Consider the following 56,123-nt stretch of genomic DNA (forward strand, 5'->3'; position numbering starts at 1 on the left):
CCGCGCCCGCGCGCCGGAGCCGCCCGCCGTCGCGCCCCGCGCCCCGGAGCGGCGCCGCGGCCGCCGTCAGACCAGGGCCGGCGTCCTCCGGCGCGAACCGCCCGGTGCCGCGTCGCCCGCCGCGATGCCCGTGCTGCGGTACGCCTTGACCGTCCGGCCCGCCGGGCGGCCGCCCGACCGGAGCCAGTCGACGCGGACCCACAGCAGGACCTCCTCGGCCCGCTCGCGGCGGCCGATCCAGGCGGCCTTCAGCCACAGGCCCGCGCCGCAGCCGGCCAGCAGCAGGCCGCCCGCGGCGGGCGCGGCGAACGCGCTGCCGAGGGCGGCGAGGAAGGCGAGCAGCAGCCACCAGCGGTGGCCCCGGCGCCAGTTGCGGGTGGTCACCGCCCGGTCCTGGAGCACGTCGTGCTTGCCGGCCCGGGCCGCCGAGCGGGTCAGGGCGGCGTACCGCCCGCGGCGCGCGCACGCCACCACGGCCGTCGCCACGACGAACAGCGCGGCCCCGGCCAGGACGCCGATCCGGCGCCCGGTCAGCCCCGGCACCAGGACACCGATGCCCGCCGCGAACACGCCCAGCCACCACAGCGGTGCCGCCCCCGCCCGTACGACGACGGCCACCCGCGCCAGCCCCTGTCCTCCGCGCGCCACGTCCAGCCTCCTGTCTCAAGGTCTGCGAGGTGTCTGAAAGGTCTCTTAGGAGATAAGGCATGCACGCTAACGGGACAAGGTGAGACGAGTCTGAGAACCGGGCGGGCAGGGAGAACGGGGGGCGCCGCGCCGCCGGCCCTCACTCCACGAACAGCCCCCGCGCGGCCGCCTTCGCGTCGAACTCCTCCAGGCGGGCCTGGGCGTCGGGCAGGTCGTCGCACATCGCCTCCAGCAGCACCCGGCCGAGCAGCATCGGCGCGCAGGCGGTGTCGAAGACGAGGCCGGTGCCGACGGCGGCGGGCAGCAGCAGGTCGGACACCTTGGCGACCGGGGCGAAGGCGGAGTCGGCGACCGTCACCACCGTCAGTCCCGCCTCCTTGGCGTAGGCCAGGGCGTCGAGGACCTCGCGGGGGTGGCGCGGCAGCGCGAAGCAGAGCAGGGCCGTCGCCCCGGCCCGGACGGCGCCGTCGACGCGGTCGTGGACCATCGTGCCGCCCTCGTTCAGCAGCCGGACGTCCGGGTGGACCTTGGCGGCGAAGTACGCGAAGCCGTACGCCTGGGCGGCCGCCGCGCGCAGCCCGAGCACGGGCAGGGGCCGCGAGGCGGCGAGCAGGCGTCCGGCCCGCCGCACGGGCGCGGGGTCGGCGAGCAGCCCGGCGAGGTGCCTGAGGTTCTCGATCTCGGCCTCGACGGCCTGCTGGTACGCGTTGTACGCGCCCGCGTCCGCGTCCGCCGCCGGTTCCGCCGGGACGACCTCGCGCAGATGGCGGCGCAGGGCGGGGTAGCCGTCGAAGCCGAGGGCGACGGCGAAGCGGGTCACGGACGGCTGGCTGACCCCGGCCAGCTCGGCCAGCTCCACGCTGGACAGGAACGGCACGTCGGCGGCCCGCCGCACCATGCTGTGCGCGATGCGGCGCTGGGTCGGCGTCAGCCGGTGCCCCTCGAAGAGCGCCTGCAGCCGCGCGGCAGGGCTGTCGGTCACGCCCATGACGTGCTCCCCCTCGGCCTCTTCACATGCCCCGAATCCTGCATGTCGTTATACAGCCGGGGCCTGCCCGCGGCGAACCCGGGCCGCCGACTGAGAGCCGAAGGCCGAAATGACAGTGTGAACCCCAACCTGATAGTGCACTTGCCAGCGTGAATCCCTAAGGGCTGTCCCGCAAGTGATCTCGGACGTGCTCCTCATCGGTCGTTGGCATAGATCCGCTATCCGGTCAGGGTGAGGTTGTGGAGGCGGGCGATGCCGAGCATGGCGTGGTGGACGCCGTCGCCTTTCAGGCGGCAGTCGCGGAGGATCTTCCAGGTCTTCATGCGGGCAAAGGTGTGCTCGACCCGGGCGCGGACTTTGCGGTGGGAGGTGTTGTGTGCTTCCTTCCAGGCCGGTAGCTCGGTCTGGCCGGGTTCTCGGCGGTGCGGGACGATCAGACCGGTGCCGCGGTAGCCACCGTCGGCGATGACGGTGGTGTTGCCGACCGAGTTCTTGGCTCCGGATAGTTCCCATGCCTTGCAGTCGTTGCGGTTGCCGGGCAGGGGTCGGCCGACGGAGACGACAAGGCGTGAGTCGGCGTCTATGACGACCTGGTGGTTGGTCGAGTAACGGTAGTTCTTGGACTGCTCCGCCACGCTGTGGTCCCGTGTCGGTACCAGGGTGCCGTCCACGATCAGCACCGTGTCTCTGCGGAAGCGGCTCCGCTGCCGCAGCGCGAGCAACGGCCCGAGGTGGCTCACGATCCGACCCGCGGCCGACTTCGAGACCCCGAACAAGGGAGCCAACTGCCGCAAGGTCAGGTTCGTCCGCCAGTACGCGGCAACCAGCAACACCCGGTCTTCCAGCGGCAGACTCCACGGACGCCCCCTGCAAACAAGGGGCGGGCCTCCGCGTCGCAGCATGGTGATCAGTTTCCCGAACTGCTTCGGACTGAGCCCGGAGTACGGCGCTATCCATGACGGCTCCGACGCCGTGATCACAGCCCGCACATGAAGATCATCTCAGTAGTGGGCCTGGCATCCCTGCATGGTCCGGACCTGGGGGTCTGGATCTGTCGGCCGAGGTCAGTAGAGCCAGCGGTCCAGGAGCCCTGGCCAGAGAAACCCCTCGTAGCCGTTGAAGGCCGTCGGGTCGATCTCCTTCAGCTCCTCGGCCAGCCGGTTCAGCTCAGCGAAAGCCCGCTCTTCCTCCTCATCGGAGAGGTACTCCTCGGGCCCGTCCGGTTCGCTGAGAAGCTCTGAGGCTGCGACGCGACTGCCGTAGCGGTGAAGGACGTCGAGCCACACGCCGACACCCGAGTTGGCGTACCACGCCTCCCCATCCGGCATGACGAAGTAGACCGTCCCGGTCTCCGGCTCGACACCGAACGAGAACCGCTCGGCCTGATCATCGGGGTCCGCCTGCTCGGTGAGACGGTAGAGCGGGCCCCGTGATGTGAGCAGGGCTGGCTCAGCCTCGCTCTGCATCACGACTCGTTCGATGAGGCGCGGAGCCAGCGGGATGCCCACCTCGACGAGCTGTGCCTTCATGAAGCCCGGGATTCGCCAGCCGGCCACAACGTCCCGTCCGGCTCGCGTGACATGCCCCAAACCGGCCCACTCGGTCAGCTGGTCGTACGTCGCCATCGAACGATCCTCTTCCGTCGGCTGTGGTCTTGACCCCATCGAGCCGGTCCCAGGCCAAGGCACGGCCGCACTTGCGGGACAGCCCTAAGATCGAGCAGGGCCGTTTCAACGACATCCGGGAGTGCATCGGCTGCAACATCTGCCTGGCCTTCGACTCTCTCGGCGCCCCCATCCGCTGCACGCAGAATCCCACGATGGGCGAGGAGTGGCGTCGCGGCTGGCATCCCGAGACCATCCCACCCAAGGACACCGACGACACCGTGCTTGTCGTCGGTGGCGGTCCCGCCGGACTGGAAGCCGCCCGGGGGCTGGGCCAGCGCGGCTATGACGTGATTCTCTGCGAAGAGAGCCGTGAACTCGGAGGACGGGTCACTCGTGAGGCGCGGCTGCCCGGCCTCGCGACGTACGGCCGGGTGCGGGACTGGCGCCTCGAACAGCTCAAGCGCATGAAGAACGTGCAGCTCCTGCCCGGCAACCGCGTCACGGCGGACCTGGTCCTGGAAGCCGGCTGCTCCCTTGTAGCCATCGCCACCGGGGCGACATGGCGTGGTGACGGTGTCGGGCGCTACCACGCCGAGCCGATTCCCGGTCTGGATGACGTCGAGGTGTTCACGCCGGACGACATCATGGACGGTCGGCTCCCCCAGGGCCGTGTGGTGATCTACGATGACGACCACTACTACATGGCTGGCGTCATCGCTGAGCAGCTCGTCGCCGCGGGGTGTGACGTCACGTTCGTGACCCCCGAGCCCACAGTCGCGGCCTTCACCCAGTACACCGCCGAGCAGAAGCGTATCCAGCGCCGCATCATGGAACTCTGCTCCGCGGTCCACACCTCCACCACGCTCGCTCGCACCGAGCCGGGCACTGCCTACCTTGCCTGCACCTACACGCGACGTGAAACCGCCGTGGCCGCCGACGCGGTCGTCCTGTCCACGGGACAGATCCCCAGGGACACGCTCTACCAGGAGCTGGCAGAACTCGGACCCGCTGCCCTCGAGGAGGCGGGCATCCGCCGAGTGGTGCGGGTAGGCGACGCCCTCGGTCCCGGGATCATCGCCGGGGCCGTGCACAGCGGGCACCTGTTCGCTCGCACCCTCGACACCGCCCTGACCGATGAGACCCCCTACCGGCGCGAGAACGTCACACCTGACTGGGACCGGCCCCTGCCCTCGAGAGGTACCGCGTGATGGGAACGTTCAAGGAGTTCCTCGCCAAGACAGCCGACGGTCATCCCCTGACCCGCCAGGAAGCCGCCGACGCCTTCACCGCCATGACGACTGGTGAGGCAACCCCTTCCCAGATCGGCGCGTTTCTGATGGCCCTGCGCGTACGCGGGGAGACGGTCGACGAGATCACGGGCGCGGCGACCAGCCTGCGCGGCAGAATGCGCACGGTCACGGCACCCGTAGGCGCGGTTGACATCGTAGGCACAGGGGGCGACGCCTCCGGCTCGTACAACATCTCCACGTGCGCCGGGCTCATCGTCGCCGGTGTGGGCGTCCCCGTGGCCAAGCACGGAAATCGCGCGCTGTCCTCCCGTTCCGGCGCGACCGACGTGCTGAGCGCACTCGGCGTGCGGACCGATCTCTCGCCGGCGGAGGTCGAGCACTGCATATCCGCGGCGGGCATCGGCTTCATGCACGCGCCGAACCATCATCCCGCCCTCAGGCATGTGGCGCCCACGCGTGTCGAACTCGCCACTCGCACCGTGTTCAACATCCTCGGCCCGCTGCTCAACCCCGCCAGGGTCCGGCATCACCTGGTCGGCGTCTACTCCCGGCACTGGGTCGAGCCCCTCGCCCAGGTCCTGGGCGAACTGGGGTCCACACACGCGCTGGTGGTGCACGGATCAGACGGCCTCGACGAGGTCACCACCACCGGTCCCACGTACGTCGCGGAACTTGTGGACGGCGTGGTGAAGACCTTCGAGATCACGCCCGGCGAGGCGGGCATCCGCACGGCCCGCCCCGAGGAACTGCGGGGAGGGACGCCTGCTCAGAACGCCACATCGTTGCGGGCGGTTCTCGACCGGGCCCAGGGGCCGTACCGGGACATCGCAGTGCTGAACGCCGCCGCCGCGCTGCTCGCGGCGTCCCACGTCACCGACTTCAGGCAGGGCGTCGCCCTGGCAGCCGAGTCCATCGATTCCGGACGGGCAAGGGAACGTCTGTCCGCCTTGATCGAAGCATCCAACGCCAACGTCACCGAGGACGCCTGATGAGTGACCTGCTGACTCGTATCACTACGTACAAGCGTGAGGAGATCGCCGAAGCCAAAAGGCAGCGGCCACTGGCGGCTCTGCGAGAGCGGGCAGCGAACATGGCGCCTCCCAGGGGCTTCCTGGCCGCCATCGAACAACGGCAGCGGCAGGGCGAGTACGCGCTGATCGCCGAGGTCAAGAAGAAGAGCCCGTCCAAGGGCCTGATCCGCGCGGACTTCGACCCGGCGGAGCTTGCCCGCGCCTACGAGGCGGGGGGCGCCACCTGCGTGTCCGTACTGACCGATGGTCCTTCGTTCGACGGCAGCCTGGTCCACTTGGACGTCGTCCGGACGACGGTCGGACTGCCTCTGCTCCGCAAGGACTTCATGCTCGATCCTTATCAGGTCGTCGAATCCAGGGCCTGGGGAGCGGACGCGATCCTGCTGATGCTGTCCACCGTCGACGATGACACCGCCCTCGCCATCGAGGATGCCGCACGAGAGTTCGGTATGGACGTCCTGGTCGAAGTGCACGACGGCGAGGAACTGGAGCGGGCGGCTCGGCTGCGGTCCCGGCTGATCGGGATCAACAACCGCGACCTCAAGACCATGGAGACCAGTTTGGCGACCGCGGAGAACCTCGCCCCGCAGGTCCCCGAGGGCAAAGTCATCGTCGGGGAAAGCGGGTTGCGCACTCCGGAGGACCTCAAGCGCATGGCAGCCGCTGGCATCACGGCGTTCCTCGTGGGTGAGAGTCTGGCACGAGTTCCCGATGTCGAGTCCGCGACACGAGCGCTCCTGGCACAGTAGTGCCGTCACTACGCAGCAGTTGGACTGATCACCAAGGGAGCGGCCGTCCATGAGTGTTGAGTTTCTCATCACCGCATTCATCATTGTGGTTTCCCCGGGAACCGGCGCGGTGTACACCGTCGGCACAGGCCTGACGCGCGGATTTCGCATGTCAGTTGTGGCCGCCTTCGGCTGCACTCTCGGTATCGTTCCGCATCTGGCCGCGGCGATCGCAGGACTTGCCGCCATCCTTCACACCAGCGCGCTGGCGTTCGAGAGCTTCAAGTGGGCCGGCGTCGCCTACTTGCTCTTCCTCGCCTGGCAGACCCTGCACGAGAAGGGGGCAATGAAGATTGACACCGAGGGCGGGAGCCAGGCGAAGGAGAGGTCGGCAGTCCGCGTCGTATGGACTGCGATTCTGCTCAACTTCCTGAACCCGAAGCTGTCCATGTTCTTCCTGGCGTTCCTGCCTCAGTTCGTTCCGGCTGACAGCACCAATTCGCTGCCGCACATGCTCGAGCTCTCGGCCGTTTTCATGATCATGACGTTTGTGGTGTTCGTGATCTACGGCGCCTTCGCCGCAGCTGTACGGGACCACATCATCACTCGCCCGAAGGTTCTGGCATGGATGCGCCGGACATTCGCTGTTGCCTTCGTCGGGCTGGGCGTTCAGCTGGCCCTCGCCAGTCGCTGACTGCGACCCTCGCCGCTCACGCACCTGCCTCGGAGAAGGCCTGCGGAGCAAACAGATCCGTTGAGGTAGCTCTATGCGAAATCATTTATTCATCAAGCTCTGTGGGCTCAAGACCGAAGAAGACGTGGACACGGCTGTCGAGGTCGGTGCCGACGCCATCGGCTTCATGTTCGCTGACAGCCCACGGCGCGTGGATGCCACCACAGCAATACGGCTCATTGAGCGAATTCCTTCAGATGTGATGACCGTCGGGGTTTTCCGTAACCAGCGATTGGATTACATCCGCTCCTTGGCCAACATCACCGGAATCGGTGCAGTGCAGCTTCACGGCAATGAAGAGCGAGGGCACTTCGCTGCGCTCAGGGAGGGGTCGTGGACGCTCATTCGAGGAGCGTCGTACCGCGAGCCTGTCCCGCAGTGCGGGCAGATGGGCGAAGACATTCTGCTCCTCGACGCACCCACGCCAGGCGCCGGGATACCGTGGGACTGGACCCGAAAAACCTTCCGTTCCCCCGGTGACCAGTGGCTCCTGGCCGGCGGCCTTACACCGGACAACGTGGCCGAGGCGGTTGAGATCACCAGGCCCTGGGGGGTGGATGTGTCCAGTGGGATCGAAAGTGTCCGAGGGATCAAAGACTCGGGACTGATCCGGGCATTCGTCAAGGCCGCTCGAGCCGTTGCCTGAACCCGAGGAGACGTCTTGTCAATCCGGCTCTACGACACCAGCGCCCGGCAGATCCGTGACTTCGCCCCGCTCAGGCCGGGCTGTGTCTCGATCTACCTGTGTGGTGCCACCGTGCAGGCCGCGCCGCACATCGGGCACATCCGCTCGGGCCTGAACTTCGACATCCTGCGCCGCTGGTTCGCGTACCGCGGCTACGACGTGACGTTCGTCCGCAACGTCACCGACATCGACGACAAGATCATCAGGAAGGCGGCGGAGCAGAACCGTCCCTGGTGGGCCATCGGCTACGAGAACGAGCGGGCGTTCGACGACGCCTACACCGCCCTCGGCTGCCTGCCGCCCACCTACGAACCGCGCGCCACCGGCCACATCACCGAGATGGTCGAGATGATGCGCGGCCTCATCGAGCGTGGGCACGCCTACGAGGCCGACGGCAACGTCTACTTCGACGTCCGCTCGCTGCCCGGCTACCTCGCCCTGTCCAACCAGGGCCTGGACGACCTGCGCCAGCCCGCCGGCGAGGGCGAGACCGGCAAGCGGGACCCGCGGGACTTCGCCATGTGGAAGGCGGCCAAGCCGGGGGAACCGAACTGGGAGACGCCGTGGGGGCGGGGGCGCCCGGGGTGGCACCTGGAGTGCTCCGCGATGGCACACAAGTACCTCGGTGAGGAGTTCGACATCCACGGGGGCGGGATCGACCTGATCTTCCCGCACCACGAGAACGAGATCGCCCAGGCCCGCGGCTTCGGCGACGCCTTCGCCCGGTACTGGGTGCACAACGCCTGGGTCACCATGAGCGGCGAGAAGATGTCCAAGTCGCTCGGCAACAGCGTGCTCGTGTCCGAGATGGTCAAGCGGTGGCGGCCCATCGTGCTGCGGTACTACCTGGGCACCCCGCACTACCGCTCGACCATCGAGTACAGCGAGGAGGCCCTGCGCGAGGCCGAGGCGGCGTTCACCCGCATCGAGGCCTTCGTCCAGCGCGTCACCGAACTCGCCGGCGGGCCCGTCGAGCCCGCCGCCGAGGTGCCGCCCGCCTTCGCCGAGGCCATGGACGACGACCTCGGCGTGCCGCAGGCGCTCGCCGTCGTGCACACCACCGTCCGGCAGGGCAACAGCGCACTGGCCGCCGACGACAAGGAAGCGGCCGTCGCCCGCCTCGCCGAGGTCCGCGCCATGCTCGGCGTCCTCGGCCTCGACCCCCTGGACCCGCAGCGGGCGGGGGAGCAGGAGGAGGGCGACGACCTGCGGCACGTCGTCGACAGCCTCGTACGGCTCGTCCTCGACCAGCGCGAGGCCGCCCGGGCCCGTAAGGACTGGGCCACCGCGGACGCTATCCGCGACCGGCTCGGCGAGTCTGGACTGGCCATCGAGGATAGCCCCCAAGGATCGCGCTGGACTAGGTGTACTACCCAGGGACGTTGGTCAACCTGGTGACGGGCGGTTTGCCGCCGGTTGCGGTGTGGGGACGGTGGTGGTTGTAGTGATGAAACCAGGCCAGCAAAGCTTTGCGGCGGGCTGATTCGCTGGAGTGGAAACGTCCGAAGCCACCCGGCGGCCAGCGTGCGGTCGAGGCGTTCGACACGGTTGATCCGGCAGCGGGTCAGGACCACGTGGAGGTCGAGGCGGGCATGCCCGGCCGTTCAGCGATCTGGACCGGTCCCAGTCGCCGCTTCCAGCGCAGGTGCACAATCTTGCGGACCTGCGGCTGAGTGGATCGGGCCGGGGACCCCGCCCATCGACCAGGTCACCCCGAGCTGGTCGCAGAGGCTGGCGAAGGCATGGGAGCCGTATGCACGAGCGGCAGTTGTCCAGGCTGCGTTCACTGCGACACACTTCCCCGTGCACGACGAGGCGCTGGGCCGTGTCGCCGCGAGCGGCTTGGACGGGCTCGACACGTCTCTGGTCACCGCTTGCCCGGTACCGGAGCGGCAGGCCGTCGTCGACGACAACAGCGGCGGGGTAACCGCCACCTGAGACTGCCGCATCGCCCCGGACGTCACCGCAGCGGGGAGCCAAGGCCCTCTGAAGGCCGGTCGGCTCTGCAGCGGCCGCCAGCTTCGGCGCAACGCAGGAGTCCGCCCTTTCAGATGGTGACCTTCACGCCGCGGCGAGCGAGTCCGAGAGTCAGTCCAGACCCGTGGTCACGCGCTTTTCATCTCCACGACGAACGCCCTCGGCTCTCAGGCTGTCGAATCGCGCGTAGTGCGCACGGCGCGGGTGACCTCGGCCAAGTCGAGATGACGCCGGCTTGCAGAAGCTCATGCGCAGCGAGAAACCCCTGGTCGACCTCACTCTCATTTCCCGTGCCCCGGAATGACCTCGATTAGATGCACATCTGATCAACAGTGGCCAGGTCGGAAGGCATGTCAAGTCTCATCTTCAGCGGCGGTTTTCAGCCGGCCCGCCCCGGTTCACCGCCCGGCCCGCCCCGGACGCCGTCCGGCCCGCCCGAGGTCCGACAGGGGGGCTGTCCCCAGTGCCGGGAGCGAGCCGGCTCCCTACCGTGGACCGCATGACCGGAACGGACGCGCGGGACACCGACCTGAAGAAGGAACTCGACGCCACCTTGCGGGCGCGCGGGGAACTGGGCGAGGAGTACGAGTCCGCGCTGGTCGACTCGTTCCTGGAGAAGGTCGACCAGCGCATCGACGAGGCCGTCGAGCGCCGGGTGCGCCGGCAGCTCGCCGAGCAGCGGACGGCGGCGGCCCGGGACTCCCGGTCGCCGGGGCCCGCGGACTCCTGGGGGGAGCGCTTCGGGTTCGGCATCGTCTCCCTGGTGCTCGCGATCCCGCTGTCCGCGATCGGCGGCGGCGTCGCCCACCTCCCGGGACTCCTCACCGCGTGGGCGGGCATCGTCGGCGTCAACGTCGTCCAGGCCGCCCGCGCCGATCCGGACCTGTTCGGGCGCCGCCGTCGGTCCTCCCGGGGCGACGCCGGGGAGGACCGGCGGCGGTGACGGCCCGCCGGCCCTCCCCTTCGAGACCCCGACGGTCCCGGCGGAACCGGAGCACACCCTCGTGGTCTGCCTCCCGGAGCCGGGCCCGGGGACGGCGGAACGCCTGCGGCCGCCGGCCGGCCGGGAGACGCCCGCGACGGCGACCGTCGGGTGAGCGGCCCCGGCGGCGAGCGGCCGGGGCCGCCGGAGCGGCGCCGGTTCGGGCGCGAGGGGATGTGCGCGGGGACCGCCGCACCCCCGTTGCCGGGGGGCGGGACGACGGCGGTCCCCGCGGGGGACGCGGGCCGGGTCAGGGCCGGGCTTGCGCGTCCGTGGCGTCCGTGGAGGTCCGGGAGCCGCTCCGGAGGTCCTGTGACGCCGATCTGCGCCGGCCGGGGCGGGGAGCCGCTCCCGCCCTGCCGACACCCACCAATGTGCCGGACCCGTGTTAAGCGGGTGCTGCGCGGACGTGACACGCGCGTACCACTTCCGCGAAGTCCGCGAAGGTCGTTGCTCACCGCAAGTTCGGCGCCCCCACCGCCCGTTCACCGGACGTCTCCCCGGCGTTCCGCCGTACGGGGACGACTCCTGCTCCCCGCCCGGCCGGCCCCCCGCACCCGACCGAGGCCCCTGGCCCGGCCGGGGCCCCGTCCGGCCGGGGAGCGGGCGCTACTTGCCGCCCTTGGCCAGGAACGCCAGCAGGTCCTGCCGGCTGACCACCCCGGTCGGCTTGCCCTCGACGAGGACGATCGCCGCGTCCGCCGTGCCCAGCACGGACATCAGGTCCGCGACCGGTTCGCCGGAGCCGACCTGCGGCAGCGGCGCCGACATGTGCTTCTCCAGCGGGTCGTCCAGCGAGGCCCGCTTGGCGAACAGGGCGTCCAGCAGTTCCCGCTCCACGACCGAGCCGACGACCTCGGCGGCCATCACGTCCGGGTGGCCGGCGCCGGGCTTGACGATCGGCATCTGCGAGACGCCGTACTCGCGCAGCACCTCGATGGCCTGGCCGACCGTCTCGTCGGGGTGCATGTGGACCAGGGAGGGGATGGCGCCGCCCTCCTTGTCGTTCAGCACGTCGCCGACGCGGGCGCTCGGGCCCTCGTCCGCCAGGAAGCCGTAGTCGGCCATCCACTCGTCGTTGAAGATCTTGCTGAGGTAGCCGCGTCCGCCGTCGGGCAGCAGGACGACCACCACGTCGTCGGGCCCGAGCCGCTCGGCCACCCGCAGCGCGGCGACCACGGCCATGCCGCAGGAGCCGCCCACCAGCAGGCCCTCCTCCCGGGCGAGCCGGCGGGTCATCTGGAAGGAGTCCTTGTCGGACACCGCGACGATCTCGTCGGCGATGCCGCGGTCGTACGCCGTCGGCCAGAAGTCCTCGCCGACGCCCTCGACGAGGTACGGCCGCCCGGATCCGCCGGAGTACACCGAGCCCTCGGGGTCGGCGCCGACGACCTTGACCCGCCCGTCGCTGACCTCCTTGAGGTAGCGGCCGGTGCCGGAGATGGTCCCGCCGGTGCCCACGCCCGCCACGAAGTGGGTGATCCGCCCCTCGGTCTGCTCCCACAGCTCGGGCCCGGTCGAATGGTAGTGGGAGAGCGGGTTGTTGGGGTTGGAGTACTGGTCCGGCTTCCAGGCGCCCGGCGTCTCGCGCACCAGGCGGTCGGAGACGTTGTAGTACGAGTCGGGGTGCTCGGGAGCGACGGCGGTGGGGCACACGACCACCTCGGCCCCGTAGGCCCGCAGCACGTTGATCTTGTCCGTCGACACCTTGTCGGGGCACACGAAGATGCACCTGTACCCCTTCTGCTGCGCCACGATCGCGAGCCCGACCCCGGTGTTGCCGCTGGTCGGCTCCACGATGGTGCCGCCCGGCTTCAGCTCGCCGCTCCGCTCGGCCGCCTCGATCATGCGCAGGGCGATGCGGTCCTTCACGGAGCCGCCGGGGTTGAAGTACTCCACCTTGGCCAGGACGGTCGCCCTGATGCCCTTGGTCACGCTGTTGAGCCTCACCAGCGGGGTGTTGCCGACGAGGCTGATCATCGAGTCGTGGAATTGCACCGTTGTCTCCGGATGCTGCAAAAGGTGTGGTCGTGATGGTTCCGCCAGCCTAGGGCCTGCCGCCCGCCCGTGACGGCCGTTCACGCCCTGTGGAGATTGGACGACGGTCCGTACGGGGCAAGCAGTGGGTGTACGGCTTCGAGGAGGTGACGGCGGCGCATGACGAGCATGTCGAGGGCGCGGGTGGCCCGGCGGATCGCTGCGGGCGCGGCGTACGGCGGCGGCGGGATCGGCCTGGCCGGCGCGGCCGCGGCCGGTCTGCTGCTGGCCGAGGTGCGGCTGGCCCGGCGCCGGGTGGGCAACGGCCCGTCCGGGCGCGTACCGGACGCGCAGGGCCTGTACGGCGGTACGCCGCGGGCCGGCGGGCCGCCTCTGCGGCTGACGATGCTGGGCGACTCCACGGCCGCGGGCCAGGGCGTGCACCGGGCCGGGCAGACGCCGGGCGCGCTGCTCGCCTCGGGCCTGGCCGCGCTGGCGGAGCGCCCGGTGGAGCTGCGCTCGGTCGCGCTGCCCGGGGCCCGGTCGGACGACCTGGACCGGCAGGTGGCGCTGGTGCTCGCGGACCGGTCCCGGGTCCCCGACATCTGCGTGATCATGATCGGCGCGAACGACGTCACCCACCGGATGCCCCCGACCCGCTCGGTCCGCCACCTGTCGGCGGCGGTGCGGCGGCTGCGCACGGCCGGCGCGGAGGTCGTGGTCGGCACCTGCCCGGACCTGGGCACCATCGAGCCGGTGTGGCAGCCGCTGCGCTGGCTGGCCCGCCGCGCCTCGCGGCAGCTGGCGGCGGCCCAGACGATCGGCGTCGTCGAGCAGGGCGGCCGTACGGTGTCGCTGGGCGACCTGCTGGGCCCGGAGTTCGCGGCGAACCCGCGCGAGCTGTTCGGCCCCGACAACTACCACCCCTCGGCGGAGGGCTACGCGACGGCCGCGATGGCGGTGCTGCCGACGGTCTGCGCGGCGCTCGGCCTGTGGCCGGCGGAGGAGGAGCGTCCGGACGCCGCCCGCCGCGAGGGGTTCCTGCCGGTGGCGCGGGCCGCGGCCGCGGCGGCGTCGGAGGCGGGCACCGAGGTCGCCGCGGCCCTGCCGACCGGACCGCGGGGGCCGTGGGCGCTGCTCAAGCGGCGCCGGCGGCGCCGGGTCCCGGAGACGGAACCGGAGCCCACGGCCCGGCCCTCGTAGCCGCGGGCGGTCGTACCCTTGAAGGCGGACGGAAAAAAGCAAGCGCTTAGAAAATTGCGGCCAGGGTCACACCGCACCGCCCGTGACCCGGGCCATACGTACGGGTAACTTCCCAGTCATCCCTGCCCGCCCCCTCGTACCGCCATGGAGCCGTGATGCCCGAAGCCGTGATCGTCTCTGCCGCCCGCTCACCCATCGGCCGCGCCAACAAGGGCTCCCTGAAGGACCTCCGCCCGGACGACCTCACCGCCACGATCGTCCAGGCGGCCCTCGCCAAGGTCCCGCAGCTGGACCCGCGGGACATCGACGACCTGATGCTCGGCTGCGGCCTGCCCGGCGGCGAGCAGGGCCACAACCTCGGCCGCGTGGTGGCCGTGCAGATGGGCATGGACCACCTGCCGGGCTGCACCGTCACCCGGTACTGCTCGTCGTCCCTGCAGACCTCCCGGATGGCGCTGCACGCCATCAAGGCCGGCGAGGGCGACGTCTTCGTCTCGGCCGGCGTCGAGATGGTCTCCCGGTACGTGAAGGGCAACTCCGACAGCCTGCCCGACACGCACAACCCGCTCTTCGCCGAGGCCGAGGCGCGCACCGCCGCCGTCGCCCAGCAGGAGGGCGCCACCTGGCACGACCCGCGCGAGGACGGCCTGCTGCCCGACCCGTACATCGCGATGGGCCAGACCGCCGAGAACCTCGCCCGCCTCAAGGGCGTCACGCGCCGGGAGATGGACGAGTTCGGCGTCCGCTCGCAGAACCTGGCCGAGGAGGCGATCAAGAGCGGCTTCTGGGAGCGCGAGATCACCCCCGTCACGCTGCCCGACGGCACGGTCGTCGCCAAGGACGACGGCCCCCGCCCCGGCGTCACCCTGGAGGGCGTCGCCGGTCTGAAGCCGGTCTTCCGCCCCGACGGCCTGGTCACCGCGGGCAACTGCTGCCCCCTCAACGACGGTGCCGCGGCCCTCGTCATCATGAGCGACACCAAGGCCCGCGAGCTGGGCATCACCCCGCTCGCCCGGATCGTCTCCACCGGCGTCTCCGGCCTGTCCCCCGAGATCATGGGCCTGGGCCCGGTCGAGGCCTCCCGGCAGGCCCTGAAGCGGGCCGGGCTGACCATCGACGACATCGACCTGGTCGAGATCAACGAGGCGTTCGCCGCGCAGGTCATCCCCTCCTACCGCGACCTGGGCATCCCGCTGGAGAAGCTGAACGTCAACGGCGGCGCCATCGCCGTCGGTCACCCCTTCGGCATGACCGGCGCCCGCATCACCACCACGCTGATCAACTCCCTCCAGTGGCACGACAAGCAGTTCGGCCTGGAGACCATGTGCGTCGGCGGCGGCCAGGGCATGGCCATGGTCATCGAGCGCCTCAGCTGACCCCCTCCCGGTGACGGGAGCTGAACCCAGCGTCACCCTTGGGCCCGGAACCCCGGAAACACCGGGATTCCGGGCCGTTTTGTGATCCAATCTCCCCCAGGATGTGACCTATCTCCCTCGGCGACGGGATCACCGCAGGTCACAGCCGCACACCAGCATCCCCCGAGCCCCACTTCCTGTCCGTTTCGTGACATTACGCACTGACAGCGGGTTAGTTTGCCCTTCAAGCTGATGTAGGAAGTCGGGGGTCGACTTCGAACCGGGAGAGTACGTCAGTGAACGCCTTGCCGATCGCCCTGCTGGTCATCACGGCCGCCACCGGCGCCGTGGGCGTCGCCGTCCTGCGCACCCTCGTGGTCCTGCGCCGACAGATCGCGGCCCTGAGCGCCGAGCTGGCCGAGAGCCGCACCGCCGCGCACGGCCGCGTGCCCTGCGCCCGCACCGCCGCGAGCACCGACGAGATACGCACCGCCGTGGCCGAGGCGCTCGCCGAGGAACGGGAGCGGGAACTCGCCGAGGCACGGGCCTTCTGGGCCGCGCAGGAGGCCCGCGAGGCGTCCGACGCGCCGCCCCTGCTCGGTCTCGAGACCGACCTGTTCCTGCCCCGGCAGGCCGATTTCAGCGGCCTGGAGCCGGTCTCCGAACCGGGCGCGGACGCCGACGAGCTCCCTTCCAGGGACTTCGTCCAGGAAGGCGCTCCCCTGGACTCCCCCGAACTGGCCGCGGCCCGCCGCCGCCACCCCTCGCACCCCGACTTCGTGCCGAACCCGTCGTCCGCGGTGAAGGATCACGAGCGCACGGTCGCCGCCCTGGAGGAGCTGGCCGCCTCCCGGGTCGGGCTGACCGACGTCCGCCCGGGCCCCCTCGGCACCCTCGACGTCTACGTCTTCGCGGACGGCACGACCCTGTGTCTGACCCCGGGCCACCGGGAGACGGCGGAACGCCTGGCGGCCGCCCTGCGCGCCGGCGAGACCCCGGTCCTCCTCGGCGGCTCCGGCCTCTCGGGCGCGTACACCCTGACCTTCGCCTGCGGCGAGGAGACGGTCTACATCCTGGCCGACCGGGTCATAGCGTCCCTGTGAGCGGCATCGCGGTCCAGCGGGGGCCTCGCCTCCGGTGAGGGCCGGCGTCCGGCGGGGGTCCGCCTCCCGGTGAGGACCCGCCCCCCGGTGAAAGACCTCGCCGGCGTCTCCCCGCGTCCCCGCCTACACCCCCGCTCGCCTCTGCGCCTCCACCACCAGCCCCACGGCCTTCTCCACCTCGTCCTCGCTCCGCAGCACAAGGGCCAGGTCCCGCCCCGCGACGGTGATCTGGTCCGCGGCCGCGAACATCCCCGCGTCCGGCATCCGGCGCGGCTCCGTCCCGGGGGACTCCAGGGCCTGCGCCCACCGGGCCATCTCCCTGGCCGCCTCGAGGGCCTCGGCGGCGGCTCCCCGCTGCAACCGGCTCTGCGGCGCGGCCCGCAGACGATCGGCGAAGTGATCCACCGCACGGTTCAGAGGCGTCGTATCAACCACGCCGTGAGCGTACGCGCGGTACCCGCACTGTTGCCAACGGGCGAACGCTCGGGCACGGTGACCTGAAGGACCGGCTTACATCCCATACGTCCGGAGGCGCCGATGTCCCAAGTCTTCTCCGAGGAGACCCATCGCAACCTGCTCGCCCGCATCCCCCACTGCACCGGTCGTGAGATCTCCGACTGGCTGCGGACCGTCGAGGAAGGCCCCGCCCTCCGCTTCGAGGAGAAGGTCAGCTGGCTCCGCCACGAACACGACCTCGCGTACGGCCACGCGAAAGCGATCATCCACGAATACGACCTGAGGAGGGCCGCGCGCAAACTGCTCTAGCGCGCCGCCCGGAGGACGACGAAGGGCCCCGGGATGCCCCGGGGCCCTTTCGCGCGGACTGCTCGCGCTAGTCGTTGCTGTTGAGGATCGAGATGAGCCGCAGGAACTCGAGGTAGATCCACACCAGCGTCAGGGTCAGGCCGAAGGCCGCGAGCCAGGCCTCCTCGCGCGGGGCGCCGTAGGCGACGCCGTCCTCGACCTGCTTGAAGTCCAGGGCGAGGAAGCAGGCGCCGAGGATGATGCCGACGACGCCGAAGACGACACCGAGCGCGCCGCTGCGGAAGCCGAGGCCGTCACCGCCGCCGAACACCGCGAACAGCAGGTTCACGGTCATCAGCAGGATGAAGCCGAGGGCGGCCGCCATCACGAAGCCGTAGAAGCGGCGGTTGACGCGGATCCAGCCGGCCTTGTAGGCCACCAGCACACCGGCGAAGACCGCCATCGTGCCGAGCACGGCCTGCATGGCCGCGCCGTCGGCGACATGGGTGTCGACGATGCTGGAGACGACGCCGAGGAAGACGCCCTCGAACGCCGCGTACGTCAGGATCAGCGCCGGCGAGGCCTTGCGCTTGAAGGACTGCACGAGCGCCAGGACCATGCCGATCAGCGCGGCGCCGATGCCGATGCCGTAGCTGCGGCCGACGTTGGCCTGGTCGACCGGCAGGAGGGCCCAGGAGAGCGCGGCCGTGAGGATGAGCACGCCCAGAGTGGTGGCCGTGCGCATGACGACGTCGTCGATCGTCATCCGGCCGGTGGTGACCGGTGCCTGCGGCGGCGCTCCGTGCTGCAGGTCCTGCTGGGCGTACGGGTTCTGCGCGTAGGGGTTGCCGGCCGGCTGGGCGTACGGGTTGCCCTGCGCGTACGGGTTGCCCTGCGTGGCGACGGCGGGTCCCCCGGCCTGCGGCGCGGCGTTGAAGCCCGCGTAGCCGTTGTCGCGGCTGAACCCTCGTCGCGAGAAGACCGGGTTTCTGCTCCTCATTTCACTCCTCCATGGCCACACTGCGTAGCCTTGGCTCAAGAGTAATGGAAAGGCAAAGGATTGACCCTAATGCTTGAGGAGGATCTTTCCCTCGTTGTGCTGCGCAACACGCTACGCGGCTCCGCGATTCCCACCACCGCGGGAACCGATTCATGACCAACCTGCGACCTGGCCGGAACCTGGCGGAGATCACCCGCTGACGCGGCCCCCGCCCGGCCCCGGCCGCCGCCTCACCCGAACGGGAAGCCGGTGTACGCCTCGGCCAGGTCGGTCTCGGCGGCGCGGGAGGAGGCGATCCGCTCCAGGCGGGCGAGCTGGAGGCGGTCCTCGAACGGGGTGGCGTCGGGTGCGCGGTGCAGCAGCGTCGTCATGTCGTAGGAGAACCGTTCGGCCTGCCAGACCCGGCCGAGGCAGGTGGCGGAGTAGGCGTCGAGGAGGTCGGCGGAGCCGGTCCGCCGCTCGTGCGCCAGGGCCCGCGCGAAGGTGACGACGTCGCCGACGGCCAGGTTGAGCCCCTTCGCGCCGGTCGGCGGCACGATGTGCGCCGCGTCCCCGGCGAGGAAGAGCCGGCCGTACCGCATGGGCTCGTGGACGAAGGAGCGCATCGGCGTGACCGACTTCTGGGTGATGGGGCCGCGCTGCAGCGTCCAGCCGTCGGCCGTCTCGAAGCGGCGCTCCAGCTCGGCCCAGATCTCCTCGTCGCCCCACGCCTCGGCGTCCGTGCCCTCGGGCACCTGGAGGTAGAGGCGGGAGACGGACGGGGAGCGCATGGACAGCAGGGCGAAGCCGCGGTCGTGGCGGGCGTAGACCAGCTCGTCGTGCGAGGGCGGCACGTCGGCGAGGACGCCGAGCCAGCCGAAGGGGTACGTCCGCTCGAACACCCGGGTCGCTTCCGCGGGGATCGCCTTCCGCGCGACTCCCCAGAAGCCGTCGCAGCCGACGACGTAGTCGCACTCCAGGACGTCCTCGGCGCCCTCGTGCCGGAAGCGGACGCGCGGGCGGTCGGTGTCGGCGCCCTCGACGGCCAGCGCCTCGGCCTCGAACAGCAGCGGGCCGCCCTCCTCGAGCTGGAGGGCGATGAGGTCCTTGCAGACCTCGGTCTGGGCGTAGACCATCACGGACCTGCCGCCGGTGAGGGCGGGGAAGTCCACCCGGTGGCGTTTCCTGTCGAAGCGGAGTTCGATGCCGTCGTGGCGCAGTCCCTCGCGGTCCATGCGTTCCCCGGCGCCGGCCGCGCGGAGCACGTCCACGGTGCCCTGTTCCAGGATGCCGGCGCGCTGCCGCCGCTCGACGTAGGCGCGGTCGCGGCTCTCCAGGACGACCGAGTCGATGCCGGCGCCGTGGAGGAGCCGGGCGAGGAGGAGGCCGGCGGGGCCGGCTCCGATGATGCCGACGGTGGTGCGCATCGGTCGTTCCCTTCGATGGGCGTCGTTGCCGTGGTCCCGGTGTCCACCACACAGGCTGTTCGTGTGGTGAAATTTTGTTCACCGATTGCTGACGTGAGTCTCCGGCCGCGCGCGTCCGCTGTCAACGGGTGAGTGAGAAAGTCCTCGAGGGGCGATGCAGGGAGTCGGCCGACGTGAAGGTGCCCGGAGCCGGACTCGAACCGGCACGCCCGCGAAGGGGCAGCGAGGTTTAAGCTCGCCGTGTCTGCATTCCACCATCCGGGCAGGCCATGGGCTCCGCATCGAGGTTCCGAGCCTATCGGGGCGCGCCCCCCGAACAGCGGCCGGGCGGGCCGATGTTGTCTTATTTTATTGATGTCTGAGGGACCATCAGCACACGGAACGCGCCATCCGCACTTGCCAACAGCCTTGCGCGCGGCGGTCGGCCGCGCATGCGGAATGACGGAATTTCACCGCCTGAACGAGGGTGCTCCACCTGTTCTCGACATCGCCGGCCCCGGTCCGCCGCCTCCGGGGACCGGTCATCCCCAGGTATGACACGGCTCGCGTCCGTCCGACCCGAGTCGGCCCCCGGAACCGGAACAGCGGGTGACTACACGGCCGGACGCGGCCGGAACGATGGAACGCGTCCCTCGAAACGCCGTCTTCCCTCCAGGAGTGCCGTTCCCGTGACCACCGCATCCCTCGCCAACCGGTCCACCTCCGCGGCCGCGCGCGCCACGGACCTGTCGAAGATCTACGGGCAGGGAGAGACCCGGGTGGTCGCCCTGGACCGGGTCTCCGTCGACTTCCGGCGGGCCGAGTTCACCGCGATCATGGGTCCCTCCGGCTCCGGCAAGTCCACGCTGATGCACTGCGTGGCCGGGCTGGACACCTTCTCCTCCGGTTCCGTGCGCATCGGCGACACCGAGCTGGGCGCCCTGAAGGACAAGCAGCTGACCAGGCTGCGCCGGGACAAGATCGGCTTCATTTTCCAGGCGTTCAACCTGCTGCCGACCCTGACGGCCCTGGAGAACATCACCCTCCCGATGGACATCGCGGGCCGCAAGCCGGACCGGCAGTGGCTGGACACCGTGATCGGGATGGTCGGGCTCTCCGGGCGGCTCGGCCACCGCCCCTCCCAGCTGTCCGGCGGCCAGCAGCAGCGCGTGGCCGTGGCCCGGGCGCTGGCCTCCAGGCCCGAGATCGTTTTCGGCGACGAGCCGACCGGGAACCTCGACTCGCGCTCGGGCGCGGAGGTGCTGGGCTTCCTGCGCAACTCCGTGCGGGAGCTGGGCCAGACGGTGGTGATGGTGACCCACGACCCGGTGGCGGCGGCCTACGCGGACCGGGTGGTGTTCCTCGCGGACGGGCGGATCGTCGACGAGATGGACGCGCCCACGGCGGACTCGGTGCTGGACCGCATGAAGCGGTTCGACGCCAAGGGCCGCACGAGCTGACCCGCCGCCACCCCCTCCCGCCACGTCTGGACAGAGATCACACACCCATGTTCCGTACCGCCTTGCGCAACGTACTCGCGCACCGGGCCAGGCTGCTCATGACCGTGCTCGCCGTGCTGCTCGGCGTCGCGTTCGTGTCGGGGACCCTGGTCTTCACCGACACCGTCTCCGCCGCCTACCGCAAGAGCTCCGCCAAGGGCTTCGACCAGGTCGACGTCGCCGTACGGCCCCGGTACCAGGACGCCGAGGGCGACCGGGTCGGCCGGCTGCCCGAGCTGACCCGAAAGACGCTCGACGACAGCGCCCGGGTGCCGGGCGCCGCCCGCGCCGTCGGGGTCGTCACCGGCTTCGCCGCCCTGGCCGGCAAGGACGGCGAGCTGGTCGGCGACGGCTTCCGGACGCAGGGCGGGAACTACTGGGGCGCCGAGGACCCCCGGTACCCGCTGGTCGAGGGGCGCGCCCCGCGGGGCGCGGGCGAGGTCCTCATCGACTCCGCGACCGCCCGGCGCACCGGGTACGAGGTCGGCGACACCGTGCGGCTGTCGGTCGACGGGCCCGTGCTGACCCCGCGGATCACCGGCGTCTTCACCACCGACGACGGCAACGTCGCGGCCGGCGGCAGCCTCGCCCTGTTCGACACGGCGACCGCGCAGCGGCTGTTCGGGAAGGCCGGCACCTACGACGAGATCGCCGTCGGGGCGAAGCCGGGCGTCACGCAGGCCGCGCTCAAGGCCGAGCTGGACCGGGCGCTGCCGCAGGACGCCGTCGAGACCGTCACCGGCCGGCAGCTCGCCGACGAGCAGGCGGAGATGATCTCCGCGTCGATGAGCGGGCTGCGGCAGGGGCTGCTGGTCTTCGCGGGCATCGCGCTGTTCGTCGGCACGTTCATCATCGCCAACACCTTCACCATGCTGGTGGCCCAGCGCACCAAGGAGCTGGCGCTGCTGCGCGCGGTCGGCGCCTCCCGCCGGCAGGTGACGCGGTCGGTGCTGGCGGAGGCGTTCATGGTGGGCACGGTCGCCGCGGTGGCCGGTCTGGCCGCGGGCATCGGCATCGGGGCCGGGATGCGGTCGCTGCTGGGCTCGCTGGGCGCGGTGGTTCCGGACGGGCCGCTGGTCGTCGGGCCGGGCACGGTCCTCGCGGCCCTCGCGGTCGGCATCCTGGTCACCGTGGTGGCGGCGTGGCTGCCGGGCCGCCGGGCCGCGAAGATCCCGCCGGTGGCGGCGATGAGCAGCGTGCACGCCCGGGCCACCACCCGGTCGCTGGTGCTGCGCAACACGCTCGGGGCGCTGCTCTCGGCGGCCGGCGTCGCGGTGGTCCTCGCGGCGACGACGATGGACGGCTCGGACGGGCAGGCGCCCATGGGCCTGGGCGCGGTCCTGCTGATCGTCGGCGTGTTCGTGCTGACCCCGCTGCTGTCCCGCCCGCTGATCGCGGCCGCCGCACCGGCCCTGAGGCTCTTCGGCGTCTCGGGCGGACTGGCCCGGCGGAACGCGCTGCGCAACCCGCGCCGTACGGCCGCCACCGCCTCCGCGCTGATGATCGGCCTGACCCTGATCACCGGCATGACGGTGATGGCGGGCAGCCTGCAGCGGTCCATCGACAAGATGGCCTCGGCGGCGATCGAGGCCGACTACGTGGTGTCCATGGCGAACGGCAACGAGCTGTCGCCGGACGTCGAGCAGAGGCTGAAGCGGACCGACGGCGTCACCGCCACCAGCCCGCTGCGCAACGCGCCCGCCCGCGTCGGGGGCGGGACCGAGTACCTGACCGGCGTCGACGGCGCCACGATCGGCCGGCTGACCGATCTGGCGGTCCGAGACGGCTCCTTCACCGTCGGCGGCTCCCGGGTGGTCGTGGACGGCGACACCGCGAAGTCGCACGGCTGGCGGGCCGGTTCGCGGTTCACCGTCGCCCACGAGGACGGCGCGCGGCAGCAGCTGACCGTCGCCGGGGTCTACGAGGGCAACGACATGATCCGCGGCATCATGCTGGACACCGCCGCGCTCGCCCCGCACGACCCGGACCCGGCCGACATGCAGGTCCTGGTCAAGACGGCCGACGGCGCGTCGGACGCGGCGAAGGACCGGCTGGAGCGGGCCCTGGGCGCCAACCCGGCGATCAGGGTCCAGGACAAGGAGGACATCTCCCGGGAGATCGCGCAGATGTTCACGCTGGTGCTGAACATGCTCTACGGCCTGCTGGCCATGGCGGTGATCGTGGCCGTCCTCGGGGTCGTCAACACCCTGGCGATGTCGGTGTTCGAACGCTCCCAGGAGATCGGCATGCTGCGCGCGATCGGCCTGGACCGCGGGGGCGTCAAGCGGATGGTCCGCCTGGAGTCCCTGGTGATCTCCCTGTTCGGCGGGGTGCTGGGCGTCGGCCTGGGCGTGTTCTTCGGCTGGGCGGCCGGGGAGCTGCTGGGCACGAGGATGCCGACGTACGAACTGGTCCTGCCCTGGGGGCGGATGGCGCTCTTCCTGCTCCTGGCCGCGGCGGTCGGCGTCCTGGCGGCCCTGTGGCCGGCCCGGCGCGCGGCACGGCTGAACATGCTGCAGGCGATCAAGGCGGAGTAGCGCCGGCGCGGCGGCCGGGCCCCGCTTCCCTCCGGGGAGGCGGGGCCCTCGCGCGCTCAGTTCCAGGTGCGGGACCGCAGCGGCAGACCCGACGCGCCCGACTCGGGGGTCCGGACGGCCAGCACCTGGTTGACGCCGATGCGGTTGCGCTCGAAGGCCAGCGCGGAAGCCGCCATGTACAGGCGCCAGACGCGCGCCCGGCCGGGGCCGGTGAGCCGCACGGCGCGGTCCCAGCCGGCCTCCAGGTTGGCGACCCAGCTGCGCAGGGTGAGGGCGTAGTGCTCGCGGATCGACTCGACGTCGCGCACCTCGAACCCGGCGCGCTCCAGCTGGGTGACGGTGGTGCCGACGGGCTGGAGCTCGCCGTCGGGGAAGACGTAGGCGTCGATGAACGCGTCGACGCTGTACGCCGACTCGTCCCGCTGCGGGCGGCGGGCGATCTGGTGGTTGAGCAGCCGCCCGCCGGGCCGCAGGAGGCGGTGGAGGTCGGTGGCGTAGTCCAGGTACCGCTCGGCGCCGACGTGCTCGGCCATCCCGATGGAGGAGACGGCGTCGTAGGGCCCGTCGGCGACGTCCCGGTAGTCCTGGACGCGGATCTCCACGCGGTCGGTGAGCCCCTCGTCGGCGACGCGCTTGCGGGCGTAGGCGGCCTGCTCCTGGGAGAGGGTGATGCCGACGACGCTCACGCCGTGCTCGCGGGCGGCGTGGACGGCCATGGAGCCCCAGCCGCAGCCGACGTCGAGCAGGCGCTGACCGGGCTTCAGGCCGAGCTTGCGGCAGACGAGTTCGAGCTTGTCGCGCTGGGCGGTCTCCAGCGTGCTGTCCGGGGCGGGCCAGTAGGCGCAGGAGTACACCATGGACGGGCCGAGGACGAGTTCGTAGAAGTCGTTGCCGACGTCGTAGTGGTGGCTGATGGCGCGTCTGTCGCTGCGCCTGGTGTGCAGACGGCGGCGGGGCCTGCGGACCTCCTCGCGGGGCGGGGCGGGCGGCAGCGCCGGGCCGGCGAGCCGGAACAGGCCCCGCACGGCGGAGCGGACCTCGGGGTCGCGCAGGGCCTGGGCGAGGGTGCGGGCGTCCTCGCCGCGCTCCCAGATGAAACCGGCGAGCAGGCCGAGGGCGGTGTAGAGGTCGCCGTCGATGTCCAGGTCGCCGGCCACCCAGGCGCGGGCCAGGCCCAGTTCGCCGGGTTTGAACAGCAGGTGGCGCAGGGCGCGGCGGTTGCGTACGACCAGGACCGGCGCGCCCGGCGGGCCCGCCTGCGAGCCGTCCCAGGCGCGGATGCGCACCGGGAGCGGGGTTCCCAGCAACTGCTCGACGAGTCCCTTCAGCCGTGGCGCGGCGTCAGCCATGGTGTGCACCTCCGTGGGCGTCCCGGAATGTCCGACACCACGTAAACACCTGCGGGACCGGGCCGCAGTCCCCGGCACGCGTCATGTCCGGGCAAAGAGTGTGTCCGGATGACACGGCGGGGCGGATGGCCTACACGCCGGCCGGTGGTCCCCCGGGGTCCGGGGGCGGGGAACGCCGAAGGACCTCCCGCACCACGGATGGCAGGAGGTCCTTCGAGGCGGAGCGGTGACCGGGGGTCAGGAGGCCTTGGCCCGCTCCTCGGTCCTGGCGCCGGCCGGGGTCTCCGTCTTCGCGGCCGGGGCCGGCTTGGCGGCCTCGTAGAACTCCTCGCGCGGGGACTCGATCGCGCCCAGGGAGACGACCTCGCGCTTGAGGAACATGCCGAGCGTCCAGTCGGCGAAGACCCGGATCTTGCGGTTCCAGGTCGGCATCGCCAGGCCGTGGTAGCCGCGGTGCATGTACCAGGCGAGACGGCCCTTGAGCTTGATCTTCATCTTGCCCATGACGATCATCGCCACGCCCTTGTGCAGGCCGAGGCCCGCCACCGCGCCCTTGTTGGCGTGGCTGTACTCCTTCTGCGGGAAGCCCCGCATACCGGAGACCACGTTGTCGCCGAGCACCTTCGCCTGGCGCAGGGCGTGCTGCGCGTTCGGCGGGCACCAGGCGTTCTCGACGCCGGCCCTGCGGGCGGCGAGGTCGGGCACCTGGGCGTTGTCGCCGGCGGCCCAGATGTAGTCCGTGCCCTTGACCTGGAGCGTCGGCTCGCAGTCGATGTGGCCGCGGGGGCCGAGCGGGAGGCCGAAGCGGGCCAGTGCCGGGTTCGGCTTGACGCCCGCCGTCCAGACGATGGTGTTGGCGTCGACCTCGAGGCCGTTCTTCAGCACCACGTGGCCGTCGACGCAGGAATCCATGGAGGTGGACAGGTAGACCTCGACGCCGCGGGCCTCCAGGTGCTCCTTGCCGTACGCGCCGAGCTTGGGCCCGACCTCGGGAAGGATCTTGTCGGCGGCGTCGACGAGGATGAAGCGCATGTCCTCGCGGGACACGTTCTTGTAGTACTTGGCCGCGTCGCGGGCCATGTCCTCGACCTCGCCGACGGTCTCGGCGCCGGCGAAGCCGCCGCCGATGAAGACGAAGGTGAGCGCCTTGCGGCGGATCTCCTCGTCGGTGGTGGAGTCGGCCTTGTCGAGCTGCTCCAGCACGTGGTTGCGCAGGCCGATGGCCTCCTCGATGCCCTTCATGCCGATGCCCTGCTCGGCGAGGCCGGGGATCGGGAAGGTGCGGGAGACCGCGCCCATCGCGACGACCAGGTAGTCGAAGGGCAGCTCGTACGCCTCGCCGGTCAGCGGGGCGATCGTGGCGACCTTGCGGTCCTGGTCGATGGTGGTGACCCGGCCGGTGAGGACCTCCGCCTTGGGGAGCACGCGTCGCAGCGGGACGACGACGTGCCGCGGGGAGATGCTGCCGGCGGCGGCTTCGGGGAGGAAGGGCTGGTAGGTCATGTACGACCGGGGGTCGACGACCGTGACGGTCGCCTCTCCGTAACGCATCTTCTTCAGGATGCGCCGAGCTGCGTACAGGCCTACGTACCCACCGCCTACTACGAGGATCCTGGGACGCTCCGTGGTGCTCATGCCATCGAGTATCCACCTGCCCCAGGGGGGTGGTTCGTGCGCCCCTTCACAAGGTCTGACAGACCCTGTGTTACACTCCCGCGCTCACGTGACGGAGATCATGACGCCGAACGGGAACCGTGAGGGAAGGCGCTCCGTTGTCAATGCCTCGTGAGCTGCCTCTCTGCCGCGTCGGCCCGCTGGTGAGGGTCTCGGGCCGGTCTCCGGCGCGTCCGGTCCGAGGCGCCCGGTAACCACCTTTCTGAACATGTTCAAGGGCCGGTCGGCCCCCCGGACGGGTCAACCGGCCCCCCGCCGCGCCCCGACCGGGGCCAATTCCTTGTGAAGAACTTCACGAAGCTTTCCGGCGGATGCCGACGAGGGGTCCGGAAAGGACCCCTCCAGCGCGCTCATACGTTGTCCGACCTGCTCAGCGGAGGCCGCCGGCCGGCGGCGAGGGAGCCCCGGGCCGCCGTCCGGGAGGGGCCGGGACGCCGCCCCGGCGGGCGTCGCCGCCTAACGCGCCTCGGCCGCCGCGTGGAAGGCGATGCCGTCGAGGATGTCGTGTTCGCTGACCACGACCTCCTCCGCGCCGACACGTTCCATGATCGACAGCAGGACGAGCGCGCCCGCGGCGATGACGTCGACGCGGCCGGGGTGCATCGACGGGACGGCCGCGCGCTCGGCGTGGGTGGAGTGCAGCAGCCGGTCGGTGATCTCGCGGACCCGGTCGCGGGAGACGCGGGAGTGGTGGATGGCCGCCGAGTCGTACGCGGGCAGGTCCTGCGCGATCGCCGAGACCGTCGTGACCGACCCGGCGAGGCCCACCAGCGTGCGCGCCTCGCGCAGCGGGACCGTCTCCTCGGCGCGGTCGAGGGCCGCCTCGATGTCGGCCCGCATCGCCGCGATCTGCTCCTCGGCGGGCGGGTCGGACACCACCCCGTCGCGCATCAGGTGCCGCTCGGTCATCCGGACACAGCCGACGTCGACCGAGCGCGCCGCGCGCACGTGGTCGTCGCCGACCACGAACTCGGTGGAGCCGCCGCCGATGTCCACCACCAGGAAGGGGCGGCGCAGATCCCGCCGCCCGGCCAGTTCCCGCGTGGCGCCGGTGAAGGAGAACTCGGCCTCCTGGTCACCGGTGACGACCTCGGGTTCGACGCCGAGGATGTCCCTCACCCCGCGGACGAAGTCCTCCCGGTTCTCGGCGTCCCGGGACGCGGAGGTCGCCACGAAGCGCAGGCGCTCGACGCCGTGCTCCTCGATGACCGCCGCGTACTCGCGGCAGGCGGCGAAGGTCCGCTCCAGCGCCTCGGGGGCGAGGCGTCCGGTGCGGTCGACGCCCTGCCCGAGGCGGACGATGGTCATACGGCGGTCCAGCTCGGTCAGCTCACCGGTGTCCGGGTGCGCGTCGGCGACGAGGAGCCGGATGGAGTTCGTACCGCAGTCGACGGCGGCCACGCGGGTCACTTCTCGTCCTCCCCACAGGTGTCGGGAACCGTCACGCACGGCCCCTTGCGCCACCACTCGGGCAGCATGGCGAGGGCCTCGTCGCCCAGCGGGTTCACGCCCGGGCCGGCCGCCAGCGAATGGGCGACCAGGACGTGCAGGCACTTCACCCGGTCCGGCATGCCGCCGGCGCTGGGGAAGCCCGTCAGCTCCTCGATCTCGTCCCGGCGCCGGATGTAGTCCTCGTGCGCGGCGCGGTAGGCGGCGGCCAGCTCCGGGTCGGTGCCCAGCCGGGCCGTCATCTCCTTCATCACGCCCTCCGCCTCCAGCGTGCCGATCGCCGAGGAGGCGCGCGGGCACGTCAGGTAGTACAGCGTGGGGAAGGGCGTGCCGTCGGGCAGCCGCGGCGCCGTCTCCACGACGTCCGGCTGTCCGCACGGACAGCGGTGCGCGATGGCGCGCAGCCCGCGCGGCGGGCGCCCGAGCTGCTGCTTGAACGCCTCGACGTCCGCGTCGGTGGGCTCGGTGCGCCCGGTGGGCGGCGGTGGGGTTTCCATGGCCGTACGAATGTCTCTCTGCTGTCGGTAAGGGGTTCACCGGGCGGAGGCGTCGGACCTGTCGACTCCGTCCCAGAGGTTCGCGTACCAGGGGCGGTCGGCCGTCCCCCGGTCGGCTCGGGACTGCCGGGCCGGGTCCGGGTCGATCATGACGTACCCCGTCTCCCCGGGCATCACGTAGTGCAGCCGTCGCCGGATCTGCTGCTCGGCGTACGCGTCGTCCTGCCAGCGCGCCTTGAGGTCGCGCAGCCGTTCGACCCGCTCACTGGCCTGCTGCTTCTGCCGCTCCAGGTCGGCGATCTCGGCGCGCTGGGAGACGTACTGCCGCATCGGGTAGGCGAGGGCCACGATCAGGGAGCAGACCACCATGGCGAGCAGCGCGGCCCGGCCGGTGAGCCGGGGGCGGCGGGCCTGACGCCGGGTCTGGGAGCGGTAGACCCGGGCCGCCGTCTGCTCGCCGAGCAGCCGCAGTCTGGTCGCGGTGGAGAAACGGTCCCGGTTCTTCACGGGCATCTCGGCTCTCGCCTCCCCTTCCACGCGCGTACGTCCCCGCACACGGTACGGGACCGGGTGCGGGGACGTACGTACGGCGTCTCCTTCAGGAGCGGCGCTCGGCCCTTGCCGGGCTCACCGGTTCGCGGAGCGGAACCGCGGGAAGGCGCTGCGGCCGGCGTACACCGCGGCGTCGTCGAGGATCTCCTCGATGCGCAGCAGCTGGTTGTACTTGGCGACGCGCTCGGAGCGGGCCGGGGCGCCGGTCTTGATCTGGCCGCAGTTGGTGGCGACGGCCAGGTCGGCGATGGTGACGTCCTCGGTCTCGCCGGAGCGGTGGGACATCATGCACTTGTAGCCGTTGCGCTGGGCCAGCTCGACGGCGTCCAGGGTCTCGGTCAGCGAGCCGATCTGGTTGACCTTGACCAGCAGGGCGTTGCCGATGCCCTCGTCGATGCCGCGCTGGAGGCGCTCGGGGTTGGTGACGAACAGGTCGTCGCCGACGAGCTGGACCTTGTCACCGAGCTTGGCGGTGATGTCCTTCCAGCCGTCCCAGTCCTCCTCGCTCAGCGGGTCCTCGATGGAGACCAGCGGGTAGGCGTCGACCAGCTCCGCGTAGTACGCGGTCATCTCCTCGGCGGTGCGCTCCTTGCCCTCGAAGACGTAGCGGCCGTCCTTGTGGAACTCGGTGGCGGCGACGTCCAGGGCCAGGGCGATCTGCTCGCCGGGCTGGTAGCCGGCCTCCCTGATGGCCTCCAGGATGAGGTCGAGGGCCTCGCGGTTGGAGCCGAGGTTCGGGGCGAAGCCGCCCTCGTCGCCGAGGCCGGTGGACAGGCCCTTGGACTTCAGGACCTTCTTCAGGGTGTGGTAGACCTCGGCGCCCCAGCGCAGGGCCTCGGAGAAGGACTCCGCGCCGATCGGGGCGATCATGAACTCCTGGATGTCCACGTTGGAGTCGGCGTGCGCGCCGCCGTTCAGGATGTTCATCATCGGCACCGGCAGCAGGTGCGCGTTCGGGCCGCCCAGGTAGCGGAACAGCGGCAGGTCGCTGGCCTCGGAGGCGGCGTGGGCGACGGCCAGGGAGACGCCGAGGATGGCGTTGGCGCCGAGGGAGCCCTTGTTGTCGGTGGCGTCCAGGTCGAACATGGCCTGGTCGATCAGGCGCTGCTCGGTGGCGTCGTAGCCGACCAGCTCCGGGCCGATCTGCTCGATGACGGCCAGGACGGCCTTCTCGACGCCCTTGCCCTGGTAGCGGCTCGAGTCGCCGTCGCGGAGCTCGATGGCCTCGAAGGCGCCCGTGGAGGCGCCGGACGGGACGGCGGCACGGCCCGTGCTGCCGTCGTCGAGGCCGACCTCGACCTCGACCGTGGGGTTGCCTCGGGAGTCCAGGATTTCCCGGGCTACGACGACGTCGATGGACGGCACGAGCATCTCCTTCTTGAATGTGACGCGGGTTGGCAGGACCGTGACGGCTCCGCGAGTGAACCGTGGTGGCTCTGCGAGACGAGCCTAACCGGCTCGGGGCGATCGGCCAGCCGGTCACCCCTTGCACGGGGGAACCGGGAGTAAATTGTTTCCCGGCGGAACAAAGAGGTCAACGGGCGGCCGCGCCCCCTCCCGCGCCCGTACGCCCCCAGCCACGCAAAAGCCCCGCCCCGGTGCGTACGGGGGAACACGCACCGGGGCGGGGAGCCCGTGGGGACGGGGGGACGGCCCTCACGGGGCTTCCATGACGGAGGACCCGGATGTGAGGGCGCTGTGGCCGGCCCGGGAGCCGCCTCTTACTTCAGGTGCAGCTGCTGGCCCGGGTAGATGAGGTCGGCGTCCTCGACGATGTCCTTGTTCAGCTCGAACAGCTTCGCCCAGCCGCCCCGGACGTCGTGCTCCGCGGCGATCGAGCTGAGGGTGTCGCCCTCGACGACCTTGTACTCGCCGTCGCCCTTCTTGACCTTCTCGCCGGTCGGGGTGGTGACGGTCTTCTGGGCGGCCGGACGCTCGGCGGAGCGGGAGGCCGGCTGCTCGGTGGAGCGGGTGGTGGTCCCGGTGTTCTGCGAGGAGCCGCCCGAGGCCCCGCCGGACCAGTCGTTCGAGGCCCCGCCGGACGAGCCGTTGGAGGCCCCGCCGGACGAGCCGTTCGAGGAGGAGCCGTTCGACGAACCGCTCGACGCGGAACCGCCGCTGTACGCGGCGCCCGACAGGTTCTTGCCGCAGACCGGCCAGGCGCCCTTGCCCTGGCCCGCGAGGACCTTCTCGGCGATCTCGATCTGCTGCGCCTTGGTGGCCTGGTCGGCGGTGGCGGCGTACGCCGTGCCGCCGTACGCGGCCCAGGTGGAGGCGGAGAACTGCAGACCGCCGTAGTAGCCGTTGCCGGTGTTGATGGACCAGTTGCCGCCGGACTCGCACTGGGCGACGGCGTCCCACTCGGAGGCGGTGGCCGCGGAGGCCGTGCCGGACGCCATCAGCGGGGCGGCGACGGCGGCGCCGGTCACACCGGCGATGGCGATGGCACGGGTGGCCTTGTTCGGACGACGGTGCTTGCCCTTGCCGGAAAACAGCATGGTTGGATCCCCTCACCGACGCCTGCGAGGTGAGCTGTCGGGTTCGGGCCGGTCGAGTTGCCCGGCCGCGTCCCTCGCGGGACACGGCTTCACCCCTAGCCGGTTCCGGCCTCAACTGCCGGTTCCGGCGCCTACCTTGGTTCCCCCGCTCCTGCCCACGGCGCTTGACGCGACGACTGTTCCCGGGCGGCCGCTGGCAGGATTCGGCGTTGCGGCAGCCGGGGCCCGCGGTGGCGAGCGGTCACGACCGTAGGCAGGCACGCCGCGGAATTTCAAAGACGATCAGGGCTTCTGAGATCTATCTCTCACTGCGCTTATATGCGACATTCAGCGGGAAACCCGACGCCAACTACCGTCGTTCTCCGCTCGGTTCGGCCCCGACCTCGAGCGTCTGACCGGGGACGATGGTGTTCGGGTCGGCGCCGACGACGTCCCTGTTGCCGTCGTACAGGGTGCGCCATCCGCCTTGGAGGTCAAGGGAGTCGGCGATGGTCCAGAGAGTGTCGCCGGAACGGACGGTGTACGAGCCGTCGACGTCCTCGCGCGTGGCGTCGTCGCCGCGGGAGGCGTGCCGGCCGGAGGAGGCGCTCCTGCGGTCCTCGACCGCCTCTTCGTCGGCGCTGGGGCCGCGGTGGCGGCCGATGCCGGCGGATCCGGTGTCGACCAGATAGGAAGTCCCCACGCTCTGTCCAGAGTTGTCCGCTTCGTCACTCCTGGGGGCGACGCTGGGCGAACCGCCACTTTCCCGGACATCGGCGGACGTGTCGGACTCGGCGGATTCGTCCTTCGCGTTTGACGCATCGTCGGGCGCGGTGGACGGGGACGCCGGGGCCGAAGGCGAGGAGGGAGAGGAAGGACCGGGAGACGTTTCGGGAGACGCCTCATGGGATGTTTCGGGCGAGTCGGACGAGTCACCCGAACCGGGCCGCTCCGAGGAGTCCTTCGCCCCTTCGGCGTCTTCCGAGCCGGCCGATCCCCCCGAACCGGCCGGACTTCCCGATTCCGCCGGGCTCGTCGGCTCTGCCGTGTTCCGGGAGTCCGCGGAACCGCCGGTGTCCTCGCCGGCCGGCTTCCCCTCCGACGCGCCGGCGCCGGTGGACGCCGGGTCGTCCACGAGCCCGGCGAGCAGGCCGCACGTCGGCCACGCGGCGATGCCCTGGTCGGCGAGCATCTTCTCGGCGACGGATATCTGCTGGGACCGGCTGGCCTGGTCGGCGCTGGCCGCGTACGCCAGACCGCCGTACTTCTCCCAGTCCTCCTGGGACAACTGCAGGCCGCCGTAGTAGCCGTTGCCGGAGTTCTCGCTCCAGGCGCCGCCGGTCTCGCACTCGGCGACCCGGTCCCAGGCCGCGCCGTCGGCCGCGCTGGCGCCGGAGGCCCCGAGGAGCGGGATCGCGATGGCGGAGCCGGTCACTCCGGCGGCGACGACGAGGGCCGGAGCCTGGCGGGGGCGGCGGTGACGACCGTTCCCGGAGAGCATACGGGGACCTTTCCCGAGACAGCACGGACGGCGCGGCGGAGCGCACTCGGCGCCGCGCTGATGGGTGAACGTATCCGCAGGAGATCGCTTGTCACAAGTTCATGCCGCACAGATCACGTGAAGATCACAGCCTTGAGGGCGTGTCACGTTTGCGGCGGCACGCGGCGGCTGTCAGCCCTTCGCTCCGTGTCGGTCACGGCCGCCGGGCGCGTCCGGCTCCGTGTCGGTCACGGCCCGCCGGGCGCGTCCGGTTCCGTGGCCGGCACGGCGTGCCGTACGGGGGTGAAGGCGACCGGCAGCGTGCGCAGGCCCCGCATGATGAGCCCGCCGCGCCAGCGCAGTTCGGCCGGGTCCACCGCGAGCCGCAGGTCGGGCAGGCGGGTGAGGAGCGTGGCGAGCGCGGTCCGGCCCTCCAGGCGGGCGAGCGGGGCGCCGAGGCAGTAGTGGATGCCGTGGCCGTATCCGAGGTGCTGGTTGTCCCGGCGGCCGAGGTCGAGCACGTCGGGGTCGGCGAACCGCTCCGGGTCCCGGTCGGCGGCGGCGAGGACGACGAGGACGGGGTCGCCGGGGGCGATGTCCTGTCCGCCGAGGGTGAGCGGCCGCGTGGCGAACCGCCAGGTGGCGAGTTCGACGGGCCCGTCGTAGCGCAGGAGTTCCTCGACGCCGGTGGCGAGCAGGCCGGATTCGCCCGCGGCGAGGGACTTCTGCAGCAGCTCCCGCTGGTCGGGGTGGGTGAGCAGGGCGTAGGTGCCGTTGCCGATCAGGTTCACGGTGGTCTCGAAGCCGGCGAACAGCAGGATGAACGCCATCGCCGCGGCCTCGTTCTCGGTGAGGTGCTCGCCGTGGTCGGAGGCGCGGATGAGGCCGGAGATGAGGTCCTCCCCCGGACCCGGCTCGGGCGGCAGGGCTTCGCGTTTGCGATGGATGAGGTCGGCGAGGTAGCCGCGCATCTTCTTCACCGACCGGGCGACGCCGCCCCGGGGGCCGCCCTGGTGGCGGATCATCATCCCCGCCCAGTCACGGAAGTCGTCCTGGTCCTCGCGGGGGACGCCGAGCATGTCGCAGATGGCGTAGATGGGCAGGGGGAAGGCGAACTCGTGGATGAGGTCGGCCTCGCCGTGGGCGGCGAACCGGTCGATGAGGCGGTCGGCGAGTTCCTGCACGCGGGGGGCGAACTCGGCGACGCGGCGGGGCGTGAAGGCCTTGCTGACCAGGCGGCGCAGCCGGGTGTGGTCCGGCGGGTCGATGTTGAGCAGGTGGGTCATCAGCTCGGCCTTGCGCTCACCGGGGATGCCCGTCTTGCCCCTGGCGTGGGCGGGCTCGTCGTGGTGCGCGGGGTTCTTGCTGAGCCGCTGGTCGGCGAGGGCCTGCTTGGCGTCGGCGTAGCGGGTGACCAGCCAGGCCTCGACCCCGCTGGGGAGCCTGGTGCGGTGCACGGGGGCGTGTTCGCGCAGCCAGGCGTAGGCGGGGTAGGGGTCGGCGGCGAACTCCCAGGTGAAAAGGGCGGGGGGTTCGGGGGCGGCGCTGTCGGGGATGGGCTGGTCGGTCACTCCTCGACGGTAACCGGCCCGCCGGCGTCCCCCGCGCGTCGGCCGGACCCCGCGGCGTCCCCCGCGCGCCGGCCGGACCCCGCGGCGAACCGCGCGGGCCGCGCCTCGCGGCCTCCGGCAGCGGCCGGGTCCGCTCCTCGGGCCCGCGGACAGCCGGTTCAGCTGGGGTCGCCGTGCTCCTTGTCCGCCCGTCCCTCCCGCTCCCTGATCGCGTCGCGGTACGCCCGCGCCGCCGCTCTCAGGGCGGCCTCCGGGTCCACGCCCTCCGCCTCGGCGCGGACCGCCAGGGCCAGCAGCTCGTAGCCGATGCCCTCGACGTGGGGCAGGGGAACCTCCAGGCCCGCGGTGCGCACCCGGGAGGCCAGTTTGGCCGCGAGGGCCAGGCCGGGCTGGCCGAGGGGGACGCCCTCGGTGACCGAGGTGCGCTGCTTCTCGACGGCCTTCGTGCGCAGCCAGTGCTCCTTGACCTCCTCGGGGGTCGTGGCCGTCGCGTCCCCGAAGACGTGCGGATGGCGGTGGACGAGCTTGGCGACGATGCCGCCGGCCACGTCGTCGATGGAGAAGGGGGCGTCCGGGTCCTCCTCGGCGATGCGCGCGTGGAAGACGACCTGGAGCAGGACGTCGCCGAGTTCCTCGCGCAGTTCGTCGCGGTCGCCGTCCTCGATCGCCTCGACGAGTTCGTAGGCCTCCTCGATGCCGTACTTCGCCAGGCCCTTGTGGGTCTGCCGGGAGGACCACGGGCACTCGGCGCGGATGCGGTCCATGACCTGGACGAGGTCGAGCAGGCGGGCGCCCGGCAGGTCGTAGGAGGCGGGCAGCAGCTCCAGCTCCGGCATCCGGACCCGGCCGGAGCCCGCGAGGCGGGCGAGGCCGTCCGTGAGGGCGGGCTCGCCCTCGCCGGTCGCCACGACCACCACCGTGCGGCCGCCCGCGCAGGCGTCGACCAGTTCCTCGGCCGTCGGGGACGCCGCGTCGACGGCTATCCCCGCCTCGCGCAGGTACGGCAGCTGCGGGTGGGCGCCGTCCGCGCACAGCACGCGGTCGGCGGTGCGCAGCGCCTGCCAGGCCGGCCAGGACAGCAGGCCGGGCGCGACGCGGTGGCTGGTGGTGAGCAGGACGATGCGGCCGGGAGCGGCTTCGGGACTGGGTGCGTTCACGCTTCGAACGTAACCCACCCGGCCCACGGGACCCGGAGTTCCCCGCCGGGCGCGGCCGGCCGCACGGTCCCTGCCCGCCGGGTGCGCCGTCCACCGGGCGCGACCACCCCCGAGCACGGCCGTCCACCGGGCGCGGCCGTCCACCGGACACGACAGCCTGCCGGGCCGGGTGTCCTTGCCGCGCGGCCGGCGGACCGGGCGGCCGGCGGGGCCGGGCGCCCGCGGGCCGTCACATCGGCCGCGTGTCCGGTGCCGTGACCTCCCGGATCCACGGCGTCCGCGCGTCGACGCGGCCGTTCCTGCGGACGTCCCAGGCGCCGTAGCGCGGGTTGAGGTCGACGTCCAGCTTCTCCGAGGCCTCGGACAGGGCCTTCCAGAAGGCCGGGCGGGTGGTGTCGGTGCCCAGCTTCCGGGCGAGCTTCTGCGCCTCCAGCTGCAGGCGCAGGTTCTCGTCGAGGCGACGCGGGGGGATGCCGTACTGCTGGAGCCAGGTGGCCTCCAGCGCCTTGAAGCCGCCGGCCTGCTGCTCCAGGCCGGCCCGCATCCGCTGGACCTCCCTGCGGGTGACGGCGACGCCCGCGTCCTCGGCGGCCCGGTGCAGTACCCGGTCGAGGACCATGCTGTGCAGCGTGTCGCGGGCGAGCGTGCCGGTCCGGTTGACGGCCTGCGCGTACTGGGCCTGGTCGGTCACGGCCGCCCGCTGGGCCGCGCGCACCTCGCCGACCCGCTCCTGAAGCTGCGCGACGGTGATCCGCTCCCCGCCGACGACGGCCGCCGCGCCGGGATGCGCATCGTTTCCGCAGGCGGTGAGGAGGGGCGCCGCCGCGGCGATCGCGGCGGTGAGAACGAGCGCGGTGCGACGGCGGCGGTGCAAGGGAACCTCCCGTTGGAGATTGTGCGACGGTGCACAAAGTCTTGCGGTGATCGATGGTAGGCAGTGGGCAAGCTCCGGCCAACCCATTCGACCAACGAATCACCGGGACTTCGGGCACCGCCGCGCCGCCCGGCGGGCGGGCGGCGCCGGCTGCCTCCCCTCGCTCACCGCGTCACCGTCCCGGGGACGTCCCGGGCCGGTTCAGGGGGCAGCCACCGCTGTGAGGCGTCCGTTCTCCTCCACGGTCCCGGTCACCGGTACTTCCGTACCGTCCCCGCCATCGCCTCCGCCTCGGCGCGGCAGCCCGCCAGCTCCCCGGCGCGGCGGATCTCCTCGTCGCTCACGCGCCGGGCCACGTCGATCGCCTCGTGGAGGCCGTCCGCGTTCCCGACCCGAATCATGCGGAGGAACCACTTCAGCGCCTCGACGCTGTCGGCCCGTCCTGCCGTGCCGTCCCGGTACCAGCGGGCGACGACGTACATCGCGCCGTCATGGCCGGACTCGGCGGCCGTCAGGTAACTGCGCAGCGCCTCGGCGTCCTGGTCCATGGCCGCGAGGAGGTCGCCGAGGACGACATGGGCGTCGACGACCCCGCCTTCCGCGGCGGATCGCAGAAGCCCGGCGACGGCCTGGGGATCGGCCTTTCCCCACCACAGCTGCGCCAGGCCGAACCGGGCGTGGGCGTCTCCCTCGGCGGCGGCTTCCCCGAACAGCCGCTCGGCCTCGGCGAGGTCCTTCGGGACGCCCAGTCCGTTGGCGTAGAGGTGCCCCAGGCTCCGCTTGCCTGCGGCACTGCCCCGGTCGGCGGTCTTCCTGAACCAGGCGGCGGCGCCGGAGGGATCGTCCATCCATTCGAGGAGGATCCCGCCGAGCACGTTCTGGGCGTCCAGGTGCCCCGACTCGGCGGCCGCCGTGAGCGACGGCAGAGTCTCCGCGAGCCGGTCGGCGGCGGCCGGATCCCCGTGGTGCGCCTGTTCCATCAGCGCCGCGGCGGTTGCCGCGACACCCGAAAACTCTTCCGTCACCGGGTCAGGTTACCGTCCGCTCCGGGGACGGCCCGTGTTCCGCGACCTGCAGCGCACGCCCGTGCGCCGTCGGGTGGTACTGCTCGCTCGACGTCGAGCGCTCCGGGGAGAGGCCTGGCGGACCGGACCGATGCGACGCAGAAGGCGCAGGGGCTCCCAGAGCCCCGGAACCCCGGGAAGAGCCGGGCCCGGTCCGCCGTGACCCCGCGGGCCTCCGCCTTCCTCGGTACCGTCATCGGACTCCCTCACCGGTTCGTGTCGTCCGTCCACGTCAGGATCTCCGCGGCCCCCCGGCGTACGGCCTCGTCGGGATCCAGGCGAAGCTGCCGGCAGGCCGCTGCGAGACCCGCTGGGCCGCCCGCTCCCGTGAGCGCGTCGCGCACGCCGGTCTGCATCCAGTCGGCCTGGCCGTCGTCGGCCTCGGCCAGCGCCAGGGCCACGAGTCTCACGGCGGCCACCGTCCCCGCCCGGGCCAGGGCCTCGGCCGTCCGCCGAGTGACCGCCGTGTCCTCGGCGTCCAGCAGCAGACCCGTCAGCGCTGCCCCGGCCTCGGGATCGTCGGCGTGCACGGCGAGATGCCGTGCGGCACGCGCCCGCACCGACCACGACGGGGACGACGCCTCCGACAGGCCCGTGCGCCACCCGCTCATCGGTCGCCTCCGTCCATCGTCAGGGGAACCGGCTGCCGCCACGCGTCCCGGCACTCGACGCCGGCCCGCTCCGGCCGGCGTTCAGAGGGCCGTCTCCGCCCGATTCGGATCGAGCAGACCGGGATCCTGCCGAGCCAGCTCCTCCTCGCACACGTCCCATCCTCTTTCACGGACGAACGACGCTTCAGAGGTGCCGATCGGCACCAGCCACACCACGGCCGTCTCCACACCGTTCTCCAGGACGACCGAGAGGATTCATCGTCGAAGTACACCGGGTGAGTCGCGTAGAGCGCGGTCATGGTACCCCCGGGGATGAGCGGCACGGGAAAATGAATTCCGACATCGCGCACACCGATACCGAAACAGCGTCCGCCGCGAACCCGGCTGCTTCGTTGTCGGCGTCCGCCAGGCACGCCACCCACCGCTCCGCCTCTTTGCGAACCCGCACGAGATCCGAAGCCGAGGCCGGACGAATACCGCGCAGGTCCAGCCGGATCGCGCCCAGACCGTTGTCGATCCGGTTAAAGGCGTCTCCCTCCCCTGATTCGTGCAGGAACGCCCTGGATACCGATCGCACCTTCGTGGCACAGAGGGCAGTGACGGCCAGCCGTTGACGCGGCGCCAGTTGTGCGCACCGGACGCGGAGAGGTTCCGCGTCTTCGAGAAGCCCCGTCTCGTTCACCTAGCGGAGTCCTGATTGCTCGTGTGTCGCCGACTCAGCCAGCGCCTTGTCGCGGCGCGCGTGACGTCATCGACACGCGGCGACCCGGCCATCCATTCTCCGTGCCGCAGAAGAGTTGGAGCGTGATGGGCTTCGCGCACCATACTGAAATCCATGGAAGCTTGCCCGAGATCACATCTCAAAATGACGCCGCCATCCAGTGACAGCATGACGAATGAGGGCCGAAAAGGACCGTGCCCCAGAACACCGGAAGCCGCGCCCGCATCAACCATGTCCCATTCGTCCAGCAGCTGGACCTGCGCCCACCACCACCGCGGCGATTCACCGGCTGATAGATTGACTGCGATCAGAAAACGGGAATCTTCCTCACTGAAAAGACCTCCATGCAGCGCCATTCGACGCCATAGAGAATTTGCTTCTTCCCGCAGCCGGGGATGATCCAGGTCGACCGTTTCCCCCCATGCTCCGTCTTCCGTGCCGCAGCTACTGGCAAACGTCGCCAAAGTCGGCGGAATAAGCGGCTCGGACGTGTCGACCATCCTCAGCAGGCGCAATCCAGCCTCGGCAAGCGGAGTCGACAGAATACTCTCATTCAACATTAAAACTTTCGCATGCGTCACGTAGACCCGTGAAGGCGGGTGACTCGCCCCGCCACGGAGGGAGCACTTGATCCGGGCCTTTCAGGCACGGCTTCGTTCTCCCGCCAACATTCCTCCGCGACAACCGTCGGCGCCACTCCAAGAGTCAATCCCTCCACCGCTCCGTCGGCGGGCCCGAAAGCGGCCACCCAGTCTGCCACCAGGTAGATTGCACCAATCTCATCGATGGCCAAAAAGTATCGCCCCTGATCGCCTTCGCCGATCGGGTAGAGGGACTTTCCCAACACCTCGCTCCAGTCAGCGAATCGGTCCTCCTCGCCTTCCGCCAAGAGCGGATCCAGTTCGAACGGTTCACACGCGCACGAGATGCCCGGACCGCTGATGCCGAACACCAGACCGCCGAATTCTGAGAGGAATTCCTCAGCGGCCTCGTGCATGCGGAGCCCTGCCGCTGCGAGTCGAGTTCGCCACAGCGAGACGTCCACCCGGCGGCCGGGACACCACCCCACGTCACGGAGGACACCCTCGGCTTCGGCTGAAAACCTCATGTGCACGCGCCGTCGTCTGTCACGACATTGAGCTTGTAGTGGTCGACGGCCTCCACGGCGCCCCGGGCGAGGGCGGCCGGTCGGCGCCAGCGCCGGTCCCGGTCCTGGCCCGTCGCCGCGAGCAGGGCCGCGCTGGGGCGCCAGTCGCCCTGCCGGGCGGCGAGGGTGGCGTCGGCACACTCGAGGGCGGTGGGGCCGTGTTCCGTGCCGTCCAGCTCCTCGCGCGGCAGGAGGCCGTACGCGGTGACGTCCCTGCCGGCCGTGCCGTTGCGGTTGGCGCGGGCCAGGCGGGCGCTGCTCCACAGGGCCCGGGCGAGGACGGGGAGACCCATGGCGATGGCGGTGTATTGGCGTGAGGGTGGCATGGGGGCGTGGGGCTCTCGGATCGGCAGGCGGACGGACAGCGTCTCATTATCCAGGTCGATCGACTTCGTACCGAGAACCTTTTCTTCTACCGGCAGGTTCCGCCGCCAGTCGCGCATGCTGCCGGAGCAGCCCAGCTCATCAGCGGAACCAGGTAATGGAGTTTCGCTGCGTAGTGCGGAGCGAGTGGCACCTCCGCACTATCGATGCGGTAGGCGCCGGCTTCCAGCGGGAACACGAGCATGTCCTCTTCGGTCACTTCGCCGCCGGGTGTCGCCGAGTCGATCAGCGCCAGGTTCCCATCGCAGTCCAAGGCGGGGCCTTGACGCCATGCGACGGTGTCGACATCGACTTCCGAGGCATACCTGCGCATGTCCTCCTCGGAATCACCGTGGATCCACTGAACGATCAGCGAGCGTGACTCGATGACCGTGGTTGCCAGAGGCTCGTCTCCAAGCACTACCACGCCCTTGCCGGGCACGTCACAGCACTCGGAGTGACCGGCATCAGTCATTTCGATGACGAGGTCGTAGTCACCGTTGTGTCCCGTCCAGGACGTGATCCGCGATACCGGGCCCAGCAAAACCGGACCGCCTTCCGTCTCGATCCGCTTACGACCGTCAATTCTTGGCTGCTGCTTCATAAAGTCCTCTCATCACGCCCCTCAACCGACCTGCCCGGGCGGCACTGCGGGTAGAGCCTCCGGGGTGTGCCATCCGGGCCAACGAACTGATCGGCTGGTGATCAGGCACGAATTCTTCCGTTACCTCCGGCCTTGCCGGGCTCGGCCGTCAGGACCCGGTCGCCGGCCCGCACCTCGGAGATCGGCTTGGCCTTACCGGTGACCACTGAAACGTCGTTTCTTTTGCTGTGGGTGCTGTCGACCAGCCCGGAGGTCTGTCAGTGCGGTAACCAGGGACTCGCCCGCCTCCAGGTCGGACATACCCCTGCGGACCGTTGTCTCGCTCACCCCGGCCGCCCGGGCCACGGCCCGGATGCCGCCATGGCCCAGGCTCCGGGCCTCCGCGGCCGCCGGCAACCGCCACTGTCGCTCGTCCAGATGCGGGAACAACACCGCGAACTTCACAGCAAGTTGGTCACGGGTCTCGTCCGGGATGCGCATACGACATCAACGAGGCCCCACCTCCGAAAACAACACCTTGTTGATCGGCAGGCGCTTGAGGCAAGGGCGGCATGGTTGTGCGGTGCCTTCGATCAATCTGCGAACAGATGACGCTCGACATCATCGCGGGAGATTGATCACAGAAAGCACACGAATGGGCCGAGGCTGCATACGTCAGGGCGTTGTCGTCAGCTCTCGGGCCGCAAATACATCATTCCCCACCGCAATTGCAACGCGCCTTGGAGTGCTAGCTCGGCCGCCTTTTCTCCCACTCTGACCCCGCGTTCCGGAGCGACCGCGGCAGCGTCCGGACCCGGTCCCGCCAAACGCGCCGTCAGGTTGGTCGTACAGCCGTTGAGAACCTTCCAGACGCTACCCACGAAAGCTGCCATGTCCGGGTCGCTCGCCTTGTCGACCGCGGCCGCCCATCGCCCTGCGGTCAGGACAACGGCCTCTTTCCGCAGGCTCCTGATCCACTGAATGACAGGTCCGCTGCTCGGTCCGAACACCGTGCCGTCCACACGGGTGTCGACGGGCAGCACCGGATGGATACCCGGGTGCCAGAGAGTCACGATGTTCCCGCAGTCCCCGATCGACTCCCGTACCGGGGGTTCGTCGGCGGACCGCCAAGGGACGTTGTCGAGAAGCACCACTTCCCGGTGCTTGTCCCGGATCGCCCGGAGCAGCCGGGCCTCGTCCTCGGGCAGCAGGAGCAGGGGGACCTGTCGTGCGACAGGAGGCATGAACTCATCTCCTCGGAAGGTGCGGGCCGGGGGTGGTGCGGGCCGTACTCCCGGTCCGCGCCACCCAGTCGCTTACTCGTCAAGCCAGGACCGACTCGCTCCACGGCTTCCTGCGCTTCGAAAGCATCAGGACAGGTCCCCCGAGCCACAAGTGGATGCCGACGGCATTGCCGAACCGGCATTCAGCGACTCGTCCCGGACCTCGCCCAAATGCTGCACCGTCGACGGCTTGCCGCGCATGCCGAAGGAGCTGCCCCGACTCGGCGGCCGCCGTGAGCGACGGCAGAGTCTCCGCGAGCCGGTCGGCGGCGGCCGGATCCCCGCGGTGCGCCTGTTCCATCAGCGCCGCGGCGGTTGCCGCGACACCCGAAAACTCTTCCGGCGGCGGGTGGGCGTGGCAGCCACGACGGGGAGGACGCCTCGGGCAGGGCCCTGCGCCATCCGCTCATCGGTCGCCTCCGTCCGCCGTCAAGGGGGTCGGCTGCCGATACGCGTCCCAGCACTCGACACCGGCCCGCCCCTGAGTCGCGACTCGGTGGCGTCTGGAGTGAAGACCAGGAAGGCTCGCGCGCATGGTCTCGGTATCGCAGAACGCGGCGATCGACTGTGCAGATGCCTACGAGCTGGCCCGGTTCTGGAGCAGGGTGACCGGCCGTCCGCTGCATCCCGGGGACAAACCGGGTGATCCGGAGACCCAGGTGTTGTTGGCGGAGGGCCCAGCGCTCTACTTCAACCAGGTGCCCGAGCCCAAGACGATCAAGAACCGGATCCATCTGTGTCTGCGCCCGGAGACCTCGCGTGAACAGGAGGTGGAACGGCTGCTGGGCCTCGGTGCCGCCCTTGTCGCCGATCTACGGAATCCCGATGGCTCCGGCTGGGCCGTCCTTGCCGACCCCGAGGGCGACGAGTTCCGCGTTCTGCGCAGCGCGGCGGAGCCGGCGGACGGCTGACCTGCCGCTCGGCCGTGCCGGCCGGATCCGGAGCCGGATGAGCAGGTTCCGGGCCTGCTGAGGTGCTGGGCCGGTACCTGCACGAGTACCGGCGTTCCGGTCCCTCCCGTCCCGGGAGCACGGTGTGCCGCTGCCGAGAGGCGAAGTCCCGCCGCGGGGAGCCGGAGAACGGCCGCCGCTGCTTCAAGCCCGCCCCGGAGGCGATCGCCGGGATCGCGTACCGGTGCCGAGCGTGTCGGCACGCTTTCTCCTGGACACGCGCGAACGGTGTCTGATCTTCTTACCGGCATGACACGGTTTCCCCGACTGCGATTAGCCATCACGGCCGTGACCGCTTCCGCACTGCTGGGCGGCCTCGCCTGTGCGGCCGGTGCCGTTGCCGGCGAAGAGGGCTCCACGAGCGTCGCTGCCGCCCGGACGGGCAGCACTTCCTCATCCGGTTCCGGGTCGGAACTGCGCAGAACGCTGCGGGAACTCGAGGAATCCTATGCGGGGCGGATCGGTGCGGTGGGCATCGACCTGGGGACCGGCCGCACGGTCGGCTACCGGGCCGACGAGCGCTTCCCCTTCAACTCCATGTTCAAGGTGTTCGCCTGCGCGGCGGTGCTGCACGAAGCACGCACCGGCAGGCCGGGGCTGATGGACGAAGTCGTGCGCTGGAAGCCCTCCGACATGACCGGCCTGACCGGGAACTCCCCCGAGACCACCGAGTACACCGACACGGGCATGACCCCGGCCCAGCTGTGCCGTGCCGGGGTCACCAAGTCCGACGGTTTCGCGGGCAACATGCTGCTGGAGCAGATCGGCGGGCCGCGCGGGCTGACCGACTTCTTCCGCGCCGTCGGCGACCGGGTGAGTCGCCTGGACCGGCCGGAACCCCGGCTGACCGAGTGGCAGCCCGGGGAGAAACGCGACACCACCACTCCCGCGGCCGCCGCACGGACTTTCGCCGAGCTCACCACCGGCTCGATCCTCCACACCCGGGACCGGGCCCGGCTGGTCGGATGGCTGAAGGCGAGCCTCACCGGCGCCGACCGGATCAAGGCAGGCATTCCCCCGGACTGGACGGTCGGCAACAAGACCGGCACCGGCGGCGCGAGCAACCACGGCACCGCCAACGACCTGGCGATCGTCTGGCCGCCCGGATCGAACGCGCCGATCGTGCTGGCGGTGTTCACCAACCGCACCCTCGATGACACCCCGCACGACGACAAAGTGATCGCGGCCACCGCGACCGCGCTGGCCGAGGCCCTCGGCAGGTTGTGACCTGCCGGGGCCGGCCGTCGGCACCGGTGCCGTACGCCGCTTGCCCGCGCGCACGATCGCCAGTGCCCGGGCGCGGTCGTACGCGGCCACGGCATGCGCGTGGCAGGTCCAGGGCTCCCCGCCCGCCCACGGCTCCAGCAGCCGGAAGCGCTCCAGCGCCTCGCTGCCCTTCCCGGCCAGGGGCAGGGCCGCGGCAGGCGATGCCGGACCAGGGGTGCGCGGGAGTCGTCGGCGGGCACCACGGCCAAGTTCGGCACAGCCCTCGCCGCGGGCGTGCCAGGCGCGGTGGAGCAGGGCCTGGACGTGGACGGCCGCCGCGTCGGGATCGCCGGGGCGCTCGGTGCGCCAGGCGTTCAGCCAGGCGTCCTCCTCCGGGACGATCCGGGCGAGGGAGGTCAGCAGATACCAGCGCCGGTCCCAGTCCTGGCCCGCCGCTGCGAGCAGAGCCGCGCCGGGCCGCCAGTCCCCCTCACGCGCGGCGAGCGTGGCGTCCGCCGCCTCCGGGGCGGCCGGGCCGTACCACGTGGCATCCAGCTCCTCGCGCGGCAGCAGACCGTACGCGGCGACGTCCATCCCGGCCGTTCCATTGCGGTTGACCCCAGCCGGGTGGCGGTGTCCCACAGGACCCGGGCGAGAACCGGGCGGCCCATGGCGATGGCCGTGTACTGGAGAAGGGGGGCATGGCGGTACGGTGTTCCCGAATCGGTGTATACGGGTGGCATGAGACATGCGAAATCCTACTCAAAAATGCCCGGCCCGCGCCGGAAGGCGGGACGTCCCACCTGCTCCCAGGTCTCGAAGTAGAGGTTCCTCCAATATCCCTGGGGGTCATCGAAGGCTTCGGGGTCGATTTCTCGAATCCGCCAGAGATACTTCTCGCTGACCGACCACAGAACCTCGTCGTCAGGGTCGATGGTCTCGGGCATCTCCGCAAGATGCTGCGCCGAGGGGGCCCCGAACAGTTCGACGTACCGAGCGATCTCGAGGTCGAGCACCCTGAGGAAAGAGGGAATGGAGTTGTTTACCAGTCGAGGCCGGCCGAAAGCTGTTCGCGGACTTACTTCGTCTGTCGGCGTTTCAGGGTGCGCCTGGAAAACGCGACCCGTCTCCGCCTCGACACCGAAGCAGCTGTACGCCCTGTCCGGATTCCAGAGGGACACCCTGCGAACGATTTCATAGAGAGGCTGAAGACCTTCGAAACGAAGAACAGGCTCCTCGCCCCGCTGAATGCAGGCCTTCTTCCATGAGGCGGCCACGGCCGGGATTCCTGCGGTTCGCAGCGCGTCTTCGGCCTCTGCAGGAAGGCGCCACTCGTCCACCTGCGCCCCGGCGATGACGCGATCAACAGATGACTGTGTCACTGTCTGGAACTCCTCGGACACGCCGCACGGGACGCCGTGGATCGACCGGACCGCCGTACACCGTGACCGTGTCCTCGATCGCTCGCAGCCTCGGCTCCGCCATCAGACCACCGACTTCCGGAACGGATCCGTCGGGATGATCGCCGCGTCGTCGAGGCGCTGCTCCAGCGCCTCGTGGCCGTGGCGCCTGCGGTACTCGATCTCGGCGGCGGTCACCGGCAGGGTCCACAGGATGCGGGCGTGGCCGCCACCGGGCAGGGGGCAGTGTTCGAGGTCCGGGCCGTGCATGTAGGGCAGGGTGACGAGCAGGTGGTCACAGCTCGAACCCGGCACCCACGGTTCACCGAGCGGCATGCTGTGCGCGAGGTCGAGCCGGTGCCCGCCGCAGTGGTAGTAGGCGGTCATCGCCATGAGCTGGAGGAACCGCTCGTCGCGGACGTGCGCGGTCATCACGAACTCCAGTCCGTGGCCGCCGCGCTGCATGACGTCCCGGCAGCCGACGGTCACGTAGGCCCAGGCGTCGCCGCGGGGGCCGGGCGCGACGACGAGGATGCGCAGGCGCGGCACCGTCTCCCGCCGTCCTGGTCCGAGGTCGTAGTCAACGGCCTCCACCTCATGCCCCGCGAAGAAATCCCGCACATGCGCCTCGACGGCCTCCGCGGCCGACCGCATCGCCTCACTGCTCACCGGGCCATCATCCCAGGGCCGTCTCGGCCCGGTTCACGTCCAGGAGATCGGGGTCCTGGCGGGCCAGTGCCTCTTCGAATGCGGGCCAGCCCCTCTCCTGGACGTACGCCGCCTCGGACGCGCCGATCGGGACGAGCCACGCGACGATCGTCTCGACGCCGTTCTCCAGGACGACGGAGGCGAAATCATCGTCGAAGTACACCGGGAGCGCGGCGTACAGAGCGGTCATCGTGCCGCCCGGGACGAGCGGCACGGGCAGGGGGATGACGTCCCCGCGCAGGAGCGCCTCCCCGCCGGCCACGAGACGCCCGGCGACCCACTCCAGGACGCCCGGCAGCGGGCCGGGGTCATCGCCGGGCACGGCCCGGCCGCACGCCAGCAGTTCCATGTGCTGGTGCCGGCCGGACACGCGCGAGGTCAGCGGCGTCTTGAACAGGCCGATCGTGGCGAAGGAGTGGACGCCCGGGAGGGCACCCCCGGTGAAGTATCCGATCCGCGGGGATCCCTCGGGCGCCTCTTCCCCGGGCGACCACGCCCCGGCGAGGCCGCCGAGGCGGGATTCGAGGTGGGTGATCAGGGCAGCCATCGTCGGGGATCGTCCGTTCTCTTGATCGGGAACGTATCTTCGCCGGCCCATGCTGCACGATCTGCTCCTCGACCGTCGCCGCGGGCCCTGCCGGGTCGCCTGCTCGCTCCTCCATGCGGCCCGCCGCGGCCCGGAACGTGTCCGCGTGCCGCCGCCCGCCGCTTGCCCGCCTTCACGATCGCCAGGGCGCGGGCACGGCCGTAGGCGACGACAGGGTTCGCGTGGTGGGTCCAGGGTCTCGGCGCCCTTTCCGGCCAGGGTGAGGGCGGCGGCGAGGCGGTGGCGGACCAGGGGTGCGCGGGGGTCGTCGGCGGGCACGGCGACCAGCGCGGCGCGGACGGCGTCCAGTTCGGGCTCGGGGTGGCGGCCGGCGAGGGGAACGGGGCCCTGGAGGGCGCGGCGGAACCCTCGTGCGGGAGGACGAGGCCGCGGGCCGCGGTGACCCAGGGGGCCGGGTCGTGGGGGACGGGGGTGGCGGCCGTCCGGGCTTCTTCGAAAGCGGCCGACAGGAGCTGCTGGAAGCGGGCCATCCGGTCGGCGGGGGTGTTCTTGGCCAAGCCCTCACCCCTTGCGTGCCAGGCGAGGCGGAGCAGGGCCCGGGCGAGGACGGGGAGGCCTGGGGCGATGGCGATGTACTGCAGGAGGGCCGGCATCGGCAGGTGGCGCTTTCGCATCCGTGCGCGAACGGGTACCCAGGCGGTCGTCCCGGGCAGCCGATCGCAGAGAGCACGCGGTCGGCCACCTTTCGGGCAGCGGTGTGGGCACCCCACCGGATCGATCCGGCGGAGCGCCCACCGTTGTTCACCGATTCCGAGGGGTCACCCGGATCGGCCCGATTCTCGGCGGGAGGCCGTCGGGGAGACCGGCTTCCGGTACGGATCCCGGAAATGGACTCCCGCTCGCTCCTGAGCATCGGCCAGCGCACCGGTCCCGTGCCGCGAGGCGTAGTCCAGCTCCGCGGGGAAGGCGGGAACGAGCATCAGGAACTCCACGTGCCTGCCATCGGCGAGCACCGTGCTCGTCGCCTCGCCCTCGAAGGGATCCGTGACCACGAAGCCGGCGAGTCCGGTCCCCGGCCAGAGCGGCCCCGGCGCCCGGTAGATGTTCCGCGCCGCGAGGGCCCTGCCCGAGCGCGCGGCGTAGATCCCCGCCTGGGCGATCGACTCGGCGATGTCGTCGCACCCGGGACCGCGCGACAGGAAGAACTCCTGCCGGTGCTTTCCGTCCGCGCCCGGCACCGGGACGTCGCAGGCGCCCGAGGTGCGGTAGAAGGTCAGCCCGTCCTCCCCCTCGCCTCCGACCCACTTCAGGATCCGGATGTCGTGACCGTCCCGGGTCCGGAACGACGCCTCGCGCAGCGGTTCACCCCACTCGCGGATGAAGAACTCCGCGGGACTGGACGGGAGATCTGTCATGGTGCTCCTCCGCATGGCCGACGAGTTCCTGCCGGCCGCCCTGGGGCCACCATGTCGTGCTTCTTCCTCGCGCAGCTCGGCGGTTCGGTGTCCTGGACGCCGCCCACGGCCCGTCAGCCGCCGCACTGCCGCAGCATCACCCGCTTGTCCGGCTCGGTGACCGGCATCTCGTACTTGAGGGCGACCTGGGCGAACCGGACCGCGTAGGCGCACCTGATCCGCCTGTCGGGCGGCAGCCAGGACGCGGGCCCGGCATCGCCCTTGGCCGAATTGGTGCGCCCGTCGACCGGGATCAGGTTGAGCACGTCGTTGGCGAGCTGCTCGCGCCTGCTCTCCGGCCAGCGCGACGACCCCATCTGCCAGCTGTACGACAGCGGCACCACGTGGTCTATCTGCACCTCGGACGCCTCCTGCTTGCGCCACTCGATGGTCGTCCCGGTGTACGGGTCGTCCAGCGTCATGGCGACGACCACGCAGTCCGAACCGGAACGGAAGCGGAGGTCTCGGCCATCGCGCCGGATGAGGTCGTTGCGGGTGTCGCACCCGTTCCTCGCCAGCGGCACCCCGTCGGCCGTGTCCATCCACGCGTAGCCGAACTCGTCGCGGTCGTAGCCCGTCCTCGGCCCTCGCCCCTTCGTGGGCAGCTTCCCGATGAGCTCGCGGGCCTCCGCCCGGTCCGCGTCCGTCGTCACGGGCGCGAGCCCCGGCTTCGTGCCGTCCGGGTTCTCCAGCGGGCTGACCGCCCGCCCGTCCGGCGCGGCCGACCCGGATCCCGCGGAGGGGCCGTCCGCGCCGAGTCCTTCGCATCCCGAGACCAGGAGCGCGGCGGCTGCCAGCGCCGTCGCGGCGCGGCGGAAGCGCGCGTTCCCTGCTCCCCTGTCCCTGCCGTGTCCCTCATCGAGCAAAGCTCACCGCTCCCTGCGTAGGCTGCGCGAACGCCTCAATCATCCGAGATCGTCCGGCGGAACGCGGAGAGGGTGCGGTGCCACGGCAGGCCTCGGCGGGCATACGGCGCATACCGGGCGTATCGTCTGTTCTGAGTCACTCCGGAAGGAGTTCTGGATGGGCATCTTCGACAAGATCAAGAGTCAGGTCCGGGACAAGGCCAAGCGTGCGTCCGAAGCCGCCGGACAGCGGTCCGACGAACGGACCGGCGGCACGTACGAGGACCGGATCGACACGGGCCGGCAGCGGGCGGAGGGCTCGTTCGGCATGGACCGCGACCGTGAACGACGCGACAGGCCGGAGGAGCCGTAGGGCCCGCGGGCCCGGCGGATCCACGGAGCCGGCCGGCCGGGGACCGGACCGGCGCCGGACACGCGCCCCCTCGGACCCGTGTCCGGCGCGGCCGGACACGGCCTGGCCGGACACGACGCGGCCGGGCACGGCGTGGTCGGCCGGCGTCCGAACCACTGCGCACACCGAGGCCGCCCGCGGACGCCCGAGCCCGCGGGCGGCCTCGCGTGTCCCCGCGTCCGCGTGTCCGCGAACGGCCGGGCTTGACCCTGACACCGGCGTCAGGGTCGGACGATCCCCGCATGAAGAACCCGCACCCCGCGATCGGGACCGGAACCGCGACGCCCCGCGTCGTCCTCGTCACCGGCGCCGGCACCGGCATAGGCCGTGCCACCGCCCACGCCTTCGCCGCCGAGGGCGCCCACGTCGTGGCCGTCGGCCGCCGCACGGCGCCCCTCGCCCAGACCGCCGCCCGGGACGCGTCCCGCATCACCCCGCTCGCCCTGGACATCACGGCACCCGACGGGCCCGGGACGGCCGTCCGCACGGCGCTGGAGCTCCACGGCCGGATCGACGTCCTGGTCAACAACGCCGCGATCGTCACCACCGAGTCCCTGCGCACGTACACGCGCGCGTCGATGGAGTCCCTGCTCGCCACGAACCTGTACGCGCCGGTCCTGCTCACCCAGGCCGCGCTCCCGGCCCTGGAGGACAGCCGGGGCGTCGTCGTGAACGTGACGACGTCCGTGGCGCAGCGCGCCTGGCCCGGCGACTCCCTGTACGCGGCCGGAAAGGCGGCCCTGGAGGTGCTCACCCGCAGCTGGGCCGTGGAACTCGCCCCCCGCGGCATCCGCGTCGCCGCCGTGGCCCCCGGAGCGGTCGAGACGCCGATCGGCGAACACGCCGGCCGCACACCGGAGCAGCTTGCCGCGATCCGCGCGTGGCAGCTCGACCACACCCCGCTCGGCCGGCTGGGCCGGCCCGAGGAGGTCGCCTGGGCGATCACCCGGCTCGCCTCGCCGCAGGCCTCGTTCGTGACGGGCGTGATCCTCCCGGTGGACGGCGGCGCGGTCGTCGCATGAGACTGGTCCGCGTGGAGAGCCACGGCGAGGACGGTGGGAAGGAGCGGCCCGGCGGCCGCGGGAACGGCCAGGCGGGGCCCCGCGGAAGCGAGGACCGCGCGGAGGCGCGCACGGGGCCGGGAACCCGTGGCGGTCCGCCCCGCGGGGAGCCTTCCCGCGGGGCCGACCGGGCGGAACCGCCCCGCGGGAAGGACCGGGCGGAACCGCCCCGCATGCGGATCGGTGAGCTGGCCGAGGCGACCGGCACGACGCCCCGCGCCCTGCGCCACTACGAACAGGCGGGGCTGATCGTCTCCGAGCGCGCCGCGAACGGCTACCGGCTCTACGCCCCCCGTACGGCCGTCCGCGTCCGCAACATCCGGCTCCTGCTGGACACGGGGCTCACCCTGGACGACGTACGGGTGTTCCTGTCCTGCCTGGACGGCGACGTCACCGCGGCGCCCGCCTCCGACCGGGCGCTGGAGGTCGCCGCCGAGCGGCTGGCCGTGATGGACGCGCGGATCGCCGCCCAGCTGGCGGTCCGCGACCGGCTGGCGGCGGCCCTGCGCCGGGCCCGCCGCTCCCGCCCGGACCTTCGGGCGCGCCAGGATCCCGGGCCCCGGCAGACCGCCGAGGCCCGCGTGCGGCCGGTGGCCTGACGCACCCGCGCCCGGGCCCGGCTCACGACCCCAGGACCGACGTCAGGAACTCCCCGGTCCAGGCGAGCAGTTCCCGCCCGACCACCGGCTTGCCGCCCACCTTCGCCGTCTTCGGGCGCGGCACCAGCACCTGGTGCGCCGACGGCTTGACGACGGTCCCGGGGTACAGCCGCTTGACCCTGAGCTCCTGCGACTCGCGCAGGTCCACCGGCGCGAAGCGGACGTTGGCGCCCTGCAGGACGATCTCGCCGACGCCGCACGCGCGCGCGAGCATCCGCAGGCCCGCGACCAGCAGCAGGTTCTCCACCGGCTCGGGCAGCTTGCCGTAGCGGTCGACGAGTTCCTCGCGTACGGCCTTGATGTCCTCCTCGCTGTTGGCGGAGGCGATGGCGCGGTACGCCTGGAGCCGCAGCCGCTCGCCGGGGGCGTAGTCGTGCGGGACGTGCGCGTCGACGGGGAGCTCGATCTTGACCTCCAGCGGCGCCTCCTCCTCGATCTCGCCCGTCTCCAGCTGGCGCCGGTAGTCGGCGACGGCCTCGCCGACCATCCGCACGTACAGGTCGAAGCCGACGCCCGCGATGTGGCCGGACTGTTCGCCGCCGAGCAGGTTGCCCGCGCCGCGGATCTCCAGGTCCTTCATCGCGACGTACATGCCCGCGCCCATCTCCGTGTGCTGGGCGATGGTGGCCAGGCGCTCGTGGGCGGTCTCCGTCAGCGGCTTCTCCGGCGGGTAGAGGAAGTAGGCGTAGCCGCGCTCGCGGCCCCGGCCCACCCGGCCGCGCAGCTGGTGCAGCTGCGACAGGCCGAAGGTGTCGCCACGCTCGACGATCAGGGTGTTGGCGTTGGAGATGTCGATGCCGGACTCGACGATCGTCGTCGACACCAGCACGTCGAACTTCTTCTCCCAGAAGTCGACGACGACCTTCTCCAGCGCCGCCTCCGACATCTGGCCGTGGGCGGTGGCGATGCGCGCCTCGGGCACGATCTGCCGCAGCCGGGCCGCCGCCCGGTCGATGGACTCGACCCGGTTGTGGATGTAGAAGACCTGGCCCTCGCGCAGCAGTTCGCGGCGGATCGCCGCGCCGATCTGCTTCTCCTCGTACGGGCCGACGAAGGTGAGCACCGGGTGGCGCTCCTCCGGCGGGGTGGTGATCGTGGACATCTCGCGGATGCCGGTGACCGCCATCTCCAGGGTGCGCGGGATCGGCGTCGCGGACATGGTCAGCACGTCGACGTTGGCCCGCAGCTTCTTCAGCTGCTCCTTGTGCTCGACGCCGAAGCGCTGCTCCTCGTCGACGATGACCAGGCCCAGGTCCTTGAACTTGGTCTCGGAGGAGAACAGGCGGTGGGTGCCGATGACGACGTCCACCGTGCCGTCGCGCAGCCCCTCCAGCACCGCCTTGGCCTCGGTGTCGGTCTGGAAGCGGGACAGCGCCTTCACGGTCACCGGGAACTGCGCGTACCGCTCGGAGAACGTGCCGAAGTGCTGCTGCACCAGCAGCGTCGTCGGCACGAGCACGGCCACCTGCTTGCCGTCCTGCACGGCCTTGAAGGCGGCCCGCACCGCGATCTCGGTCTTGCCGTAGCCGACGTCGCCGCAGATCAGGCGGTCCATCGGGACCGACTTCTCCATGTCCTCCTTGACCTCGGCGATCGTGGTGAGCTGGTCGGGGGTCTCCGCGTAGGGGAAGGCGTCCTCCAGCTCGCGCTGCCAGGGCGTGTCGGGGGAGAAGGCGTGGCCGGGCGCCGCCATGCGCGCGCTGTACAGCTTGATCAGGTCGGCGGCGATCTCCTTGACCGCCTTCTTCGCGCGGGCCTTGGTCTTGGTCCAGTCGGCGCCGCCCAGCCGGTGCAGGGTGGGGGCCTCGCCGCCGACGTACTTGGTGATCTGCTCCAGCTGGTCGGTGGGGATGTAGAGGCGGTCGCCGGGCTGGCCGCGCTTGGCGGGGGCGTACTCCACGACCAGGTACTCGCGGGTCGCGCCCTGCACGGTGCGCTGCACCATCTCGATGTAGCGGCCCACGCCGTGCTGCTCGTGGACGATGTGGTCGCCCGGCTCCAGGGTGAGCGGGTCGATGGTCTTGCGGCGCCGGGCCGGCATCCGGGCGCCGTCCCGGCCGGCGGCCTTCTGGCCGGACAGGTCGGTCTCGGTGAGCACGGCGATCCTGAGCACCGGGTCGACGAAGCCGTGGTCGATGCAGCCGCAGGCGACGTGCACGACGGACGGGGAGATCTCGCCGAGGTCCGTGTCCAGGCGGGCCGCGACGCCCTCGCCGCCGAGCACCTCGACCGTGCGGGCGGCCGGGCCGTGGCCCTCGGTGACGAAGACCGTGCGCCAGCCGTCGGCGAGCCAGCCCTTGGTGTCGGCCAGCGCGCGGGCGGTGTCGCCGCGGTAGGCCTCCGGCGCGCGCATGCCGAGCTTGAGCGTGTCGGCCTCCTCCAGGGCGTCGGCGGCGAACGGTGACACCGACCACCACATCATGCCCAGTTCGCCGGCCCGGTCCCGGACGTCCGCGAGGGACCACAGGGAGGCCGCGCCGACGTCGATGGGCGCCTCGCCGCCGCCCGCGGTGGCCGCCCAGGAGGCCTGGAGGAACTCCTGGCTGGTGGCCACGAGGTCGGCGGCCCGCGTCCGCACCCGCTCCGGGTCGCACACGACGGCCATGGAGCCCTGGGGCAGCACGTCGAGCAGCAGCTCCATCTCGTCGACGAGGACGGGCGCCAGGGACTCCATGCCCTCCACCGCGATCCCCTCGGCGATCTTGCCGAGCAGCTCGCCCAGCTCGGGGTGGTCCTCGGCGAGCGCACGCGCGCGGGCGCGGACGTCCTCGGTGAGCAGCAGCTCGCGGCAGGGCGGTGCCCACAGGCCGTGCTCGGCGACCTCCAGGGAGCGCTGGTCGGCGACCTTGAAGTAGCGGATCTCCTCGACGTCGTCGCCCCAGAACTCGATGCGCAGGGGGTGTTCCTCGGTGGGCGGGAAGACGTCCAGGATGCCGCCGCGCACGGCGAACTCGCCGCGCTTCTCGACCAGCTCCACACGCGTGTACGCGGCGGCGGCGAGGGCGTTCACCACGTCGTCCAGGTCGGCGTTCTGGCCGGTCCGCAGGGAGACCGGTTCCAGGTCGCCGAGGCCCTTGACCTGCGGCTGCAGCACGGACCGCACGGGTGCGACGACGACGGAGACCGGGCCGGCCCCGGGGTCGTCGGCGCTGGGGTGGGCCAGGCGGCGCAGCACGGCCAGGCGGCGGCCGACGGTGTCGCTGCGGGGGCTGAGGCGCTCGTGCGGGAGGGTCTCCCAGGAGGGGTACTCCACGACCCCCTCCGGGGGCAGCAGGGAGCGCAGGGCGGCGGCCAGGTCCTCCGCCTCGCGTCCCGTCGCCGTCACCGCCAGCACGGGGCGGCCGGTCTCCCGGGCGAGGGCCGCGACCGTGAAGGGGCGGGCCGCCGGGGGGCCGACCAGGTCGACGTGCATGCGGTTGCCGTCCGCGGCGGCCTTGACCGCTTCCGCGAGGGCGGCGTCCTTGACGACGGCGTCGAGCAGACCGTGCAGGCTCATGGGGGGCGGCTTTCGTCCGGGGGTGGGCAACACGACGGGCCCGACGCGTGCGACGGGCCGGGGGTCTCCAGCGTACGACGGTGCGGCGCCGTGCACGGGGGGCTGTGGACAACGCCGGTTCCTGCGGTGGCTGGTGAGGCGCCGTGACCGGCGCGGTGCCGTGGCCGGCGGGGCGGCCGGCGCCGCGGGGCTCCGCCTCCCGGGGACCCGCCGCCCCGCACGCCGGCGGCCCGGTGCCGGGAAGCCGCTGCGGCTTCCCGGCACCGGGCCGGAACGGCCCCCGTGGGGCGGCTACTCGGTGGCGATCGCGTTCAGCACGTTCATCCGCCCCGCGCGGAACGCCGGGATCAGGGCCGCGAACAGGCCCACGAAGGCCGAGGCGACGAAGACGCCGGTGATCGTCGGCCAGGGGATGTCGAGGACGTTCAGGCCCTCCAGGGCGAGCAGCTGCTGCGCGGTGGCGCCCCAGGCCATGCCCAGGCCGAGGCCCAGCAGGGCGCCGAAGAGGGCGATGACGACGGACTCCATGCGGATCATGCGGCGCAGCTGGCGGCGGGAGAGGCCGATCGCGCGCAGCAGGCCGATCTCCCGGGTCCGCTCGACCACCGACAGGGCCAGGGTGTTCACCACGCCGAGCACCGCGACGACGATCGCGAGGGCGAGCAGGCCGTAGACCATGTTCAGCAGCTGGCCGATCTGGTCCTTCAGGGCTTCCTTGTAGTCGGTCTGGTCGCGGACGGTGTACTGCGGGTAGTCGTCCAGCGCGGCCTTCAGGTCCCGGTACGCGGCGTCCTGCCGTCCCTCCTCCGCCGAGGCGAAGAGCAGCACGTCCAGCGGCATCTTCCCGGCCGGCACGTACTCGGCGACCGTGGCGATCGAGGCGTACATCGCGCCCTTGTCGATCACCACGTCGTCGCTGGTGATCGCGCGGACGGTGAGCGTGGCGGTGCGGCCGTCCCGGAAGTCGACCTTCACCTGGGAGCCGACGGTCAGTCCGTGTTCCTCGGCGAAGCCCTCGAAGACGGACATCGAGTCCGGGCGGTAGGCGTCGGCGAGGTCGCCCGCGACGGTCTCGGTGCGCAGGTCCTCGACGTACGTCGG

At 71.5% G+C, this 56,123-nt stretch carries 54 protein-coding genes, 1 tRNA gene, 3 pseudogenes and 1 riboswitch (1 of these 59 running past the window's edge); of the genes and pseudogenes, 19 read left to right on the plus strand and 39 right to left on the minus strand.

Annotated elements, in window-relative coordinates:
* Positions 1 to 66 precede the first annotated feature (66 nt).
* The 4 genes from ABD363_RS19650 to ABD363_RS19665 form a co-directional block, all read right to left on the minus strand.
* Positions 67 to 648: a hypothetical protein gene (locus ABD363_RS19650; protein WP_344605324.1), complete on the minus strand. Its 582-nt coding sequence runs from the start codon at positions 646 to 648 to the stop codon at positions 67 to 69.
* Between the two features lie 139 nt (positions 649 to 787).
* Positions 788 to 1,636 carry a MurR/RpiR family transcriptional regulator gene (locus tag ABD363_RS19655; RefSeq protein WP_344605326.1) on the minus strand — a complete coding sequence of 283 codons (849 nt, stop codon included), beginning with the start codon at positions 1,634 to 1,636 and terminating at the stop codon, positions 788 to 790.
* A 218-nt stretch (positions 1,637 to 1,854) separates the two neighbouring features.
* Positions 1,855 to 2,625: a transposase gene (locus ABD363_RS19660; RefSeq protein WP_344605328.1), complete on the minus strand. Its 771-nt coding sequence runs from the start codon at positions 2,623 to 2,625 to the stop codon at positions 1,855 to 1,857.
* A gap of 75 nt (positions 2,626 to 2,700) precedes the next feature.
* Complete coding sequence (locus ABD363_RS19665; protein ID WP_344605330.1) at positions 2,701 to 3,261, minus strand: SUKH-4 family immunity protein; 561 nt, start codon at positions 3,259 to 3,261, stop codon at positions 2,701 to 2,703.
* A 71-nt stretch (positions 3,262 to 3,332) separates the two neighbouring features.
* On the opposite strand from ABD363_RS19665, the gene ABD363_RS19670 reads away from it, so the two are divergent.
* From ABD363_RS19670 to cysS, 6 genes are all read left to right on the plus strand, one after another.
* On the plus strand, positions 3,333 to 4,451 hold the full coding sequence (locus ABD363_RS19670; RefSeq protein ID WP_344605332.1) for an FAD-dependent oxidoreductase: 1,119 nt from the start codon (positions 3,333 to 3,335) through the stop codon (positions 4,449 to 4,451).
* Positions 4,451 to 5,482 carry an anthranilate phosphoribosyltransferase gene (trpD, locus tag ABD363_RS19675; RefSeq protein WP_344605334.1) on the plus strand — a complete coding sequence of 344 codons (1,032 nt, stop codon included), beginning with the start codon at positions 4,451 to 4,453 and terminating at the stop codon, positions 5,480 to 5,482. The genes ABD363_RS19670 and trpD overlap by 1 nt, the downstream gene beginning before the upstream one ends.
* On the plus strand, positions 5,482 to 6,273 hold the full coding sequence (gene trpC, locus ABD363_RS19680; RefSeq protein WP_344605336.1) for an indole-3-glycerol phosphate synthase TrpC: 792 nt from the start codon (positions 5,482 to 5,484) through the stop codon (positions 6,271 to 6,273). The genes trpD and trpC overlap by 1 nt, the downstream gene beginning before the upstream one ends.
* A gap of 49 nt (positions 6,274 to 6,322) precedes the next feature.
* On the plus strand, positions 6,323 to 6,946 hold the full coding sequence (locus ABD363_RS19685; RefSeq protein ID WP_344605338.1) for a LysE family translocator: 624 nt from the start codon (positions 6,323 to 6,325) through the stop codon (positions 6,944 to 6,946).
* A gap of 73 nt (positions 6,947 to 7,019) precedes the next feature.
* A complete protein-coding gene (locus ABD363_RS19690; RefSeq protein ID WP_344605340.1) occupies positions 7,020 to 7,631 on the plus strand; it encodes a phosphoribosylanthranilate isomerase in 612 nt (203 codons plus the stop codon).
* 15 nt (positions 7,632 to 7,646) lie between these two features.
* The gene (gene cysS / locus ABD363_RS19695; RefSeq protein ID WP_344605342.1) at positions 7,647 to 9,068 is read left to right on the plus strand and encodes a cysteine--tRNA ligase; all 1,422 of its coding nucleotides are present in this window, start codon (positions 7,647 to 7,649) and stop codon (positions 9,066 to 9,068) included.
* Here the strand turns inward: cysS and ABD363_RS32670 are convergent.
* Positions 9,040 to 9,217: pseudogene (locus ABD363_RS32670) on the minus strand (integrase core domain-containing protein); the annotation flags it as partial. The gene cysS and the pseudogene ABD363_RS32670 overlap by 29 nt on opposite strands.
* Positions 9,197 to 9,357, minus strand: a pseudogene (locus ABD363_RS32675) (IS481 family transposase); the annotation flags it as partial. The pseudogenes ABD363_RS32675 and ABD363_RS32670, both read right to left, overlap by 21 nt.
* 116 nt (positions 9,358 to 9,473) lie before the next feature.
* Here ABD363_RS32675 and ABD363_RS19700 point away from each other — a divergent pair.
* Both ABD363_RS19700 and ABD363_RS19705 read left to right on the plus strand, forming a co-directional pair.
* Positions 9,474 to 9,608: a hypothetical protein gene (locus ABD363_RS19700; protein WP_344605344.1), complete on the plus strand. Its 135-nt coding sequence runs from the start codon at positions 9,474 to 9,476 to the stop codon at positions 9,606 to 9,608.
* A gap of 538 nt (positions 9,609 to 10,146) precedes the next feature.
* Positions 10,147 to 10,590 carry a hypothetical protein gene (locus tag ABD363_RS19705; protein WP_344605346.1) on the plus strand — a complete coding sequence of 148 codons (444 nt, stop codon included), beginning with the start codon at positions 10,147 to 10,149 and terminating at the stop codon, positions 10,588 to 10,590.
* A 648-nt stretch (positions 10,591 to 11,238) separates the two neighbouring features.
* Here the strand turns inward: ABD363_RS19705 and ABD363_RS19710 are convergent.
* Positions 11,239 to 12,627, minus strand: a complete 1,389-nt coding sequence (locus ABD363_RS19710; protein WP_344605348.1) for a cystathionine beta-synthase — start codon at positions 12,625 to 12,627, stop codon at positions 11,239 to 11,241.
* Positions 12,628 to 12,786: 159 nt separating this feature from the next.
* On the opposite strand from ABD363_RS19710, the gene ABD363_RS19715 reads away from it, so the two are divergent.
* The 3 genes from ABD363_RS19715 (at position 12,787) to ABD363_RS19725 (ending at position 16,267) form a co-directional block, all read left to right on the plus strand.
* The gene (locus tag ABD363_RS19715) at positions 12,787 to 13,809 is read left to right on the plus strand and encodes an SGNH/GDSL hydrolase family protein (protein ID WP_344605350.1); all 1,023 of its coding nucleotides are present in this window, start codon (positions 12,787 to 12,789) and stop codon (positions 13,807 to 13,809) included.
* A gap of 155 nt (positions 13,810 to 13,964) precedes the next feature.
* Entirely contained in the window at positions 13,965 to 15,185 is a 1,221-nt protein-coding gene (locus tag ABD363_RS19720; protein WP_344605352.1) for an acetyl-CoA C-acetyltransferase, read from the plus strand.
* 275 nt (positions 15,186 to 15,460) lie between these two features.
* Positions 15,461 to 16,267 carry a hypothetical protein gene (locus ABD363_RS19725; protein WP_344605354.1) on the plus strand — a complete coding sequence of 269 codons (807 nt, stop codon included), beginning with the start codon at positions 15,461 to 15,463 and terminating at the stop codon, positions 16,265 to 16,267.
* A 123-nt stretch (positions 16,268 to 16,390) separates the two neighbouring features.
* Here the strand turns inward: ABD363_RS19725 and ABD363_RS19730 are convergent, their stop codons facing one another.
* Positions 16,391 to 16,702, minus strand: a complete 312-nt coding sequence (locus tag ABD363_RS19730; RefSeq protein WP_344605356.1) for a hypothetical protein — start codon at positions 16,700 to 16,702, stop codon at positions 16,391 to 16,393.
* Positions 16,703 to 16,804: 102 nt separating this feature from the next.
* Here ABD363_RS19730 and ABD363_RS19735 point away from each other — a divergent pair, with 102 nt between their 5' ends.
* Positions 16,805 to 17,032 (plus strand): DUF4287 domain-containing protein, encoded by a 228-nt coding sequence (locus ABD363_RS19735; RefSeq protein WP_344605358.1) that lies wholly within the window; start codon positions 16,805 to 16,807, stop codon positions 17,030 to 17,032.
* Between the two features lie 67 nt (positions 17,033 to 17,099).
* Here ABD363_RS19735 and ABD363_RS19740 read toward each other — a convergent pair whose 3' ends face one another.
* From ABD363_RS19740 to ABD363_RS19750, 3 genes are all read right to left on the minus strand, one after another.
* The gene (locus ABD363_RS19740; RefSeq protein ID WP_344605360.1) at positions 17,100 to 18,011 is read right to left on the minus strand and encodes a Bax inhibitor-1/YccA family protein; all 912 of its coding nucleotides are present in this window, start codon (positions 18,009 to 18,011) and stop codon (positions 17,100 to 17,102) included.
* 230 nt (positions 18,012 to 18,241) lie between these two features.
* A complete protein-coding gene (locus ABD363_RS19745) occupies positions 18,242 to 19,417 on the minus strand; it encodes a 4-hydroxybenzoate 3-monooxygenase (RefSeq protein WP_344605362.1) in 1,176 nt (391 codons plus the stop codon).
* Positions 19,418 to 19,597: 180 nt separating this feature from the next.
* Positions 19,598 to 19,681 (minus strand) — tRNA-Leu (locus ABD363_RS19750).
* Between the two features lie 404 nt (positions 19,682 to 20,085).
* On the opposite strand from ABD363_RS19750, the gene ABD363_RS19755 reads away from it, so the two are divergent.
* Positions 20,086 to 20,856 (plus strand): ABC transporter ATP-binding protein, encoded by a 771-nt coding sequence (locus tag ABD363_RS19755; protein ID WP_344605364.1) that lies wholly within the window; start codon positions 20,086 to 20,088, stop codon positions 20,854 to 20,856.
* Between the two features lie 47 nt (positions 20,857 to 20,903).
* A complete protein-coding gene (locus tag ABD363_RS19760; RefSeq protein ID WP_344605366.1) occupies positions 20,904 to 23,432 on the plus strand; it encodes an ABC transporter permease in 2,529 nt (842 codons plus the stop codon).
* A 56-nt stretch (positions 23,433 to 23,488) separates the two neighbouring features.
* Here ABD363_RS19760 and ABD363_RS19765 read toward each other — a convergent pair whose 3' ends face one another.
* The 21 genes and pseudogenes from ABD363_RS19765 to ABD363_RS19865 all read right to left on the minus strand — a co-directional run bounded on the left by ABD363_RS19765 (position 23,489) and on the right by ABD363_RS19865 (position 42,245).
* On the minus strand, positions 23,489 to 24,781 hold the full coding sequence (locus ABD363_RS19765; RefSeq protein WP_344605368.1) for a class I SAM-dependent methyltransferase: 1,293 nt from the start codon (positions 24,779 to 24,781) through the stop codon (positions 23,489 to 23,491).
* 237 nt (positions 24,782 to 25,018) lie between these two features.
* Positions 25,019 to 26,416, minus strand: coding sequence for an NAD(P)/FAD-dependent oxidoreductase (locus ABD363_RS19770; RefSeq protein ID WP_344605370.1), 1,398 nt, complete (start codon positions 26,414 to 26,416; stop codon positions 25,019 to 25,021).
* Between the two features lie 495 nt (positions 26,417 to 26,911).
* Entirely contained in the window at positions 26,912 to 27,865 is a 954-nt protein-coding gene (locus ABD363_RS19775) for a Ppx/GppA phosphatase family protein (RefSeq protein WP_344605372.1), read from the minus strand.
* Positions 27,862 to 28,401, minus strand: a complete 540-nt coding sequence (locus tag ABD363_RS19780) for a DUF501 domain-containing protein (RefSeq protein WP_344605374.1) — start codon at positions 28,399 to 28,401, stop codon at positions 27,862 to 27,864. The genes ABD363_RS19775 and ABD363_RS19780 overlap by 4 nt, the downstream gene beginning before the upstream one ends.
* A 36-nt stretch (positions 28,402 to 28,437) precedes the next feature.
* A complete protein-coding gene (locus ABD363_RS19785; RefSeq protein ID WP_344605376.1) occupies positions 28,438 to 28,914 on the minus strand; it encodes an FtsB family cell division protein in 477 nt (158 codons plus the stop codon).
* 114 nt (positions 28,915 to 29,028) lie between these two features.
* On the minus strand, positions 29,029 to 30,318 hold the full coding sequence (gene eno / locus ABD363_RS19790) for a phosphopyruvate hydratase (protein WP_344605378.1): 1,290 nt from the start codon (positions 30,316 to 30,318) through the stop codon (positions 29,029 to 29,031).
* Positions 30,319 to 30,674: 356 nt separating this feature from the next.
* A complete protein-coding gene (locus ABD363_RS19795; RefSeq protein ID WP_344605380.1) occupies positions 30,675 to 31,451 on the minus strand; it encodes a transglycosylase family protein in 777 nt (258 codons plus the stop codon).
* A 4-nt stretch (positions 31,452 to 31,455) separates the two neighbouring features.
* Positions 31,456 to 31,624, minus strand: a riboswitch (cyclic di-AMP (ydaO/yuaA leader).
* A gap of 176 nt (positions 31,625 to 31,800) precedes the next feature.
* Positions 31,801 to 32,931 carry a transglycosylase family protein gene (locus tag ABD363_RS19800; protein WP_344605382.1) on the minus strand — a complete coding sequence of 377 codons (1,131 nt, stop codon included), beginning with the start codon at positions 32,929 to 32,931 and terminating at the stop codon, positions 31,801 to 31,803.
* A gap of 227 nt (positions 32,932 to 33,158) precedes the next feature.
* A complete protein-coding gene (locus ABD363_RS19805; RefSeq protein WP_344605384.1) occupies positions 33,159 to 34,481 on the minus strand; it encodes a cytochrome P450 family protein in 1,323 nt (440 codons plus the stop codon).
* 158 nt (positions 34,482 to 34,639) lie between these two features.
* Positions 34,640 to 35,638 carry a nucleoside triphosphate pyrophosphohydrolase gene (locus ABD363_RS19810; protein ID WP_344605386.1) on the minus strand — a complete coding sequence of 333 codons (999 nt, stop codon included), beginning with the start codon at positions 35,636 to 35,638 and terminating at the stop codon, positions 34,640 to 34,642.
* A gap of 229 nt (positions 35,639 to 35,867) precedes the next feature.
* Positions 35,868 to 36,512, minus strand: coding sequence for a SurA N-terminal domain-containing protein (locus ABD363_RS19815; RefSeq protein ID WP_344605388.1), 645 nt, complete (start codon positions 36,510 to 36,512; stop codon positions 35,868 to 35,870).
* A 251-nt stretch (positions 36,513 to 36,763) separates the two neighbouring features.
* Positions 36,764 to 37,537, minus strand: coding sequence for a tetratricopeptide repeat protein (locus tag ABD363_RS19820; protein WP_344605390.1), 774 nt, complete (start codon positions 37,535 to 37,537; stop codon positions 36,764 to 36,766).
* Between the two features lie 245 nt (positions 37,538 to 37,782).
* Positions 37,783 to 38,187 (minus strand): HEAT repeat domain-containing protein, encoded by a 405-nt coding sequence (locus tag ABD363_RS19825; protein ID WP_344605392.1) that lies wholly within the window; start codon positions 38,185 to 38,187, stop codon positions 37,783 to 37,785.
* 81 nt (positions 38,188 to 38,268) lie between these two features.
* The gene (locus ABD363_RS19830) at positions 38,269 to 38,442 is read right to left on the minus strand and encodes a suppressor of fused domain protein (RefSeq protein ID WP_344605485.1); all 174 of its coding nucleotides are present in this window, start codon (positions 38,440 to 38,442) and stop codon (positions 38,269 to 38,271) included.
* 40 nt (positions 38,443 to 38,482) lie between these two features.
* On the minus strand, positions 38,483 to 38,869 hold the full coding sequence (locus tag ABD363_RS19835) for a hypothetical protein (protein ID WP_344605394.1): 387 nt from the start codon (positions 38,867 to 38,869) through the stop codon (positions 38,483 to 38,485).
* The gene (locus tag ABD363_RS19840) at positions 38,866 to 39,489 is read right to left on the minus strand and encodes a hypothetical protein (protein ID WP_344605396.1); all 624 of its coding nucleotides are present in this window, start codon (positions 39,487 to 39,489) and stop codon (positions 38,866 to 38,868) included. Before ABD363_RS19840 ends, ABD363_RS19835 begins: the two co-directional genes overlap by 4 nt.
* The gene (locus ABD363_RS19845; RefSeq protein ID WP_344605398.1) at positions 39,486 to 40,016 is read right to left on the minus strand and encodes an SUKH-3 domain-containing protein; all 531 of its coding nucleotides are present in this window, start codon (positions 40,014 to 40,016) and stop codon (positions 39,486 to 39,488) included. The genes ABD363_RS19840 and ABD363_RS19845 overlap by 4 nt, the downstream gene beginning before the upstream one ends.
* Positions 40,013 to 40,348, minus strand: a complete 336-nt coding sequence (locus ABD363_RS19850; RefSeq protein WP_344605400.1) for a hypothetical protein — start codon at positions 40,346 to 40,348, stop codon at positions 40,013 to 40,015. The genes ABD363_RS19845 and ABD363_RS19850 overlap by 4 nt, the downstream gene beginning before the upstream one ends.
* A gap of 119 nt (positions 40,349 to 40,467) precedes the next feature.
* Positions 40,468 to 41,022, minus strand: a complete 555-nt coding sequence (locus ABD363_RS19855; RefSeq protein WP_344605402.1) for an Imm21 family immunity protein — start codon at positions 41,020 to 41,022, stop codon at positions 40,468 to 40,470.
* 276 nt (positions 41,023 to 41,298) lie between these two features.
* A pseudogene (locus ABD363_RS19860) lies at positions 41,299 to 41,502 on the minus strand (ISAzo13 family transposase); the annotation flags it as partial.
* Between the two features lie 188 nt (positions 41,503 to 41,690).
* Positions 41,691 to 42,245 (minus strand): hypothetical protein, encoded by a 555-nt coding sequence (locus ABD363_RS19865; protein ID WP_344605404.1) that lies wholly within the window; start codon positions 42,243 to 42,245, stop codon positions 41,691 to 41,693.
* A 572-nt stretch (positions 42,246 to 42,817) separates the two neighbouring features.
* Here ABD363_RS19865 and ABD363_RS19870 point away from each other — a divergent pair.
* Together ABD363_RS19870 and bla are read left to right on the plus strand one after the other, a co-directional pair.
* Positions 42,818 to 43,195 carry a VOC family protein gene (locus tag ABD363_RS19870; RefSeq protein ID WP_344605406.1) on the plus strand — a complete coding sequence of 126 codons (378 nt, stop codon included), beginning with the start codon at positions 42,818 to 42,820 and terminating at the stop codon, positions 43,193 to 43,195.
* Positions 43,196 to 43,483: 288 nt separating this feature from the next.
* Positions 43,484 to 44,461 (plus strand): class A beta-lactamase, encoded by a 978-nt coding sequence (bla, locus tag ABD363_RS19875; protein ID WP_344605408.1) that lies wholly within the window; start codon positions 43,484 to 43,486, stop codon positions 44,459 to 44,461.
* Positions 44,462 to 45,198: 737 nt separating this feature from the next.
* Here bla and ABD363_RS19880 read toward each other — a convergent pair.
* From ABD363_RS19880 to ABD363_RS19900, 5 genes are all read right to left on the minus strand, one after another.
* Entirely contained in the window at positions 45,199 to 45,843 is a 645-nt protein-coding gene (locus tag ABD363_RS19880) for an SUKH-4 family immunity protein (RefSeq protein ID WP_344605410.1), read from the minus strand.
* Between the two features lie 81 nt (positions 45,844 to 45,924).
* Positions 45,925 to 46,509, minus strand: coding sequence for a suppressor of fused domain protein (locus ABD363_RS19885; RefSeq protein ID WP_344605412.1), 585 nt, complete (start codon positions 46,507 to 46,509; stop codon positions 45,925 to 45,927).
* 7 nt (positions 46,510 to 46,516) lie between these two features.
* A complete protein-coding gene (locus ABD363_RS19890) occupies positions 46,517 to 47,095 on the minus strand; it encodes a suppressor of fused domain protein (protein WP_344605413.1) in 579 nt (192 codons plus the stop codon).
* A gap of 818 nt (positions 47,096 to 47,913) precedes the next feature.
* On the minus strand, positions 47,914 to 48,510 hold the full coding sequence (locus ABD363_RS19895; RefSeq protein WP_344605415.1) for a suppressor of fused domain protein: 597 nt from the start codon (positions 48,508 to 48,510) through the stop codon (positions 47,914 to 47,916).
* 113 nt (positions 48,511 to 48,623) lie between these two features.
* A complete protein-coding gene (locus ABD363_RS19900) occupies positions 48,624 to 49,346 on the minus strand; it encodes an HNH endonuclease family protein (RefSeq protein WP_344605487.1) in 723 nt (240 codons plus the stop codon).
* 226 nt (positions 49,347 to 49,572) lie between these two features.
* Between ABD363_RS19900 and ABD363_RS19905 the strand changes: the two genes are divergently transcribed.
* The 3 genes from ABD363_RS19905 to ABD363_RS19915 all read left to right on the plus strand — a co-directional run bounded on the left by ABD363_RS19905 (position 49,573) and on the right by ABD363_RS19915 (position 51,466).
* Positions 49,573 to 49,767, plus strand: a complete 195-nt coding sequence (locus ABD363_RS19905) for an antitoxin (protein ID WP_344605417.1) — start codon at positions 49,573 to 49,575, stop codon at positions 49,765 to 49,767.
* 281 nt (positions 49,768 to 50,048) lie between these two features.
* Positions 50,049 to 50,828 (plus strand): SDR family NAD(P)-dependent oxidoreductase, encoded by a 780-nt coding sequence (locus tag ABD363_RS19910; RefSeq protein WP_344605419.1) that lies wholly within the window; start codon positions 50,049 to 50,051, stop codon positions 50,826 to 50,828.
* A gap of 212 nt (positions 50,829 to 51,040) precedes the next feature.
* Positions 51,041 to 51,466 (plus strand): MerR family transcriptional regulator, encoded by a 426-nt coding sequence (locus ABD363_RS19915; RefSeq protein ID WP_344605421.1) that lies wholly within the window; start codon positions 51,041 to 51,043, stop codon positions 51,464 to 51,466.
* A gap of 22 nt (positions 51,467 to 51,488) precedes the next feature.
* Here ABD363_RS19915 and mfd read toward each other — a convergent pair whose 3' ends face one another.
* Both mfd and ABD363_RS19925 read right to left on the minus strand, forming a co-directional pair.
* Complete coding sequence (gene mfd, locus ABD363_RS19920; protein WP_344605423.1) at positions 51,489 to 55,022, minus strand: transcription-repair coupling factor; 3,534 nt, start codon at positions 55,020 to 55,022, stop codon at positions 51,489 to 51,491.
* 291 nt (positions 55,023 to 55,313) lie between these two features.
* A protein-coding gene (locus ABD363_RS19925; RefSeq protein ID WP_344605425.1) for an ABC transporter permease crosses the window boundary here: on the minus strand, positions 55,314 to 56,123 show its 3' end. Its footprint extends 1,770 nt past the window's final position; only the last 810 of its 2,580 coding nucleotides appear in the window; the start codon falls outside the window, past its right edge — the gene reads right to left on this strand; the stop codon is at positions 55,314 to 55,316.

It is taken from the genome of Streptomyces glaucus (genome assembly GCF_039533365.1).
Classification (GTDB): domain Bacteria; phylum Actinomycetota; class Actinomycetes; order Streptomycetales; family Streptomycetaceae; genus Streptomyces; species Streptomyces glaucus.

Bases quoted from the DNA above. Each gene is read 5' to 3' on its own strand.
- ABD363_RS19655 (WP_344605326.1), bottom strand. From the start codon at position 1,636: ATGGGCGTGACCGACAGCCCTGCCGCGCGGCTGCAGGCGCTCTTCGAG.
- ABD363_RS19665 (WP_344605330.1), bottom strand. From the start codon at position 3,261: ATGGCGACGTACGACCAGCTGACCGAGTGGGCCGGTTTGGGGCATGTC.
- trpD (WP_344605334.1), top strand. From the start codon at position 4,451: ATGGGAACGTTCAAGGAGTTCCTCGCCAAGACAGCCGACGGTCATCCC.
- trpC (WP_344605336.1), top strand. From the start codon at position 5,482: ATGAGTGACCTGCTGACTCGTATCACTACGTACAAGCGTGAGGAGATC.
- ABD363_RS19685 (WP_344605338.1), top strand. From the start codon at position 6,323: ATGAGTGTTGAGTTTCTCATCACCGCATTCATCATTGTGGTTTCCCCG.
- ABD363_RS19690 (WP_344605340.1), top strand. From the start codon at position 7,020: ATGCGAAATCATTTATTCATCAAGCTCTGTGGGCTCAAGACCGAAGAA.
- ABD363_RS19705 (WP_344605346.1), top strand. From the start codon at position 10,147: ATGACCGGAACGGACGCGCGGGACACCGACCTGAAGAAGGAACTCGAC.
- ABD363_RS19715 (WP_344605350.1), top strand. From the start codon at position 12,787: ATGACGAGCATGTCGAGGGCGCGGGTGGCCCGGCGGATCGCTGCGGGC.
- ABD363_RS19720 (WP_344605352.1), top strand. From the start codon at position 13,965: ATGCCCGAAGCCGTGATCGTCTCTGCCGCCCGCTCACCCATCGGCCGC.
- ABD363_RS19735 (WP_344605358.1), top strand. From the start codon at position 16,805: ATGTCCCAAGTCTTCTCCGAGGAGACCCATCGCAACCTGCTCGCCCGC.
- ABD363_RS19740 (WP_344605360.1), bottom strand. From the start codon at position 18,011: ATGAGGAGCAGAAACCCGGTCTTCTCGCGACGAGGGTTCAGCCGCGAC.
- ABD363_RS19745 (WP_344605362.1), bottom strand. From the start codon at position 19,417: ATGCGCACCACCGTCGGCATCATCGGAGCCGGCCCCGCCGGCCTCCTC.
- ABD363_RS19760 (WP_344605366.1), top strand. From the start codon at position 20,904: ATGTTCCGTACCGCCTTGCGCAACGTACTCGCGCACCGGGCCAGGCTG.
- ABD363_RS19765 (WP_344605368.1), bottom strand. From the start codon at position 24,781: ATGGCTGACGCCGCGCCACGGCTGAAGGGACTCGTCGAGCAGTTGCTG.
- ABD363_RS19770 (WP_344605370.1), bottom strand. From the start codon at position 26,416: ATGAGCACCACGGAGCGTCCCAGGATCCTCGTAGTAGGCGGTGGGTAC.
- ABD363_RS19780 (WP_344605374.1), bottom strand. From the start codon at position 28,401: ATGGAAACCCCACCGCCGCCCACCGGGCGCACCGAGCCCACCGACGCG.
- ABD363_RS19785 (WP_344605376.1), bottom strand. From the start codon at position 28,914: ATGCCCGTGAAGAACCGGGACCGTTTCTCCACCGCGACCAGACTGCGG.
- ABD363_RS19795 (WP_344605380.1), bottom strand. From the start codon at position 31,451: ATGCTGTTTTCCGGCAAGGGCAAGCACCGTCGTCCGAACAAGGCCACC.
- ABD363_RS19800 (WP_344605382.1), bottom strand. From the start codon at position 32,931: ATGCTCTCCGGGAACGGTCGTCACCGCCGCCCCCGCCAGGCTCCGGCC.
- ABD363_RS19825 (WP_344605392.1), bottom strand. From the start codon at position 38,187: ATGAGCGGGTGGCGCACGGGCCTGTCGGAGGCGTCGTCCCCGTCGTGG.
- ABD363_RS19845 (WP_344605398.1), bottom strand. From the start codon at position 40,016: ATGAGGTTTTCAGCCGAAGCCGAGGGTGTCCTCCGTGACGTGGGGTGG.
- ABD363_RS19850 (WP_344605400.1), bottom strand. From the start codon at position 40,348: ATGGGTCTCCCCGTCCTCGCCCGGGCCCTGTGGAGCAGCGCCCGCCTG.
- ABD363_RS19855 (WP_344605402.1), bottom strand. From the start codon at position 41,022: ATGAAGCAGCAGCCAAGAATTGACGGTCGTAAGCGGATCGAGACGGAA.
- ABD363_RS19865 (WP_344605404.1), bottom strand. From the start codon at position 42,245: ATGCCTCCTGTCGCACGACAGGTCCCCCTGCTCCTGCTGCCCGAGGAC.
- ABD363_RS19870 (WP_344605406.1), top strand. From the start codon at position 42,818: ATGGTCTCGGTATCGCAGAACGCGGCGATCGACTGTGCAGATGCCTAC.
- bla (WP_344605408.1), top strand. From the start codon at position 43,484: ATGACACGGTTTCCCCGACTGCGATTAGCCATCACGGCCGTGACCGCT.
- ABD363_RS19890 (WP_344605413.1), bottom strand. From the start codon at position 47,095: ATGGCTGCCCTGATCACCCACCTCGAATCCCGCCTCGGCGGCCTCGCC.
- ABD363_RS19895 (WP_344605415.1), bottom strand. From the start codon at position 48,510: ATGACAGATCTCCCGTCCAGTCCCGCGGAGTTCTTCATCCGCGAGTGG.
- ABD363_RS19905 (WP_344605417.1), top strand. From the start codon at position 49,573: ATGGGCATCTTCGACAAGATCAAGAGTCAGGTCCGGGACAAGGCCAAG.
- ABD363_RS19910 (WP_344605419.1), top strand. From the start codon at position 50,049: ATGAAGAACCCGCACCCCGCGATCGGGACCGGAACCGCGACGCCCCGC.
- ABD363_RS19915 (WP_344605421.1), top strand. From the start codon at position 51,041: ATGCGGATCGGTGAGCTGGCCGAGGCGACCGGCACGACGCCCCGCGCC.
- mfd (WP_344605423.1), bottom strand. From the start codon at position 55,022: ATGAGCCTGCACGGTCTGCTCGACGCCGTCGTCAAGGACGCCGCCCTC.